Annotated in this window: 45 protein-coding genes and 1 rRNA gene; 14 read left to right on the top strand and 32 right to left on the bottom strand. The window is 72.5% G+C overall.

Annotated features, from left to right (window positions below):
* Both BG452_RS35730 and tyrS read right to left on the bottom strand, forming a co-directional pair.
* Positions 1 to 124 (bottom strand): 16S ribosomal RNA (locus BG452_RS35730); the annotation flags it as partial.
* A 596-nt stretch (positions 125 to 720) separates the two neighbouring features.
* Positions 721 to 2,016 (bottom strand): tyrosine--tRNA ligase, encoded by a 1,296-nt coding sequence (tyrS, locus tag BG452_RS35725; protein ID WP_188308497.1) that lies wholly within the window; start codon positions 2,014 to 2,016, stop codon positions 721 to 723.
* A gap of 389 nt (positions 2,017 to 2,405) precedes the next feature.
* Between tyrS and BG452_RS35720 the strand changes: the two genes are divergently transcribed.
* Positions 2,406 to 2,936, top strand: a complete 531-nt coding sequence (locus tag BG452_RS35720) for an HNH endonuclease (protein ID WP_188308490.1) — start codon at positions 2,406 to 2,408, stop codon at positions 2,934 to 2,936.
* 12 nt (positions 2,937 to 2,948) lie between these two features.
* Here the strand turns inward: BG452_RS35720 and BG452_RS35715 are convergent, their stop codons facing one another.
* The 7 genes from BG452_RS35715 to BG452_RS35685 form a co-directional block, all read right to left on the bottom strand.
* Positions 2,949 to 4,913 (bottom strand): PQQ-binding-like beta-propeller repeat protein, encoded by a 1,965-nt coding sequence (locus BG452_RS35715; RefSeq protein ID WP_188308489.1) that lies wholly within the window; start codon positions 4,911 to 4,913, stop codon positions 2,949 to 2,951.
* 104 nt (positions 4,914 to 5,017) lie between these two features.
* Positions 5,018 to 5,323, bottom strand: coding sequence for a 4a-hydroxytetrahydrobiopterin dehydratase (locus BG452_RS35710; protein WP_188308488.1), 306 nt, complete (start codon positions 5,321 to 5,323; stop codon positions 5,018 to 5,020).
* Between the two features lie 34 nt (positions 5,324 to 5,357).
* Complete coding sequence (locus tag BG452_RS35705; protein WP_188308487.1) at positions 5,358 to 5,537, bottom strand: DUF1272 domain-containing protein; 180 nt, start codon at positions 5,535 to 5,537, stop codon at positions 5,358 to 5,360.
* A 69-nt stretch (positions 5,538 to 5,606) separates the two neighbouring features.
* Positions 5,607 to 6,365 carry a sulfite exporter TauE/SafE family protein gene (locus tag BG452_RS35700; protein WP_188308486.1) on the bottom strand — a complete coding sequence of 253 codons (759 nt, stop codon included), beginning with the start codon at positions 6,363 to 6,365 and terminating at the stop codon, positions 5,607 to 5,609.
* Between the two features lie 285 nt (positions 6,366 to 6,650).
* Positions 6,651 to 7,703, bottom strand: a complete 1,053-nt coding sequence (locus BG452_RS35695) for an SPFH domain-containing protein (protein ID WP_188308485.1) — start codon at positions 7,701 to 7,703, stop codon at positions 6,651 to 6,653.
* Positions 7,704 to 7,713: 10 nt separating this feature from the next.
* The gene (locus tag BG452_RS35690) at positions 7,714 to 8,136 is read right to left on the bottom strand and encodes an NfeD family protein (protein ID WP_317621384.1); all 423 of its coding nucleotides are present in this window, start codon (positions 8,134 to 8,136) and stop codon (positions 7,714 to 7,716) included.
* A 119-nt stretch (positions 8,137 to 8,255) separates the two neighbouring features.
* Positions 8,256 to 9,047 (bottom strand): ABC transporter ATP-binding protein, encoded by a 792-nt coding sequence (locus BG452_RS35685; protein WP_188308484.1) that lies wholly within the window; start codon positions 9,045 to 9,047, stop codon positions 8,256 to 8,258.
* A 150-nt stretch (positions 9,048 to 9,197) separates the two neighbouring features.
* Here BG452_RS35685 and BG452_RS35680 point away from each other — a divergent pair, with 150 nt between their 5' ends.
* Complete coding sequence (locus BG452_RS35680) at positions 9,198 to 10,001, top strand: hypothetical protein (RefSeq protein WP_188308483.1); 804 nt, start codon at positions 9,198 to 9,200, stop codon at positions 9,999 to 10,001.
* A 22-nt stretch (positions 10,002 to 10,023) separates the two neighbouring features.
* Here the strand turns inward: BG452_RS35680 and BG452_RS35675 are convergent, their stop codons facing one another.
* The 3 genes from BG452_RS35675 to BG452_RS35665 all read right to left on the bottom strand — a co-directional run bounded on the left by BG452_RS35675 (position 10,024) and on the right by BG452_RS35665 (position 14,660).
* Entirely contained in the window at positions 10,024 to 10,680 is a 657-nt protein-coding gene (locus BG452_RS35675; protein ID WP_188308482.1) for a response regulator, read from the bottom strand.
* Positions 10,673 to 11,869 carry a GAF domain-containing sensor histidine kinase gene (locus BG452_RS35670; RefSeq protein ID WP_188308481.1) on the bottom strand — a complete coding sequence of 399 codons (1,197 nt, stop codon included), beginning with the start codon at positions 11,867 to 11,869 and terminating at the stop codon, positions 10,673 to 10,675. Before BG452_RS35670 ends, BG452_RS35675 begins: the two co-directional genes overlap by 8 nt.
* Positions 11,870 to 12,050: 181 nt before the next feature.
* Positions 12,051 to 14,660: an FHA domain-containing protein gene (locus BG452_RS35665; RefSeq protein ID WP_317621383.1), complete on the bottom strand. Its 2,610-nt coding sequence runs from the start codon at positions 14,658 to 14,660 to the stop codon at positions 12,051 to 12,053.
* Positions 14,661 to 14,899: 239 nt separating this feature from the next.
* Here BG452_RS35665 and serB point away from each other — a divergent pair, with 239 nt between their 5' ends.
* A complete protein-coding gene (gene serB / locus BG452_RS35660) occupies positions 14,900 to 16,147 on the top strand; it encodes a phosphoserine phosphatase SerB (RefSeq protein ID WP_188308479.1) in 1,248 nt (415 codons plus the stop codon).
* A gap of 77 nt (positions 16,148 to 16,224) precedes the next feature.
* Here serB and BG452_RS35655 read toward each other — a convergent pair whose 3' ends face one another.
* The 3 genes from BG452_RS35655 to BG452_RS35650 form a co-directional block, all read right to left on the bottom strand.
* Entirely contained in the window at positions 16,225 to 16,752 is a 528-nt protein-coding gene (locus tag BG452_RS35655) for a SixA phosphatase family protein (RefSeq protein ID WP_188308478.1), read from the bottom strand.
* Between the two features lie 168 nt (positions 16,753 to 16,920).
* Positions 16,921 to 17,043 carry an SGM_5486 family transporter-associated protein gene (locus tag BG452_RS47380; protein WP_094742991.1) on the bottom strand — a complete coding sequence of 41 codons (123 nt, stop codon included), beginning with the start codon at positions 17,041 to 17,043 and terminating at the stop codon, positions 16,921 to 16,923.
* Positions 17,044 to 17,118: 75 nt separating this feature from the next.
* Positions 17,119 to 18,402 (bottom strand): CynX/NimT family MFS transporter, encoded by a 1,284-nt coding sequence (locus tag BG452_RS35650; protein WP_223243209.1) that lies wholly within the window; start codon positions 18,400 to 18,402, stop codon positions 17,119 to 17,121.
* 121 nt (positions 18,403 to 18,523) lie between these two features.
* On the opposite strand from BG452_RS35650, the gene BG452_RS35645 reads away from it, so the two are divergent.
* The gene (locus tag BG452_RS35645) at positions 18,524 to 19,198 is read left to right on the top strand and encodes a FadR/GntR family transcriptional regulator (RefSeq protein ID WP_188308476.1); all 675 of its coding nucleotides are present in this window, start codon (positions 18,524 to 18,526) and stop codon (positions 19,196 to 19,198) included.
* A gap of 76 nt (positions 19,199 to 19,274) precedes the next feature.
* Here BG452_RS35645 and fabI read toward each other — a convergent pair whose 3' ends face one another.
* Positions 19,275 to 20,042: an enoyl-ACP reductase FabI gene (fabI, locus tag BG452_RS35640; RefSeq protein WP_188308475.1), complete on the bottom strand. Its 768-nt coding sequence runs from the start codon at positions 20,040 to 20,042 to the stop codon at positions 19,275 to 19,277.
* 2 nt (positions 20,043 to 20,044) lie between these two features.
* The gene (fabG, locus tag BG452_RS35635; protein ID WP_188308474.1) at positions 20,045 to 20,764 is read right to left on the bottom strand and encodes a 3-oxoacyl-[acyl-carrier-protein] reductase; all 720 of its coding nucleotides are present in this window, start codon (positions 20,762 to 20,764) and stop codon (positions 20,045 to 20,047) included.
* A 316-nt stretch (positions 20,765 to 21,080) separates the two neighbouring features.
* On the opposite strand from fabG, the gene BG452_RS35630 reads away from it, so the two are divergent.
* From BG452_RS35630 to BG452_RS35605, 6 genes are all read left to right on the top strand, one after another.
* Positions 21,081 to 22,226, top strand: coding sequence for an MBL fold metallo-hydrolase (locus tag BG452_RS35630; protein ID WP_188308473.1), 1,146 nt, complete (start codon positions 21,081 to 21,083; stop codon positions 22,224 to 22,226).
* A gap of 145 nt (positions 22,227 to 22,371) precedes the next feature.
* The gene (locus BG452_RS35625) at positions 22,372 to 23,934 is read left to right on the top strand and encodes a TldD/PmbA family protein (protein ID WP_223243208.1); all 1,563 of its coding nucleotides are present in this window, start codon (positions 22,372 to 22,374) and stop codon (positions 23,932 to 23,934) included.
* Positions 23,934 to 25,382, top strand: a complete 1,449-nt coding sequence (locus tag BG452_RS35620; RefSeq protein ID WP_188308472.1) for a metallopeptidase TldD-related protein — start codon at positions 23,934 to 23,936, stop codon at positions 25,380 to 25,382. Before BG452_RS35625 ends, BG452_RS35620 begins: the two co-directional genes overlap by 1 nt.
* 31 nt (positions 25,383 to 25,413) lie before the next feature.
* Positions 25,414 to 25,962 (top strand): RNA 2'-phosphotransferase, encoded by a 549-nt coding sequence (locus BG452_RS35615; protein ID WP_188308494.1) that lies wholly within the window; start codon positions 25,414 to 25,416, stop codon positions 25,960 to 25,962.
* Positions 25,963 to 26,107: 145 nt separating this feature from the next.
* A complete protein-coding gene (locus BG452_RS35610) occupies positions 26,108 to 26,491 on the top strand; it encodes a DUF3099 domain-containing protein (RefSeq protein WP_188308471.1) in 384 nt (127 codons plus the stop codon).
* A 266-nt stretch (positions 26,492 to 26,757) separates the two neighbouring features.
* Positions 26,758 to 26,976 (top strand): hypothetical protein, encoded by a 219-nt coding sequence (locus BG452_RS35605; RefSeq protein ID WP_188308470.1) that lies wholly within the window; start codon positions 26,758 to 26,760, stop codon positions 26,974 to 26,976.
* Between the two features lie 7 nt (positions 26,977 to 26,983).
* On the opposite strand, the gene moaA is transcribed toward BG452_RS35605, so the two are convergent.
* The 4 genes from moaA to BG452_RS35585 form a co-directional block, all read right to left on the bottom strand.
* The gene (gene moaA / locus BG452_RS35600) at positions 26,984 to 27,973 is read right to left on the bottom strand and encodes a GTP 3',8-cyclase MoaA (RefSeq protein ID WP_188308469.1); all 990 of its coding nucleotides are present in this window, start codon (positions 27,971 to 27,973) and stop codon (positions 26,984 to 26,986) included.
* A 77-nt stretch (positions 27,974 to 28,050) separates the two neighbouring features.
* On the bottom strand, positions 28,051 to 29,658 hold the full coding sequence (locus tag BG452_RS35595) for a cation acetate symporter (RefSeq protein WP_188308468.1): 1,608 nt from the start codon (positions 29,656 to 29,658) through the stop codon (positions 28,051 to 28,053).
* Positions 29,655 to 30,011, bottom strand: coding sequence for a DUF485 domain-containing protein (locus tag BG452_RS35590; RefSeq protein ID WP_188308467.1), 357 nt, complete (start codon positions 30,009 to 30,011; stop codon positions 29,655 to 29,657). Before BG452_RS35590 ends, BG452_RS35595 begins: the two co-directional genes overlap by 4 nt.
* Positions 30,012 to 30,270: 259 nt before the next feature.
* A complete protein-coding gene (locus tag BG452_RS35585) occupies positions 30,271 to 31,314 on the bottom strand; it encodes a zinc-dependent alcohol dehydrogenase family protein (protein ID WP_188308466.1) in 1,044 nt (347 codons plus the stop codon).
* Between the two features lie 145 nt (positions 31,315 to 31,459).
* On the opposite strand from BG452_RS35585, the gene BG452_RS35580 reads away from it, so the two are divergent.
* Both BG452_RS35580 and BG452_RS35575 read left to right on the top strand, forming a co-directional pair.
* Positions 31,460 to 32,455 carry a DEDDh family exonuclease gene (locus BG452_RS35580; protein WP_188308465.1) on the top strand — a complete coding sequence of 332 codons (996 nt, stop codon included), beginning with the start codon at positions 31,460 to 31,462 and terminating at the stop codon, positions 32,453 to 32,455.
* Between the two features lie 31 nt (positions 32,456 to 32,486).
* Positions 32,487 to 33,290 carry an SURF1 family protein gene (locus BG452_RS35575; RefSeq protein ID WP_188308464.1) on the top strand — a complete coding sequence of 268 codons (804 nt, stop codon included), beginning with the start codon at positions 32,487 to 32,489 and terminating at the stop codon, positions 33,288 to 33,290.
* A 3-nt stretch (positions 33,291 to 33,293) separates the two neighbouring features.
* On the opposite strand, the gene trxA is transcribed toward BG452_RS35575, so the two are convergent.
* Both trxA and BG452_RS35565 read right to left on the bottom strand, forming a co-directional pair.
* The gene (gene trxA / locus BG452_RS35570; RefSeq protein WP_223243207.1) at positions 33,294 to 33,626 is read right to left on the bottom strand and encodes a thioredoxin; all 333 of its coding nucleotides are present in this window, start codon (positions 33,624 to 33,626) and stop codon (positions 33,294 to 33,296) included.
* 3 nt (positions 33,627 to 33,629) lie between these two features.
* The gene (locus BG452_RS35565) at positions 33,630 to 34,037 is read right to left on the bottom strand and encodes a MerR family transcriptional regulator (protein WP_188308492.1); all 408 of its coding nucleotides are present in this window, start codon (positions 34,035 to 34,037) and stop codon (positions 33,630 to 33,632) included.
* Between the two features lie 430 nt (positions 34,038 to 34,467).
* On the opposite strand from BG452_RS35565, the gene BG452_RS35560 reads away from it, so the two are divergent.
* Positions 34,468 to 35,265, top strand: coding sequence for an SDR family oxidoreductase (locus tag BG452_RS35560; RefSeq protein ID WP_188308463.1), 798 nt, complete (start codon positions 34,468 to 34,470; stop codon positions 35,263 to 35,265).
* 65 nt (positions 35,266 to 35,330) lie between these two features.
* Here the strand turns inward: BG452_RS35560 and BG452_RS35555 are convergent, their stop codons facing one another.
* The 9 genes from BG452_RS35555 to BG452_RS35515 all read right to left on the bottom strand — a co-directional run bounded on the left by BG452_RS35555 (position 35,331) and on the right by BG452_RS35515 (position 42,312).
* On the bottom strand, positions 35,331 to 35,984 hold the full coding sequence (locus BG452_RS35555; RefSeq protein ID WP_188308462.1) for an alkaline shock response membrane anchor protein AmaP: 654 nt from the start codon (positions 35,982 to 35,984) through the stop codon (positions 35,331 to 35,333).
* Positions 35,981 to 36,613, bottom strand: a complete 633-nt coding sequence (locus BG452_RS47900; RefSeq protein WP_188308461.1) for a DUF6286 domain-containing protein — start codon at positions 36,611 to 36,613, stop codon at positions 35,981 to 35,983. The genes BG452_RS35555 and BG452_RS47900 overlap by 4 nt, the downstream gene beginning before the upstream one ends.
* On the bottom strand, positions 36,610 to 36,957 hold the full coding sequence (locus BG452_RS35545) for a hypothetical protein (protein WP_188308460.1): 348 nt from the start codon (positions 36,955 to 36,957) through the stop codon (positions 36,610 to 36,612). Before BG452_RS35545 ends, BG452_RS47900 begins: the two co-directional genes overlap by 4 nt.
* Positions 36,957 to 37,148, bottom strand: coding sequence for a hypothetical protein (locus BG452_RS35540; protein WP_188308459.1), 192 nt, complete (start codon positions 37,146 to 37,148; stop codon positions 36,957 to 36,959). The genes BG452_RS35545 and BG452_RS35540 overlap by 1 nt, the downstream gene beginning before the upstream one ends.
* A 44-nt stretch (positions 37,149 to 37,192) precedes the next feature.
* Positions 37,193 to 37,726 carry an Asp23/Gls24 family envelope stress response protein gene (locus tag BG452_RS35535; RefSeq protein ID WP_188308458.1) on the bottom strand — a complete coding sequence of 178 codons (534 nt, stop codon included), beginning with the start codon at positions 37,724 to 37,726 and terminating at the stop codon, positions 37,193 to 37,195.
* Positions 37,727 to 37,884: 158 nt separating this feature from the next.
* Positions 37,885 to 38,691 (bottom strand): enoyl-CoA hydratase/isomerase family protein, encoded by an 807-nt coding sequence (locus tag BG452_RS35530; RefSeq protein ID WP_188308457.1) that lies wholly within the window; start codon positions 38,689 to 38,691, stop codon positions 37,885 to 37,887.
* Between the two features lie 231 nt (positions 38,692 to 38,922).
* The gene (locus BG452_RS35525; RefSeq protein ID WP_030059940.1) at positions 38,923 to 39,156 is read right to left on the bottom strand and encodes a helix-turn-helix domain-containing protein; all 234 of its coding nucleotides are present in this window, start codon (positions 39,154 to 39,156) and stop codon (positions 38,923 to 38,925) included.
* A 327-nt stretch (positions 39,157 to 39,483) separates the two neighbouring features.
* Positions 39,484 to 41,082, bottom strand: a complete 1,599-nt coding sequence (gene abc-f / locus BG452_RS35520) for a ribosomal protection-like ABC-F family protein (protein ID WP_188308456.1) — start codon at positions 41,080 to 41,082, stop codon at positions 39,484 to 39,486.
* A 210-nt stretch (positions 41,083 to 41,292) separates the two neighbouring features.
* Positions 41,293 to 42,312 carry a hypothetical protein gene (locus tag BG452_RS35515; RefSeq protein WP_188308455.1) on the bottom strand — a complete coding sequence of 340 codons (1,020 nt, stop codon included), beginning with the start codon at positions 42,310 to 42,312 and terminating at the stop codon, positions 41,293 to 41,295.
* A gap of 369 nt (positions 42,313 to 42,681) precedes the next feature.
* Between BG452_RS35515 and BG452_RS35510 the strand changes: the two genes are divergently transcribed.
* Positions 42,682 to 43,896 (top strand): glycoside hydrolase family 26 protein, encoded by a 1,215-nt coding sequence (locus BG452_RS35510; RefSeq protein ID WP_223243206.1) that lies wholly within the window; start codon positions 42,682 to 42,684, stop codon positions 43,894 to 43,896.
* Positions 43,897 to 43,961: the final 65 nt, after the last annotated feature.

The following is a 43,961-nucleotide window of genomic DNA, read 5'->3' as shown; positions in this document are numbered from 1 at the left end:
AGATTGCCCACGTGTTACTCACCCGTTCGCCACTGATCCACCCCGAAGGGCTTCACCGTTCGACTTGCATGTGTTAAGCACGCCGCCAGCGTTCGTCCTGAGCCAGGATCAAACTCTCCGTGAATGTCTACTCGGCCCCACAATCAAGCAGGGCCGGTGCACACCCGCGTTGAGCGGCACGGCAACCACCGGAATAGGGCGGTCCCGCGCACTGCGTCCTCGCTAGTGTTATTTCAAAAGGAATCTCCAACCCCGATCAGACGATCAAGGCCGGGGATGTCAACATATCTGGCGTTGACTTTTGGCACGCTGTTGAGTTCTCAAGGAACGGACACTTCCTTCGGACCGCCTTCCAGCGGGCCCTCCGGGCGCTTCGTTCTTTCGTGTTTCCAGCTTATCAGATGTTTTCCGCTCCGTTTTCCGGAGTTTCATTCATCCGATTTCCCGAACTGGCGGGGCCGCTTTCTGCGACGACCACCACTTTAGCGTATTCCGAGAGTTACTCGAAATTCACGTTCACACCCTGTTGACGACAACGCCAACTAACCCAACTGAATGGGCTTCGAAGTGTGAGAGTGGGTCTTGCTAAGTGGGGTGGCCGCTCCAGCGACTCGTTCAACACTAGGCCACCTGGAGGACATCGTCAAACGTGGAGGGCGGGATCCGGCTGGATCCCGCCCTCGTTCGTCAAAGCCGCAGCTCAGCGGCGTCGGGTTTCGGTCACTCGGCGGTCGCGTCAGACGCCGCGGCCGACGCCGGCAGCAGCTCCGCCGCCGCCAGGTTGCGCTTGCCGCGACGCAGCACCAGCCAGCGCCCGTGCAGCAGATCGGCCTCGGTCGGCACAGCTTCCTCGTCCGCCACCTTGACGTTGTTGAGGTAGGCGCCGCCCTCCTTGACCGTCCGGCGGGCGGCCGAGCGGCTCGGTGCCAGGCCGACGGCGACCAGCAGGTCGACCACCGGCTGGAGTTCGGTGACCTCGGCCTTCGGGACCTCGGCCAGGGCCGCGGCCAGGGTCGGGGCCTCCAGATCGGCCAGGTCACCCTGCCCGAACAGCGCCTTGGACGCGGCGACCGCGCGCTCGTACTGCTCGGCGCCGTGCACCATCGTGGTGAGCTCTTCGGCCAGGGCGCGCTGGGCGAGGCGGGCGGCGGGGCGCTCGGTGGTCTCGCGCTCCAGCTCCTCGATCTCCTCCTTCGAGCGGAAGCTGAAGATCCGCAGGAAGTTGGAGACGTCCCGGTCGTCCGCGTTCAGCCAGAACTGGTAGAAGGCGTACGGGGTGGTCAGCTCGGGGTCGAGCCAGACCGTGCCGGACTCGGTCTTGCCGAACTTGGTGCCGTCGGCCTTGACGATCAGCGGCGTGGCCAGCGCGTGCCCGGACTTGCCGTCGGCCTTGCGGATCAGGTCCGTGCCGGCGGTGAGGTTGCCCCACTGGTCGCTGCCGCCGGTCTGCAGGGTGCAGCCGTAGCGGCGGTTCAGCTCCAGGTAGTCCATGCCCTGGAGGATCTGGTAGCTGAACTCGGTGTAGCTGATGCCCGCGTCGGAGTTGAGCCGTCGGGCGACGGCCTCCTTGGCGATCATGTTGTTGACGCGGAAGTACTTGCCGACGTCGCGCAGCAGGCTGATGGCCGACATCCCGGACGTCCAGTCCAGGTTGTTGACCATGCGCGCCGCGTACGGGCCCTCGAAGTCGAGGAAGCGCGAGATCTGCCCCCGCAGGCGCTCGACCCAGCCGGCCACCGTCTCGGGGTCGTTGAGCACGCGCTCGGCGGTGGGCTTCGGGTCGCCGATCAGGCCGGTGGCGCCGCCGACCAGGCCGATCGGGAGGTTCCCCGCCTGCTGGATGCGGCGCATGGTGAGGATCTGCACCAGGTTGCCCAGGTGCAGGCTCGGGGCCGTCGGGTCGAAGCCGCAATAGAACGTGACCGGGCCGTCCGCGAACGCCTTGCGCAGTGCGTCCTCGTCAGTGGACAGGGCGATCAGCCCACGCCACTGCAGCTCGTCGACGATGTCCGTCACGGTCACGCTTCTCCTTCGATCGGGCGTCCGGCCGGTGCTGGCCCGGTTCGGTCGGGCCCCGGGTCGGTACGACTCCAGCCTGCTAGAGCCTACGCGGTTCCGGCCAGCGGGTTTTCTCCGAGGCACCGGATCGGGTCGGCCCCCGGGTCGGTCCCGGTCGGCCTCGGGTGGGTCCCGGTCGGCCTCGGGTGGGTCCCGGTCGGCCTCGGGTGGGTCCCGGTCGGCCCTGATCGGCGGCGGATCTCCCCCGGGGTTCCTCCCCGATACCGGAAATTCCGTTGTTAGTCGGCTGTGGGCCCATTCAGAGTGGTTCCACCGCCGTGCGGCGGCAGTGACGTGTGTGGAGACGGTCGTGCCGCCGTGGCACGCCCGTGGGAAGGGTGTGCCGAGTGCGCAACACGCTGGTTCTGAACGCGAGCTACGAGCCCCTGACGACGGTGTCGCTCCAGCGCGCCGTCGTCCTGGTGCTCCAGGACAAGGCGGTGGTGGAGCAGGCGCACCCGCTGCGCTCGATCCGGGGGACGGGCGTGGCCGTTCCGGTGCCACGGGTGATCAGGCTGCAGAGGTACGTGAGGGTGCCGTTCCGACAACAGGCCCCGTGGTCCAGGCGGGGTGTCCTGGCCCGGGACCAGCACCTGTGCGCCTACTGCGGGCGCCGGGCCACCACGGTGGACCACCTGCAGCCCAAGTCGCGTGGTGGCGAGGACAGTTGGATGAACACCGTGGCCGCGTGCCCGGAGGACAACCAGTACAAGGCCGACCGGACGCCCGAGCAGGCCGGGATGAAACTGCTGCGGCGGCCGTTCGTGCCGACGCCGCAGGCCACCCTGATGCTGGCGCTCGGCCTGCGCGGCTCGGAGGCCCGGGAGCTGGCCGACTGGCTGCCGGCCGTACCGGGGCAGCCCGTCACCGCGGCCTAGCCTCGGGGGGGCTCAGCCCTTCGCCTGGTAGCCCGCGGCCGTGCCGTAGTTGGTCGCGTGCTCGGGCACCACGACCACCTGCCCGCCGCCGATCATCACCCGCCCGGAGAGCAGCAGCGAGCCGGTGCCGGGCGGGAAGTTGCCACCGACCGCCTCCTGGCCGCCCGCCAGCGGGAAGCGGCCGAGGCGGGCGGGCTGGTCGCGGCGTTCGTCGGCGGCCAGCACCAGCGAGCCGCCGTCGACGCCGACGGCCCGGACGGTGCCCTTGGCGGCGGTCGGCGCCTTCCAGCGCTGCTTGCCGGTGTCCAGGTCGTAGCCGACCGCGGACACCGGCCCGCCGGCGTTCGCCGGGGTCATCGCGGCGACCATGGTGCGGCCTTCGAAGAACACCTCGGGGGTGGCCGAAAACGTTCCGTGGCCGACGGCCAACCGGCCGGCGTCGGTGACCACCGGGATCTCGACGGCCGGGTCGCCGGCGGTGCCCCAGGCGAACACCCGGTCGTCCTCGGGCTTCCCTCCGGTGGTGAGCACCACGGCCGGCTCGGCGGAGAGCACCGTGACCGTCTTCGGCTGGTTGTTCAGGCCCCGCCACCAGCCGACCTTGCCGTCCGCCACGTTCAGCGAGACGGCCTGGTCGGCGGGCGTCGAGTCGGCGCAGGAGGAGGCGACCAACACGGTCTTGCCGGTGACGCCGCCGGACAGGGTGCAGAACTTGCCCTGCCCGGTGTACTGCCAGACGTCCTTGCCGTCGGCCGACGCCCAGGCCACCGCGCGGTCGTCGCCGACCGCGACCACCATGTCCTCGGTGACGCCGATCCGCGCCGAGTAGGCGCCCTTGGCGTCCGAGAGGGTCTTGGTCCAGGCGGTCTTGCCGGTCTTGGTGTCGACGGCGGCGACCAGCGTGCACGGGCTCTTCGGGTCCGCCTGCGGCCGGAACAGGGCCGCGCCCAGGCCGGCCTGGTTCACGCCGACGGACAGTCCGCACGGGACGGCCCCGGCCGCCGGGGGCTCGACCGTCCAGGTCGGCTTGCCCGCCGTCCGGTCGTACGCGTGCACCCCGGAGCCGTCGGCACGGACCACCGCGTCGGCCAGCAGCCAACTGCCGACCAGCGTGTCGTCCCCCGCCGGCTGCGTGGCGGCGGCGGCCTGCGCGGACCAGACCTTGGTGTGCGCCACCGAGAACCCGGGCTCGCCGCCGCTGGTCGCGGCCGCGCTGCCGCCGCCCTCGGCGCCCACCGTCAACGCGGCCGTTATCAGCACTCCGAGCGCGGCCACCCCGGCGCCGGCCCGCACCATCAGGGCCCGCCGGCTGGGCACGTGGTCCCCGGTCAGGACGGCCGACCGGACCTTGTCCACGAGCGAGGCCGAGGAGGCGGAAGAGGAGGAGGAACCGGAGCCACCGTCACCGCGCCGAGCTGCCCGCGAACGCGCGGCGGGCTCAGCGGGCTCAACGGCCTCGGCGCCGCTCTCCTCCCCGGTGGGCGCGGGCTCCGCCGGGGGCTCCTCCACCTGCACGTAACCGTCGGCCGAGTACTCCGCCCCCACCGGGACGTACAGCCCCTCCTCCGCCGGCTGGGCCTGCGGCGCGGCGCCGGCGTACGGCTGCTGCCCGTAGTCCGGGTACGGCTGCTGGTACGGCTGGTACTGCTCCTGGCCGCCGTACGACCCATGGCCGTTGCCCTGACCGTGACCGTGGCCCTGGTCATGACCGTGTCCCTGGCCGTGGACGTAGCCGCCCTCGACGTATCCGGTCTGCCCGTAGCCGCCCTGCTGGTCGTACGGCTGCGGGTGGTACGGCTGCTGGTGGTACGGCTGCTGGTCCCACTGCGGCGTCTGCTGCCACTGCCCGTGCGGCTGCGAGGGTGCCTGCGACGGCGGCTGCTGCGGGTCGTAGTACCCCTGCCAGTCCTGCTGCGGGCCCTGGGGGTACCAGGGCTGCTGCTGGGCGTGGGGGTCTCCGAAGGGCTCCTGCGCCATCGTTCCGTCCCTCCCAGCCCCGCCTGCCTGCCGATTGCGGCAGTCAGCATCTCACGCCCGCCCGGGCACGCCTCCCGGGCCCTCGACGCGGGAGCAGCGGGTCCTCAGGCGGCGGACTCGGCGCGCAGGGCCTCGTCGATGCGGGCGGCGAGGGTGAAGTCCAGGCCGGTGAGCCCGCCGGCGCTGTGGGTGGACAGCACGAACCGCAGGGTGCGCCAGCGGATGTCGATGTCGGGGTGGTGGTCGAGCGCCTCGGCCTGTTCGGCCACGGCGACGACCACCCGGATCGCGGCCGGGAAGTCGGGGGCGTCGGCGCTGCGGACGATGCTGTCGCCGTCACGGTGCCACTGCGGCACGGCCGTCAGGGCCGCCCCGATCTCGTCCTCGCTCAGTCGTGCCCTGCTGCTCATCGGTGCGCTCCGGGGGTCGTCGCTCGGGTGCCGGTCAGGCGACCTTCCGGCGCGGACGGACCACCAGTTCGCCGCCGCAGTTGGGGCAGTTGGAGGCCATGGCCTCGGTGCAGTCCGCACAGAAGGTGCACTCGTAGGAACATATCGAGGCGGGGCTGTCGGCGGTCAGCGACACCTCGCAGCGCTCGCAGGTCTCGCGCATCTCCAGGGCCATGGCGCACTTCTCCGATTCACGTACGGTCAGACGGTCGGACGTACGATCCCACGTTCGTCCGATGTCCGGTCAACTCACCAGCAGTTTGGTGACGGCCACGAGCCCGACCACCACGATGACCCCGCGCAGCGCGGCCGGCGGGAGCCGGCGACCGACCTTGGCGCCGAGCAGGCCGCCGGCCAGCGAGCCGACCGCGATCAGCCCGGCGGCCGTCCAGTTCACCGTCGACGTGAACAGGAAGAACAGCGCGGCGACCCCGTTGACGATCAGCGCCAGCGCGTTCTTCACCGCGTTGATCCGCTGCAGGTCCTCCTGGAGCAGCATGCCCATCAGCGCCAACAGCAGGACGCCCTGCGCGGCGCCGAAGTACCCGCCGTAGATGCCGGTGAGGAACACTCCGACCAGCAGCGCCGCGCCGCCGTCCGGATCGCCGTCGGCGCGGCGGCGGGCCGCGACGGCCTTGGCCACCCGGGGCTGGATCACCACCAGGACGAGGGCGAGCAGGATCAGCGCCGGAACGATCGCGTCGAAGGCGCCGCTCGGCAGCTTGATCAGCAGCAGCGCGCCGAGCAGCCCGCCGAGCAGCGAGGCGGTGCCCATGCGCCGCAGGCGGCGGCCCTGGTCGGCCAGTTCGCGGCGGTAGCCGATCACGCCGCTGAGCGAACCGGGCACCAGGCCGAAGGAGTTGGACACGTTGGCGGTCACCGGCGGGATGCCGACGGCGAGCAGGACCGGAAAGGTGATCAGGGTGCCGGAGCCGACGATCACGTTGATCATCCCCGCGCCGACACCGGCCACCAGGACGGCGATCGCCTCCCAGAGCGTCATGGGTCATCTCTCCTCTCGGTCCTGTCCGAGGGGATCATGCCGGACCGCGCACCGGCCCGACCAGGCCCGACCACCATTCGGGACGCACGCCACACCGCCGGGACGCCACACCGCCGGCACGCCGCACCACTGCTGCACCGCACCGGAGCCGGGAAAGCCCGAGGGCCCGCCACCACCAGGTAGCGGGCCCTCCGACGAACGGCGAACTCCGGACGACACCGTCGGATCACTCCGGGTCGATTGACCCCAGGCGATTCGCTCCGGGTCGATTCGCTCAGGGTCGATTCACTCCGGGTCGATCTTGCGGTACTCCCGCGCCGGGTCCACCCGCGGCCGGGCGGCGCCCTTCTCCACGTCCACCGGCCGCGGCCCGGCCGCCGGGTCGAGCGGCACCTGGGTGGCCGCCAGGGGCGTCTGCGGCACGCTCGGCGCCGCCACCGCGCCGCCGTTCATGCCGCCGCCGTTGCCGGTCAGGCCACCGAACGCGCCGCCGAGGCCCTTGAGCGCGTCGCCGACCTCGCTGGGGATGATCCAGAGCTTGTTGGAGTCGCCCTTGGCCAGCTCGGGCAGGGTCTGCAGGTACTGGTAGGCGAGCAGCTTCTGGTCGGCGTCGCCGTCGTGGATGGCCTCGAAGACCGTCCGGATCGCGGCCGCCTCACCGTCGGCGCGCAGCACCGCGGCCTGCGCCTCACCCTCGGCCCGGAGCACGTCGGCCTGCTTCTCACCCTCGGCCTTGAGGATCTGCGCCTGGCGCTGGCCCTCGGCGGTGAGGATCGCGGCGCGCTTGTCACGGTCGGCGCGCATCTGCTTCTCCATCGAGTCCTGGATGGAGGTCGGCGGCTCGATCGCCTTCAGCTCGACCCGGTTGACCCGGATGCCCCACTTGCCGGTGGCCTCGTCCAGCACGCCGCGCAGACCGGCGTTGATGACCTCGCGCGAGGTCAGGGTGGACTCGAGGTCCATCGAGCCGATGATGTTGCGCAGCGTGGTGACGGTCAGCTGCTCGATGGCCTGGATGTAGCTGGCGACCTCGTAGGTGGCCGCCCGGGGGTCGGTGACCTGGTAGTAGATGACGGTGTCGATGTTGACCACCAGGTTGTCCTGGGTGATCACCGGCTGGGGCGGGAACGGCACGACCTGCTCGCGCAGGTCGATCCGGTTGCGGACCCGGTCGATGAACGGGACGACGATGTTCAGCCCTGCGTTGAGCGTCCGGGTGTAGCGGCCGAAGCGCTCCACGATCGCGGCGCTGGCCTGCGGGATGACCTGGATCGTCTTGATCAGCGCGATGAAGGCCACCACGACCAGGACGACCAAAACGATAAGGACGGGTTCCACGGACTCTCCCCTAGACGACCAGGGCGGTCGCGCCCTGGATTTCGACGACGTCGACCTGCTGCCCAGGCTGGTAGACCTGGTCCGGGTGGAGCGCGCGGGCCGACCAGATCTCGCCGTTGAGCTTGATCCGTCCACCCTCCCCGTCGACGGTTTCCGCGACGACCGCGGTGGCGCCCTGGAGCGCCTCGATGCCCATCTTGATCTGCGGACCCTTCTGCAGCTGCCGGTAGGCGATGGGCCGGACGAAGGCCACCAGCGCGACCGAGACCACCAGGAAGGTCACGGCCTGGAGCACCACTCCGGCGCCCAGTCCGGCCACGCCGGCGGCCGCGAGCGCGCCGACCGCGAACATGGCGAACTCCGGCATCGCGGTGAGCACCAGCGGTATGCCGAGCGCTGCGGCGGCCAGGAGCCACCAGATCCAGCTGTCCACACGTCCATCCTAGGGAGCGAAGGGCCTTCCAGGCGGACAGTTCCCGCAGGTCGAGGGGCGGAAACCGGTCGCACGTGCGACCGGTTCCGACAGCCTCGGCGAAGTGGACGGACGGGGAGTCAGCCGAGCGGCAGGCCCTGGGCCGACCAGCGGTCGCCGTGGCGCTCCAGGGTGAGCGGCAGGCCGAAGCACTTGGAGAGGTTGCGGGCGGTCAGCTCGGTGTCGATCGGGCCGGCCGTGAGCACCTTGCCCTGGCGGATCATCAGGACGTGGGTGAAGCCGGGGGCGATCTCCTCGACGTGGTGGGTGACCATCGCCATGGCCGGCGCGAACTCGTCCTGGGCGAGCGCGCCGAGCCGGCGGACCAGGTCCTCCCGGCCGCCGAGGTCCAGGCCGGCCGCGGGCTCGTCGAGCAGCAGCAGCTCCGGGTCGGTCATCAGGGCGCGGGCGATCAGGGTGCGCTTGCGCTCGCCCTCGGAGAGGGTGCCGAACTTGCGGCCGGTGAGGCCGGCCATGCCCATCCGGTCGAGCAGGGCGAGGGCGCGGCCCTCGTCGGACTGCTCGTAGGTCTCCTGCCAGCTGACCGTCATGCCGTAGGCGGCGGTGAGCACCGTCTGCAGGACGGTCTGCTCGGCCGGCAGCTTGTCGAACATCGAGGCACCGGCCAGGCCGATCCGGGAACGCAGCTCGAAGACGTCGATCTCGCCCAGCTGCTCGCCCAGCACCGAGACCTTGCCCGAGGTCGGGAACAGGTACGAGGAGGCGATCTGCAGCAGGGTGGTCTTGCCCGCGCCGTTCGGGCCCAGGATGACCCAGCGCTCACCCTCGGAGATGGACCACGAGACCTGGTCGACCAGCGCGCGCCCCTCCCGGACCACGGATACGTCCACCAGCTCCAGCACGTCGCTCATGCCTACGCCTTCCCCAAATACACAAATGTCGGCCGTCGGTGCGGGGCGGCGCGCCTACTCCGGCAGCCGGTGGGCACGGGATGGGTGCGCCGCACGCGCATGGGCAAACCTACGCCACGCGGATGACCGCCGATTCCGTAGGCTGGCCGGATGCTCGCGACTCCATCCGACAATCCGTACGAAGAACCCCGTTCGGGGCGGCTGACCGCCTGGGGCAACGCCCTGCTGAGCGGCCTGGTGCCGCCCGACAACGCCGCCGCGGCCGTCCTGGGCGCCGACGAGGGCCACCGGGTGACCGGGCTGCCCGGGGACGCTCCGGGCGAGCAGCACGGGCTGACCTGGGCGCTGGGCCGGCTGCGGGTGCTGGGTGTGAAGGGCCTGCGGCTGGCGCTGCCCTCGGCCGGGCACCCGCTGGGACTGACCGGCCCGGCCGCCTTCAACGAGCGCGCCATGGCGGCCGGCGAGGCGGTGCTCGCGGTGGGCGTACCGCTCGGTCTGGTGCCGGAGACCACCGTCTTCGGGCCGGAGGGGGACCGCTCGGCCACCGTGCTGTGGCGCTGCGCCGAGGTCAACGACACCCCGCCGGCCGACGTGCCCTCGCTGTACGAGGCCGAGCGCGAGCTGGCGGACGGGCTGCGCGAGGCGACCGTCCTGCTCACCCGGCTCGACGTGGCCGGCGCCGGCCCGGAGGCGCTGCGTGCCCTGGAGGCGTACCGCCGGCGCGGCCACGCCGAGCTGCTCGCCCCCGGCTACCCGCCGCGCGCGGTACGGGTGCTGGAGTCGGCCCGTCAGGTGTCCGCCCTGCTGTCGATCGCCTCGGGCAACCACGGCGCGGCCGTGAGCGCCTCCGAGATGGCCGCCCGGCAGTCCGTGCTGGTCCCGCTGCGGCGCACCGCCCGGCGCGCCCAGGTGGCCGCCTACAACGCCCTGGTGGACGAGCGCGACGACCGTTAGGCGAGCAGCGCGACGACCGGCGCTAGGCGTCCCGGGCCTCGCCGTTGCGGACGGCCCACAGCGCGGCCTGGGTGCGGTCGGCGAGGTCCAGCTTCATCAGGATGTTGGACACGTGGGTCTTCACCGTCTTCTCCGACAGGTGCAGGCTGCGGGCGATCTCCCGGTTGGAACGGCCGTCGGCGATGTGGCCGAGCACCTCGCGCTCGCGCTCGGTGAGGGTGCCGCCGCGGCCCTGCGGGGCGCGCGGGCCGTCGTCGGCGAGCAGTGCCTCGGCCAGTTCGGGCTGGAGCAGCACATGGCCGGCGTGCACCGAGCGGATCGCCCCGGCCAGCGCCTCCGGGTCCACGTCCTTGTAGACGTACCCGGCGGCGCCGGCCCGCAGCGCGGGGACCATGGTGCGGTGCTCGGTGAAGCTGGTGACGATCAGGATCCGGGCCCGGCTGCCCCCGTCCTTGAGGGTGCGCAGCGCCTCGATGCCGTCGACGCCGGGCATCTTGAGGTCCATCAGGACGACGTCCGGGTCGAGTTCGCGGGCGCGGTCGACGCCCTCGGCCCCGTCGGCGGCCTCCCCGACCACCTCGATGTCGTCCTGGACCTCCAGGAAGGTGCGCAGCCCGCGGCGGACCACCTGGTGGTCGTCGACCAGCAGGACGCGGATCGACGGCGTGCTCTCAGGCACCGGGGACCTCCATCTCGACGAGCGTCCCCTTGCCGGGGGCGGACTCCAGGGTGAGCGTGCCGCCGACGGCGGCGGCCCGGTCGCGCATCGAGGCCAGGCCGAGGTGGCGGCCGGCCCGGCGGACGGACTCGGGGTCGAAGCCGCGCCCGTCGTCACGCACCCGCAGCACGGCGCCGCGGGCGGGGGTGCCGGCCAGGGTGACGGTGACCCGGCCGGCGCCGGAGTGGCGCAGCGCGTTGTGCAGTGCCTCCTGGGCGACCCGCAGCAGCGCGGCCTCCTGGGCGGGCGGCAGGGCCCGGACGCCGTCCGCGGCGAAGGCGAGGTCGGCGGTGTGGGCGCGGTCGAGCACCTGCACCTGGGAGGCGAGGGTGGCGCTCAGCCCGTCCTCCTCCAGGGCGGCGGGGCGCAGTTCGACCACCACGGCGCGCAGTTCGTCGGCGGCCTCGGCGGCGAGCCGGGCGACTTCGGCGAGTTCGGCGCGGGCCCGGGCCGGGTCGCGGTCGACGAGCTTCGCGGCGGCCTTGGCGGTCAGCCGCAGCGAGAACAGCTTCTGTGAGACGGCGTCGTGCAGGTCGTGGGCGATCCGGGCACGCTCGCCGGCCAGGGTGAGTTCGCGACTGCGCTCGTACAGGCGGGCGTTGGACAGGGCGAGGGCGGCGTGCGCGGCGAGGATCCGCAGCAGTTCCTCGTCGTGGTCGGTGAACAGGCCGCCGCCGCGCTTGTTGGCGAGGAAGATGACGCCCATCACCTGGGGCTCGTCCTCGGCGGCGTCGGTGTCCAGGATCGGCATGCCGAGGAAGGCGTCCATCTCGGGGTGGGCGGCCGGCCAGCCCTCGAAGGCCGGGGCCTCGCGGACGTCGGCGAGCCGGGTGGGCCCGGTCTCGTGCAGCATCTTGGCGAGCACGCCGTGCTGGCGGGGCAGTGGGCCGATCGCGCGCCACTGCTCGTCGGTGACGCCGTCGACCACGAACTGGGCGAAGCCGCCGTGGTCGTCGGGCACGCCGAGGGCCGCGTACTCGGCGGCGAGCAGCTCGCGGGCGGAGGCGGTGATGCGGCGCAGCACCTCGCGGACCTCCAGGTGCCGGCTCATCGCGAGCAGCGCCTGGCTGACGGCTTCGATGCCGGCCAGCGGGTCGCAGGCGTACGGCGGGCCGGCGGAGGTCCGGTGGTCACCGGTCGTGCTGGGCATACCGCCAAACTACCGCCGCCGCGGGGGCGTCCGCGTCCGTCCCCGGCCGGGCCGGGAGCAGGTCCGGGGACCTAGGCCGCCGGGCCCGGGAGGCCGGGTCGGGCGGGCGACGCCGAAGGGCGCTCCCCCGGGACCGGGGAGGACCGGAACCGGGGAGAGCGCCCTTCGGCGGCGACGGGTGTCAGCCCTTCTGCATGACCTCCGGCTCGTGCCGGCGCTGCAGCCGGGTCACGATCACGCCGATCACGACCGAGATGGCGATCAGCACGCCGGCGTCGATCGACCACTGGGCGACGCTGTGGGTCCACAGCGGGTCGTAGTTCGGGTTCTGGAAGTCCTTGTTCCAGGGGCCCATCAGGTGCGACAGGTCCAGCGTGGTGGACACCATGCCGGTGCCCCAGCGGGCCGGCATCAGCCAGGCGACCTGCTCCAGGCCGGGCTTGCCGAAGATCTGGAAGAGGCAGCCGGTGAAGACGACCTGGACGATGGCGAACATGACCAGCAGCGGCATGGTCTTCTCGGCGGTCTTCACCAGCGCGGAGATCATCAGGCCGAACATCATCGCGGCGAAGCTGAGCAGGATCATGCCGATGGTCATCTCGATCATCGGCATGTTCTCGACGATCAGACCGTGCTCGGGGAGCTTGCGCGGCAGGAAGCCGACGGCGGAGATGATCGCGCCCTGGATGATCGAGAAGACGCCCAGCACGATGATCTTGGACATCATGTACGCCGAGCGGGAGAGGCCGGTGGCCCGTTCCCGTTCGTAGATCGCCCGTTCCTTGATCAGCTCGCGGACCGAGTTGGCCGCCCCGGAGAAGCAGGCGCCGATCGCCAGGATCAGCAGGATCGTCGCGGCCCCGTTGTTGAGGTGGAGCTGGGTCTTCGGATTGGGCGCGAGCCCCGGTTCGTTGGGGATCAGCACGCTGACCGCGCCGATGACCGCGGGCAGCAGCACCGACAGCGCCAGGAAGCCGCGGTCCGAGGCGAGCACCGACATGTAGCGGCGCATCAGCGTCCACAGCTGCGAGCCCCAGCTCTGCGGCTTGGGCGGCTTGATGGCCTCCTGGGCGACCTGGACGTGCTGGACCTCGCCCGCCTCGACGGTCGGGGCGGAGTACTGCTGGTAGTGCACCGAACCGCGGTAGCGGCCGGCCCAGTCGTGCTCCGGGTAGTTCTCGAAGGCCTGGAAGACGTCCGCCCAGGTCTCGTACCCGAAGAAGTGCAGCGCCTCGTCCGGCGGGCCGAAGTAGGCCACCGAACCGCCCGGCGCCATCACCAACAGCCGGTCGCAGAGGGCGAGTTCGGCCACCGAGTGGGTGACGACCAGGATCGTGCGACCATCGTCGGCCAGGCCGCGCAGCATCTGCATGACCTCGCGGTCCATGCCCGGGTCGAGGCCCGAGGTGGGCTCGTCCAGGAAGATCAGCGAGGGCTTGGTGAGCAGCTCCAGGGCGACCGAGACGCGCTTCTGCTGGCCGCCGGAGAGCGCGGTGATCTTGTTGTCGGCGCGCTTGTCCAGGCGCAGCTCGTACAGCACCTCGTCGATCCGGGCGTTGCGCTCGCGGGCCTCGGTGTCGCCGGGGAAGCGCAGCTGGGCCGCGTACTTGAGGCCCTTCCGTACGGTGAGCTCGCGGTGCAGGATCTCCGACTGCGGCACCAGGCCGATGCGGGAGCGGAGTTCGGCGAACTGCTTGTAGAGGTTGCGGCCGTCGTACAGCACCTCGCCGCGGTCGGCCGGGCGGTAGCCGGTGAGGGCGCGCAGCAGGGTCGACTTGCCGGAGCCGGACGGGCCGATGACGGCCACCAGGGACTTCTCCGGGACGCCGAAGCTGACGTCGTTGAGCAGGATCTTCTTGGCGCCCTTGTGCTCGACCTCGACGGTCAGGTGGCGGGCGGAGAAGGAGACCGCGCCGGTGTCGACGAACTCCTGCAGTTGGTCGCCGACCAGCACGAAGCCGGAGTGGCCGACGGTCAGCCGGTCCTGCGGGCCCATCAGCTGGCGCTGCACCCGCTGGCCGTTGAGGAAGATGCCGTTGTGGCTGCCGAGGTCGACGATCTCGTAGCGGCCGTCCGGCAGCTGGCGCAGCTCGGCGTGGTGGCGGGAGACCTGGAGGTCGGACACCACGATGTCGTTGTCCAGCGCGCGGCCGATCCTGACGGTACGCATGCCCGCCGTCAGGTTGCGGATCATCGTCGGCTGCGGGCCGTCGCCGTGCGACGGCGGGGGCGTGAAGCCCTGCTGCTGCGGGAACCCGCCGTGCTGCGGCGGCTGCTGGTCCTGCGGCAGCGGCTGGTACGGCTGCTGCTGCGGCGGCGCGTACTGCTGCGGGGGCTGCTGCTGGCCCGCCCAGGCCTGCTGGGGCTGCGCCTGGTGCTGCTGGTACGGGTCCTGACCGGGCCAGCCCTGCTGCGGGCCGGGCGGCTGGGGCGTCGGGGCGGGGCTGCGGCTGGTGACGGCCTCGTGCACCGGGGTGGGCTGCGGGGCGACGGCGTGGGCGGGCGCGGAGAAGGCGAGTCGGGGGCCGTTCTCCGGGTTGCCCAGGTTCACCACGGCGCCGGCGAACAGCTGGGCCTGCATGGTGCGGGCGCCGGCCACGTAGGTGCCGTTGGTGCTGCCGTGGTCGTCCAGCTGCCAGGCACTGCCGTTGAAGCTGATGGTCCCGTGCTGCCAGGAGACCCTGGCGTCGTCGAACGTGAAGTCCGACTGCGGGTTGCGTCCGATGGTGTAGGACCGCGCGGGCTCAAGAGTCCGCTGCTGTCCGTTGATCTCAATGACGAGTTGCGGCACTGCTCGCCTGCCCCGCTCTCTCGGTTCCCCCGAATTGTGGCCCCCCGGCCGGGGGTGCTTGTTCCTCTGACTGACGGGGGGAATCATTCCAGCCCGTCGTCCGCCGGTGAAAGTCACCCCGGGTGACTGTGACCAGGCTGCTACTCGGGGCTGCCGCCGGGGCCGGGGGCGCGCAGGTGTCCCGCGACGTGGGACGGGTGCCCTCGGCGCGGCGACCGCCCGGTAGCGTGGGAGACACCATGAACGCATCGCCCTCGGCCGCTGAGCCCCTCCCCGCCGCCCAGCCCCGGACGGACGAGCGCACCCTGCTCGTCAAGGTGTTCGGCAAGGACCGCCCCGGCATCACCGCCGGCCTCTTCTCCACCCTGGCCGGCTTCGGCGTCGACGTCATCGACATCGAGCAGGTCGTCACCCGTGGCCGCATCACGCTGTGTGCCCTGGTCACCCCGCCCCACGAGCCCGGCGCCGAGGGCGGCCTGCGGGCCACCGTGCACCGCTGGGCGGACGAGCAGAAGCTGCAGGCCGAGATCCTCTCCGGCATCGGCGACAACCGGCCGCGCCGCGAGGGCCGTTCCCACGTGACGGTGCTCGGCCACCCGCTGACCGCCGCCGCCGTCTCCGCGCTGACCTCCCGGATCACCGTGGCGGGCGGCAACATCGACCGGGTCTTCCGCCTCGCCAAGTACCCGGTGACGGCGGTCGAACTGGCCGTCTCCGGCGTGGCCACCGATGAGCTGCGGGCCGAACTGGCCCAGGAGGCGGCCACCCAGCGGGTGGACGTCGCGGTGGTGGCCGCCGGGCTGGAGCGCCGGGCCAAGCGCCTGGTGGTGATGGACGTGGACTCCACGCTCATCCAGGACGAGGTGATCGAGCTGTTCGCCGCCCACGCGGGCTGCGAGCAGGAGGTCGCCGAGGTGACGGCGGCGGCGATGCGCGGCGAGCTGGACTTCGCCGAGTCGCTGCGGGCCCGGGTCGCCCTGCTGGCCGGGCTGGACGCCTCGGTGACGGAGAAGGTGCGCGCGGAGGTCCGCTTCACGCCGGGGGCGCGCACCCTGATCCGTACGCTCCAGCGGCTGGGCTTCCAGGTCGCGGTGGTGTCGGGCGGGTTCACCCAGGTCACCGACCACCTGGTGGAGCAGCTGGGGCTGGACTTCGCGGCGGCCAACACCCTGGAGGTGGTGGACGGGAAGTTCACCGGCCGGGTGGTCGGCGAGATCGTGGACCGCGCGGGCAAGGCCCGCTGGCTGGCCCGGTTCGCCGAGCAGGCGAAGGTGCCGCTGGAGCAGACGGTGGCGATCGGCGACGGCGCCAACGACCTGGACATGCTGAACGCGGCCGGGCTCGGGGTGGCGTTCAACGCCAAGCCGGTGGTGCGCGAGGCCGCCGACACCGCGGTGAACGTGCCCTTCCTGGACACCGTGCTGTACCTGCTGGGCATCACCCGCGAGGAGGTCGAGGCGGCCGACGGCGGGCTCTCGGTCGAGTAGTCCTGTGGAGGTACGTGAGGGGCGCGCGGATCCAATCCGCGCGCCCCTCACGCATGCGTCCCCGGAGTTCCCGGAGGTCAGTCCTGCGGCGTGTAGTACGAGACCAGCTCGGCCACGCCCGGCTCGACGAGCTTCCAGGACCCGTTGAAGCTGAGCACCGCGATCGCCGCCGTCGGGAAGCCGCCCAGACGCAGCCGGTCCAGGGCGTCCCGGTCGCCGGCGTCCCCGGCCAGCACCTGGGTCAGGCCCAGCACGCCGGGGTTGTGGCCGACCAGCACCACGTCCGAGTACTCCTCCGGGGTCTCCTGGAGGACGGCGATGATCTCGCCCGGGCTGGCCTCGTAGATCCGGTCCTCGTACACCGTCTTGCGAGCGCGCTTGGGCAGCTCGTGCGCCGCCAGCTTCCAGGTCTCGCGGGTGCGCAGGGCGGTGGAGCAGAGCACGAAGTCGGGGTTGATGCCGGAGTCGACCAGCCAGCGGCCGGCGTCCGGGGCCTGGTGGCGGCCCCGGTCGGCCAGCGGCCGCTCGTGGTCGTCCACGCCGTCCGGCCAGTCGGCCTTGGCATGACGGAGAACGATGATCCTGCGGGGCGTTTCGGCGCTCATACCCAGCAAGCTTGGCAGAAAAGCGGCCCGGGGGCGCGATGCCCCCGGTTGCCGCCACTCCCCCGGGTGCCGGGTGCCATCATGCCCCGTTCGCCGCGGTGTCACCGGGAGTACGGCGCCGGTACGCCCGGCGCTCCGGACGGGCGCCGGGCGCGCGGTGCGCAGGGGTCAGCCCATCGAGGCGGCGACGGTGGCGATGACCGCCACCAGCACCACGATGGCGCCGAAGGCGAGGGCGATGCGGCCGAGCTGCTTGCGGCCGTCGGTGGGGTTCGGGTCGAGAACGGGCATGTCGGGATTCTCCCACCCCGAACACGCCCGTCCCGTGCTGGCCCCACCGCCTTGGTCAGGCCTTGACCTTCCCGGTCAGGCCTTGACCCGCTCGGCCGGGAGGGCCGCCTCGTCCTCGATGTGCCGGGCCCGCGCGGCGCGCAGGCCGAACAGCATCTGCGGCACCAGCAGCAGCGCGAGGAAGCCCAGCGGCAGGTACCAGTGGCCGGTGGCCTGGTAGATCCGGCCGATCAGGATCGGGCCGGGGATGGAGATCAGGTAGCCGACGCCCTGGGCGAAGGCGGACAGCTGGGCCACCCCGCCGGCGGTCCGGGCGCGCAGTCCGATCATCGTCAGCACCAGCGGGAAGGCGCAGTTGGCCAGGCCCACCAGGACGGACCACACCCACGGCGCCGCGGCCGGGGCGAGCGCCAGACCGGAGTACCCGGCGATGCCGCAGGAGGCCAGCACCACCACGAACAGCCGCTGGTCGCCGCGCCGGGCGGCCAGGTTGGGCAGCACGAAGGAGACCGGCACGCCGATCACCATGGTGACCGCGAGCAGCACCCCGGAGGTGCCCTTGTCGATGCCGGAGTCCTGGAAGATCTTCGGCAGCCAGCCCATCACCACGTACGCGCCGGTGGCCTGGAGGCCGAAGAAGCAGGCCAGCGCCCAGGCGGTACGGCTGCGGGCGATCGGCAGCCTGCCGGGGGCGGCGGCGCCCCCGGCGCGCTCGCCGCGCTCGCGCTTGGCGACCAGCACCACCAGCCAGAGCACCAGGGCGAACGCGCCCAGCGCGGCCCAGACGCCGAGGCCGTAGCGCCAGTCGCCGCCGAGCGCGTTGGTCAGCGGCACGGTGACGGCGGCGGCCAGGGCGGTGCCGGCGGACAGCGCCATGGAGTACAGGCCGATCATCGGACCGACCTTCTCCGGGAAGTACCGCTTGATCACCACCGGCAGCAGCACGTTGGAGACCGCCACCCCGGCCAGGGCGAGCGCGGTGAGCAGCAGGAACACCGCCGTACCGCCGGCGAAGGAACGGGCCAGCACGCCGGCGGTGATCGCGCCCATGCCGGCCGTGATCACCGCGATCGGGCCGATCCGGCGGGCCGCGACGGGAGCCGCGAAGCCGAACAGTGCGAAGCACAGCGAAGGGACGGCGGTGAGCAGCCCGGCCAGGGTCGGGTTCATGCCCAGGTCGGCGCGGACCTGGTCGAGCAGCGGTCCCAGGCTGGTGACCACGGGGCGCAGGTTGAAGGCGGCGACGGCGATCGCGACGGCGAACAGCACACCGAGGTACGTGGCGGAGCCGGAGGGCCGCCCGGTCTGCGGCCGGGCCTCGGTTCGGGGAGAGGCGGTGGTGTCTACTGCGGGAGGCATGGGCGCCATCATAGAATGATGGGATGAATTGATGCACCTTGGAATTGGCATGATGTGCCGACCGTTCATCCATCGGCCGCCTCCCCAGGGCCCACCCACCCCGTAGTCGCAAGGAGTCCCCGTGGCGCTGTCCTCGCCGAGGCGCACCCCGCTGTCCGACCAGGTGATCGCACAGCTGCGCGCCCAGATCACCTCCGGGGAGTGGCCGGTCGGCTCGCGCATCCCCACCGAGGCCGCCCTGGTCGAACAGCTCGGGGTGGCCCGCAACACCGTCCGCGAGGCCGTCCGCGCCCTCGCCCACAACGGGCTGCTCGACATCCGCCAGGGTTCCGGCACCTACGTGCTCGCCACCAGCGAGCTGGCCGGGGTGATGCACCGCCGCTTCGCCGACGCCGACCAGGCGCAGGTCGCCGAGCTGCGGGCGGCCCTGGAGACCTCCGCGGCCGGGCTGGCCGCGCTGCGCCGCACCGAGCGGGACCTCGGCCTGCTGGACGCCGCGCTCGACCGGCGCGAGAGCGCCTGGCGCTCCGGCGACGCCGAGGACTTTGTCCAGGCCGACGCCGCCTTCCACCACGCCGTGGTGGCCGCCGCCCACAACGACGTGCTGCTGGCCGTCTACTCCGACCTCGGCGAGGTCACCCGCGAACACCTGCGCAACGACGTCGGCCCCGAGCTGATCGCCGAGCGCTACATCGGCCACGGCAGCATCCGGGACGCCATCCGGGACGGCGACGCCCAGCGCGCCTCGGTCGAGGCCGGCCGCGCCATCGGCGTCTGCGCCACCGCCGACGCGTGAGCCCCGCCCCCGCGCAAACGCACCGCTGCCCGGCACCCCCAGGGCGGGGGTACCGGGCAGCGGTGGAGTCAGCCGGTCAGGCGCCGATGGCGTGCAGCCCGCCGTCGACGTGGATGATCTCGCCGGTGGTCTTCGGGAACCAGTCCGACAGCAGCGCGACGACGCCGCGGCCGGCCGGCTCCGGGTCGCTCAGGTCCCACTTCAGCGGGGAGCGCTGGTTCCAGGTGTCGGCCAGGTCGCCGAAGCCCGGGATGGACTTGGCGGCCATCGAGCCGATCGGGCCCGCCGAGATCAGGTTGCAGCGGATGTCCCGCTCGCCCAGGTAGCGGGCCAGGTAGCGGTTGGTCGACTCCAGGGCGGCCTTGGCCGGGCCCATCCAGTCGTACTGCGGCCACGCGTACTGGGCGTCGAAGGTCAGGCCGACGACCGAGCCGCCGTCCTGCATCAGCGGCAGCAGCGCCATGGTGAGCGACTTCAGCGAGTACGCCGAGACGTGCATCGCGGTGGCCACGGACTCCCACGGGGTGTCCAGGAAGTTGCCGCCCAGGGCGTCCTGCGGGGCGAAGCCGATCGAGTGGACGATGCCGTCCAGGGTCGGCAGGGTCTCGCGGACCTGCTCGGCGATGCCGGCCAGGTCCTCCGGGCTGGAGACGTCCAGCGACAGCACCTTGACCGGCTTCGGCAGCTTCTTGGCGATGCGCTCGGTCAGGCTCGGGCGGGGGAAGGCGGTGAGGATGATCTCGGCGCCCTGCTCCTGGGCGAGCCGCGCGGTGTGGAAGGCGATGGAGGACTCCATCAGCACGCCCGTGATCAGGATCCGCTTGCCCTCGAGGATTCCACTCATGCTCAGTGACCCATGCCCAATCCGCCGTCGACGGGAATGACGGCTCCGGTGATGTACGCGGCCTCGTCCGAACCGAGGAACCGCACGGTGGACGCGACCTCGGCGGGCGCCGCGTAACGGCCCAGCGGCACGTCCGCGACGATCTCCGCGCGGCGCTCGTCGCTGAGCACGGCGGTCATGTCGGTGTCGACGAAGCCGGGAGCGACCACGTTGACGGTGATGTTGCGCGGGCCGAGCTCGCGCGCCAGGGAGCGGGCGAAGCCGACCAGGCCGGCCTTGGAGGCGGCGTAGTTGGCCTGGCCCGGCGAGCCGGAGAGGCCCACCACGGAGGAGATCAGCACGACGCGGCCCTTCCTGGCGCGCATCATCAGCTTCGACGCGCGCTTGACCACCCGGAAGGTGCCGGTCAGGTTGGTGTCCACCACGGAGGTGAAGTCGTCCTCGGACATCCGCAGCAGCAGGGTGTCCTTGGTGATCCCCGCGTTGGCGACCAGCACCTCGACCGCGCCGTGCTTCTGCTCGATCTCCGTGAAGGCGGCGTCGACCTGCGCGGCGTCCGTGATGTCGCAGCGCACCGCGAGGACGTCGTACTTGCCCAGGACCTCGGGCACCTCGCCCGAACGGCTGGTGATGGCCACCTTGTCGCCCGCTTCGGCGAAGGCCTTGGCGATCGCGAGGCCGATGCCCCGGTTTCCTCCGGTGACGAGAACCGAGCGGCTCAACGATCCACCTCTCTCCGTGTGTGAGCGCGTACGTCGGAATGCGTACGCAGTGTGACGCTATCGGGCGGTCGGCGGCGGCGACGAATCGGGCTCCCACAGCGCCGCACCGGCGGAACTGTCGCAATCCGACAATCCGCACCGGTGGCACCGGGCCGTTCCCGGTCGTCCCCCGCAGGCCGCGGAGCCGTCCGGGAAAGGGGGCACTGTACGGGAACAACACGGGCGGGCGTGCCCGTTGCCCCCGTGGTGCGGGCCGCCCCGGGGCCGGACGTACCCTTCCCCGAAGAGTCCCGGCGAGGAAACGAAGGCAGGGCGCATGACCAAGGCACGGCCCGGGAGCACCTCCCGACGCGGACGACTGCTCGCCCTCACCGCCCTGGCGGCGGGCCTGGGCGCGACCGCCTGGTCGCTGCGCGACCTGCCCGCGGCGTTCGGACGCCGCCCGGACGGCGAGCGCGAGGAGCGGGTGCGCGACTCCCCGCAGTACCGCGACGGCGTCTTCCACAACGCGCCCTCGACCCTCGCCCGGGCCGGCGGCACCCCCGACTTCGACCGCGACACCGTCCGCCGGATGCTGTTCCAGCGCGAGGGCCGCGTCCCGGCCCACCCGGTGCCCACCGTCCGCCCCGCCACCGCGGACGGCCCGGCCGCCGAGGGCGTGGAGATCACCTGGTACGGGCACGCCTCGGCGCTGGTGGAGATCGAGGGCTCGCGCGTCCTGCTCGACCCGATCTGGAGCGACCGCTGCTCCCCCGCCGCCCACGTCGGCCCCAAGCGGCTGCACCCGGTGCCGATCGAGCTGGAGGAGCTGCCGCCGGTAGACGCGGTGCTGATCTCCCACGACCACTACGACCACCTCGACATGGCGACGGTCAAGCGCCTGGTGCGCAGCCAGTCCGCGCCCTTCGCGGTGCCGCTCGGCATCGGCGGCCACCTGCGCCGCTGGGGCGTCCCGGAGCACCGGATCATCGAGCTGGACTGGGACGAGACCTGCACCCTGGGCGAGCTGGTGCTCACCCTCACCTCCGCCCACCACTTCTCCGGCCGCGGCCTGACCCGCAACACCACCCTGTGGGGCTCCTGGGTGATCGCCGGCCCGAGCCGCAAGGTCTTCTACACCGGTGACTCCGGCTACTTCGAGGGCTACGCCCGGATCGGCGAGCGGCACGGCCCCTTCGACGCCGCGCTGGTGCAGATCGGCGCCTACGACGCGGCCTGGGCGGACATCCACATGACGCCCGAGGACGCCGTCCTCGCCCACCGGGACCTCCGGGCCGGCCTGCTGGTGCCGGTCCACTGGTGCACCTTCAACCTGGGCCTGCACCCGTGGGCCGAACCGATCGAGCGGCTGCTCGCGGAGGCCAAGGCCCAGGCCGTCCCGCTGGCCGTCCCCCGCCCCGGCGAGCGGGTCGACGTGGACAACCCGCCGGAGCTGGACGGCTGGTGGGAGGCCGTCTCCTGACGGAGCCCCGCACGGCCGGAGCCCACTGGCCGAAACCGCGACGCACCAGGTGAAATGCGCTGGCCGGAAACCGGTGGACGGGCCATGATGCGGTGCGGGCGCCCCCGCGGCGCCGCACCGCCACCCCCGCGACCTGGGAGCCCGATTGCCTCCGATTCCTTCGGCCGACAGCGCCGGCGCCCCGCACGGGCGCGCCGTCGACCCCGTGTTCCTCGCCCTCCCGCTGCGCACCCTCGCCGACGCCGCCCTCGGCCGGGCCCGCGAACTCGGCGCGAGCCACGCCGACTTCCGCCTGGAACGGGTCCGCAGCGCCTCCCGGCGGCTGCGCGACGCCCGTCCGTCCGGCACCTCCGACAGCGTGCAACTGGGCTTCGCCGTCCGGGTGCTGCTGGACGGCGCCTGGGGCTTCGCCGCCGGGGTGGACCTCACCCCCGACGCCGCGGCGCGGGTCGCCGCCCAGGCCGTCTCGGTGGCCCGGCTCTCCGGCGGGATCAGCCGGGCGGCCGGCTCCACCGAGCCGGTCGAGCTGGCCGACGAACCCGTCCACCGGGACGTCACCTGGGTCTCCTCCTACGAGATCAACCCCTTCGACGTGCCGGACGCCGACAAGACCGCTCTGCTCGCCGACCGCAGCTCCCGGCTGCTGGCCGCCCAGGGCGTCTCGCACGTCGAGGCCGCCCTGCTGACGGTGCAGGAGAACAAGTTCTACGCGGACACCGCAGGCACCATGACGACCCAGCAGCGGATCCGCACCTACGCCGACCTGCGGGCCACCTCGGTCGACGAGCGCACCGGCGCCTTCGACTCGATGTGCACCCTGGCCCCGCCGGTCGGCCGCGGCTACGAGTACCTCACCGGCACCGGCTGGGACTGGGACGCCGAGCTCGCCGAACTGCCCGTCCTGCTGGCCGAGAAGATGAGGGCCCCGAGCGTCGAGGCGGGCCGCTACGACCTGGTCATCGACCCGTCCAACCTCTGGCTGACCATCCACGAGTCGATCGGCCACGCCACCGAGCTGGACCGCGCGCTCGGCTACGAGGCCGCCTACGCCGGCACCTCCTTCGCCACCTTCGACCAGCTCGGCAGCCTGAAGTACGGCTCCGAGCTGATGCACGTCACCGGCGACCGCACCGCCGAGCACGGCCTGTCCACCATCGGCTACGACGACGAGGGCGTCGCCACCCAGTCCTGGGACCTGATCCGGGACGGCGTCCTGGTCGGCTACCAACTCGACCGCGGCATGGCCAAGTTGAAGGGCTTCGAGCGCTCCAACGGCTGCGCCTTCGCGGACTCCCCCGGGCACGTCCCGGTGCAGCGGATGGCCAACGTCTCGCTCCGGCCCGCCGCCGACGGCCCGGACACCGAGGGCCTGTTCGCCGGAGTGGAGAAGGGCCTGTACATCGTGGGCGACCGCTCCTGGTCCATCGATCAGCAGCGCTACAACTTCCAGTTCACCGGGCAGCGCGCCTACGCCATCAAGAACGGCGAACTCGCCGGCCAGGTCAAGGACTTCGCCTACCAGGCCACCACCACCGACTTCTGGGGCTCGATGGCGGCGGTCGGCGGCCCGCAGACCTACGTCCTCGGCGGCGCCTTCAACTGCGGCAAGGCACAGCCCGGCCAGATCGCCGCGGTCAGCCACGGCTGCCCGTCGGCGCTGTTCCGCAACGTCAACGTGCTCAACACCCAGCAGGAGGCGGGTCACTGATGACCGCGATGCAGCCCCACGAACTCGTCGAGCTGGCACTCGGCCTCTCCCGCGCCGACGGCTGCGTGGTGATCGCCGACGAGGAGTCCACCGCCAACCTGCGCTGGGCCGGCAACGCCCTGACCACCAACGGCGTCACCCGCGGCCGCCGCCTCACCGTGATCGCCACCGTGGCCGGCGCCGAGGGCACCGCCTCCGGCGTGGTCTCCCGCGAGGCCGTCACCGCCGAGGACGTCGAGGGCCTGGTCCGAGCCGCCGAGGAAGCCGCCCGCGCGACCGGCCCGGCCGAGGACGCCCAGCCGCTGGTCGACGGCCGGCCGCCGTCCCCGCACTTCACCCAGCCGCCCGCGGAGACCTCCATCGAGGTGTTCGAGGCCTTCGGCCCGGCCCTCGGCGAGGCCTTCGCCCGCGCCGCCGCCCAGGGCGAGCTGCTCTACGGCTTCGCCCGGCACGAGGTCACCACCAGCTACCTGGGCAGCTCCACCGGCCTGCGGCTGCGCCACGACCAGCCGACCGGCATGGTCGAGATCAACGGCAAGACGGCCGACCTCACCGGCTCGGCCTGGGTCGGCGCCGCCACCCGGGACTTCACCGACATCGACGTCCCGGCCCTGCACACCGAGCTCACCAAGCGGCTCGGCTGGGGCGCCCGCAGGATCGACCTGCCGGCCGGGCGGTACGAGACGCTGCTGCCGCCCGAGGCCGTCGCCGACCTGATGCTCTGCCTCCACTGGGCCTCCGGCGGCCGGGACGCCGCCGAGGGCCGGACGGTCTTCTCCCGGCCCAGGGGCGAGGCCGCCCAGAACGCCCCGGACAACGGTGAGGGTGGACGACGGGCGGGAGGCACCCGGCTCGGCGACAAGCTCGCCGCCCTGCCGCTGACCCTGCGCGCCGACCCTCACGAGCCCGGCCTGGAGGCCGCCCCGTTCGTGCTGGCGCACAGCACCGGCGGCGACGTCTCGGTCTTCGACAACGGCGCGCCGATCACCGCCACCGAGTGGATCCGGGAGGGCGTGCTGACCGAGCTGATCACCAGCCGCCACGCGGCCGGCCTCACCGGCCTGCCGCTGCGCCCGGCGGTCGACAACCTGGTGCTGGAGACGACCGACCAGGAGTCGGCTCCGACCCTGGACGAGATGATCGCCCGCACCGAGCGCGGCCTGCTGCTCACCTGCCTCTGGTACATCCGCGAGGTGGACCCGGCGACGCTGCTGCTCACCGGCCTCACCCGGGACGGCGTCTACCTGGTGGAGAACGGCGAAGTGGTCGGCGCGGTCAACAACTTCCGGTTCAACGAGTCCCCGGTCGACCTGCTCGGCCGGATCACCGAGGCGGGCCGCACCGAACGCTGCCTGCCCCGCGAGTGGAGCGACTACTTCACCCGCACCGCGATGCCACCCGTGCGTGTCGCGGACTTCAACATGAGTTCGGTCAGCCAGGCCTCATAGCCGCTGACCAACGGGGGATGGAAAGAACATGATGGACGAGAAGCGGCTGGTCAGATCGAGCAAGATGCTGTCGCGCATCCTGCGGCACGAGCCGGAGCTGGTGGGGATCACCCTGGACGGCTCCGGCTGGGTCCGGGTCGACGTCCTGCTCGACGCCCTCACGGCGAAGGGCCGGCCGCTCACCAGGATCGAACTGGACCACGTCGTGGCCACGGACAACAAGCGCCGTTTCGGCTACTCCGCGAACGGCCTCTCGATCCGCGCCAACCAGGGCCACACGGTGACGGTCGACCTCGGTCTGACCGCCACCGTGCCGCCCCACGTGCTCTACCACGGCACCGCCGACCGCCACCTGGCCTCGATCTTCCGCGAGGGCCTGCGCCCGATGACCCGGCAGGACGTGCACCTGTCGGCGGAGACCGAGACGGCCACCCGGGTCGGCGCCCGGCACGGCCGCCCGGTCGTGCTCACCGTGAACGCGGCCGCGATGGCGGCGGCCGGCCACGAGTTCCGGCTCAGCGCGAACGGCGTCTGGCTCACCGACGCCGTCCCCCCGCAGTACCTCTCCCGCCGCTCCTGAACCCCGATAGCGCCGTACGGCTCCCCTATCACGCCCGACCGGGTGGGCCCCGCCCACCCGGTCTCGTCGTCCCCGGCCCCCCGGCGTACCGTGAGGAAGCCGCGCGGAACGGCGCGCGGGTGCGTGGACGAGGGCGGTAGGAGACATGGGCAAGAACGCCGACGGCGGACGGGTCTACCGGATCACCGGGGCCCGCAGCAGTCTCTCCGAGGACGTCCGGGGGCGCCAGCGCCGCTACGTCATCTCGATGCTGATCCGCACCCTCTGCGTCCTGCTCGCGGTGGTGCTGTGGAACGTCGAGCGCTGGCTCGCCTTCGCGGCCCTGGGCGGCGGCGTCCTGCTGCCGTACTTCGCGGTGCTGATCGCCAACGCCGGCCGGGAGCAGACGCCCGGGCTGCCGAGCACCTTCGACTTCCCGGCCGACACCCAGCTGATGCTCGGCCCGGGTGGTACGGGTGGGGCTGGTGCGCCTGCTGGTACAGGACAGGCAAAGCCCGCTGGCACCGAAACTTCACAGGGCACCGACTGACCGTCCCGTTTACGGGGGTTGAGCCAAAATCAGCTCGGCGAAAGCTCAAAAGAAGCTCAGATTAATCATGCAAGACCTCCCCAACCGAGCCCCCCGGCGTGACATACTGCGTACGCGCTCCGCATCCCCCGTCGGAGCGACGGACCGACGCCGGGCGGCTCCCCCCGTGGCTGCCCGGCGTCGCCATGCCCGGATCCGGGCGGGCCGGATCAGCGTGACAGACTGGCGGTGACGACGCACCCGCCGAACACCGAGGACGGCCCCCGATGGACACCCCGCAGACGCCGATCTGCTCCGCCAAGGGCTGCCGGGCGGACGCCCACTGGGTGCTGGTGTGGAACAACCCCAAGCTGCACACCCCGGACCGCCGCAAGACCTGGCTCGCCTGCGAGGAGCACCGCGAGCACCTGTCCCAGTTCCTGGGCGTGCGCGGCTTCCTCAAGGAGGTCGTCGCCTTCGCCGACTGGACCTCCGAAGACAACTAGCGGACGGCTAGCCGCCGATCGCCGACATCGGCCGCTCGGGCTGGTGGAACTCCGGGTCGTCGATCCCGGCCCCGGCCTTCTTGCCCCACATCGCCGCCCGCCACAGCGCGGCCAGCTCCGCGTCGTCCGCCCCCGAGCGCAGCGCGGTGCGCAGGTCGGTCTCCCCGGTGGCGAACAGGCAGTTGCGCACCTGACCGTCGGCGGTCAGCCGGGTCCGGTCGCAGGCCCGGCAGAACGGCCGGGTGACGGAGGCGATCACCCCGACCCGGCCCGCGCCGCCGTCCACCACCCAGCGCTCGGCGGGCGCCGCGCCCCGGCGGGCGGACGGCTCCGGGGTGAGCGCGAAGCGGGCCCGGAGCAGGTCCAGGATCTCCTCCGCGGTGATCATCGACGAGCGCTCCCAGCCGTGCTGGGCGTCCAGCGGCATCTGCTCGATGAAGCGCAGCTCGTAGCCCCGCTCCAGGCACCAGGCGAGCAGGTCGGCCGCCTCGTGGTCGTTGACCCCGCGCATCAGCACCGCGTTCAGCTTCACCGGCGCCAGCCCGGCCGTCTCGGCGGCGGCCAGCCCGTCCAGCACGTCCTGGTGGCGCCGGCGGCGGGTGAGCGTGAAGAACACCTCCGGGTCGAGGGTGTCCATCGAGACGTTGACCCGGTCCAGCCCGGCCTCGCGCAGTGCCGTCGCGGTCCGGGCCAGCCCGATGCCGTTGGTGGTCAGCGACAGCTCGGGGCGCGGCTCCAGATCGGCGCAGGCGGCCACGATCGCGACCAGTCCGGGGCGCAGCAGCGGTTCGCCGCCGGTGAAGCGGACCTCGCGCACCCCCAGGTCGCGCACGGCCAGGGTGACCAGCCGGACGATCTCCTCGTCGGTCAGCAGCTCGGGCTTGGCCAGCCACTGCAGTCCCTCTTCGGGCATGCAGTACGTGCAGCGGAGGTTGCACCGGTCGGTCAGGGAAACCCGCAGGTCGACGGCGCGTCGTCCGAAGGTGTCGAGCAGCACGTGCGTCCCTTCCCGAAAAGCAGCCGGCCCGGCCCCGTCGCGGCGGGGGCCGGGCCAGCATAGTCATGCCGCAACGATCAGTGGGCGCCCAGCCCGGTCAGCGAGCGGACCTCGAGTTCAGCGTACTTCGCCGGGTCGGACGGTTCCTTGGACAGCAGGGTGCCCAACCAGCCGGCCAGGAAGCCGATCGGGATGGAGACCAGGCCCGGGTTCTCCAGTGGGAACCAGTGGAAGTCGGAGGCCGGGAAGAGCGAGGTCTTGGCACCCGAGACCACCGGGGAGAAGACCACCAGCAGCACCGAGCTGACCAGGCCGGCGTAGACCGAGCTGACCGCGCCGGCGGTGGTGAAGCGCTTCCAGAACAGCGAGTAGAGCAGGGTGGGCAGATTCGCCGAGGCCGCCACCGCGAAGGCCAGCGCCACCAGGGCGGCGGTGTTGAGCTTGTCCGCGAAGAGGCTGAGCACGATCGAGACCGCGCCGATCCCGACGGCCGCCCACTTCGCCGACCGCACCTCCTCCCGTTCGCTCGCCTTCCCGCGCCGGATCACGTTGGCGTACAGGTCATGGGCGAAGGAGGCTGACGAGGCCAGGGTGAGCCCGGCGACCACGGCCAGGATGGTGGCGAAGGCGACCGCCGAGATCACCGCGAGCAGGATCGCCCCGCCGGTCGTGCCGCTGCCGCCGCCGAGCGCCTCGGCCAGCTGAGGGGCGGCCGTGTTGCCGGCCGCGTTGGCCGCCTTGATCTCCTTGGAGCCGACCAGGGCCGCGGCGCCGAAGCCGAGCGCCAGGGTCATCAGGTAGAAGACGCCGATGATGCCGATCGCCCAGAGCACCGACTTCCGGGCCGCCTTGGCGGTGGGCACGGTGTAGAAGCGGACCAGGATGTGCGGCAGGCCTGCGGTGCCGAGGACCAGCGCGATGCCGAGGCTGATGAAGTCGAGCTTCGCGGTGCCGGTGCCGTACTTCTGCCCGGGTTGCAGGAAGGCCTCGCCCTTGCCGCTGGCGCTCGCCGCCGCGCCGAGCAGCTCCGAGGGGTTGAAGTGGTACTTGGCCAGCACCAGGACGGTCATCAGCGCGGCACCGACGATCAGCAGCACGGCCTTGACGATCTGCACCCAGGTGGTGCCCTTCATACCCCCTATCACCACGTAGACGATCATCAGGGCGCCGACGCCGACGATGGTCCAGCGCTTGGCGGCGTTCCCCTCGGCCCCGAGCAGCAGGGCCACCAGCGTCCCGGCACCGACCATCTGGGCCAGCAGGTAGAAGATCGACACCACGATGGTGGACACGCCCGCCGCGGTGCGCACCGGGCGCTGGCGCATCCGGAAGGCGAGCACGTCCGCCATGGTGAACCGGCCCGAGTTGCGCAGCGGTTCGGCGATCAGCAGCAGCGCGACCAGCCAGGCGACCAGGAAGCCGATCGAGTACAGGAAGCCGTCGTAGCCGGCCAGTGCGATGGTGCCGGCGATGCCGAGGAAGGAGGCAGCGGACATGTAGTCGCCGGAGATGGCCAGGCCGTTCTGGAATCCGGTGAAGCCGCGGCCGCCGGCGTAGAAGTCGGCGGCGCTGCGGTTCTGCCGCCCGGCCCACACGGTGATGGCCAGGGTCGTCAGCACGAAGAGCCCGAACAGGGCCATCGTCAGGCCGCGGTGATCGGTGGCGGAACTGGCGAGCAGTGTCATTCGGCGGACTCCCGGGGAGCGTGGACGACGGCGCCGTGGGCCTCGCGGATCGCGGCGGCGGGCGGGTCGATCCGCCGGTCCGCGTAGCGGGCGTACCAGCCGGCGATGACGAAGGTGGTGACGAACTGCAGCAGCCCGAGCACCAGGGCCACGTTGATGTGCCCGACGACCTTGGTGCCCATCAGCCCGGGGGCGTAGCAGGAGAGCAGGACGTAGAGCAGGTACCAGAGCACGAAGCCGATGGTGACCGGGAAGGCGAAGCTCCGGAACGAGCGCCGCAGGGTACGGAACTCCTCGCTGTCGTCGATGAGTTGGACTTCCGTAGCGCTGGTGGTGATCGGCGGCGAATCCACTCTGTCTCCTCACTCCTTCGGCGTAGCGGTCACACGAGGGGACCAATCGAACGTGAGGGACGTCACATTCCTCGTGCGCGCCGCGCAATGCTAGGAGCGTCGTGCCCACCCCGGAAGGGGTTGACCGCGATCAGCCAGTCGTTCACCCCCTCGCACCATCCAATTGGCCGAAAACCACCACTCGCATCCCCTCCGAATCGGGCCGCGACAACCGAAAGGGGCGACACCGTCCAACGGTGCCGCCCCTGTTGACGAAGCGTCAGAAGGCGATGCGGACCTTCAGCGCGGACCGGTCGTCCATCGCCCGGTAGCCGTCCGGCACACCGTCCAGGTCCACCGTCCGGTCGAAGACCAGGCCCGGCTCGATCGCGCCCGAGAGCACGTCCGGCAGCAGTTCGGGGATGTACGCCCGGGCCGGCGCGACGCCACCGTTGAGCGAAACGTTTCGGCCGAACATCTGACCGATGTCGACGCCCGCGCTGCCACCGTGCGGCACACCCACGTAACCGACCGCGCCGCCGTCCCGGGCGATCGAGATCGCCGTCCGCATCGACTCCTCGGTGCCGACCGCCTCCAGCACCGCGTGCGCGCCCAGCCCGCCGGTCAGCTCCTTCACGGCCTCGACCGCGGCGTCACCGCGCTCGGCCACCACGTCCGTCGCCCCGAAGCGCCGGGCCAGCTCCGTCCGGGCCGGGTGCCGGCCCAGCGCGATGATCCGGCCCGCGCCCAGCCGGTGTGCCGCCAGCACGCCGCAAAGGCCCACCGCGCCGTCGCCGACCACCGCGACCGTCGCACCCGGGCGCACCCGGGCCGACACCGCCGCGTGGTGCCCGGTGGACATCACGTCAGACAGCGCCAGCATGCCCGTCAGCAGCTTCTCGTCGCCCGCCGCGTCCTTCGGCAGCTTCACCAGCGTCCCGTCCGCGAACGGCACCCGGACGGCTTCGCCCTGGCCGCCGTCCGAACCGACCTCGCCCCAGAACCCGCCGTGCGGGCAGGAGGTCTGCAGGCCCTCGCGACAGAACTCGCAGACGCCGTCCGACCAGACGAAGGGCGCGACCACCAGGTCACCCTTGGCGAAGCCCCGCACCTCGGCGCCGGCCTCCTCGACCACACCCAGGAACTCGTGCCCGATCCGCTGCCCGGCCACCCGCTGGGCCACCCCGCGGTAGGCCCACAGGTCGCTGCCGCAGATGCAGGCGTTCACCACCCGGACCACCACGTCCGTCGGGTGCTTGATCACCGGGTCCGGCACCTCTTCGATCCGGATGTCGTTCGGTCCGTGGATCACCGTGGCGCGCATGCGTTCTTCCTCACACAAATCCGGCCGACCGGCCGGAAACGAACTCGACCAGGTGTACGACACCCTCGATGCCCACTCTATTCCGGCCGTCCGGTCGGAACATTTCGACCGGACGCGACCAGTCCGCCCCTTATCCTGTTGGACCATGCAACCGATCCAGCCCGAGACGTACGGCGCGCCGCGGACCGCCCCGGTCCCCGCCCAGCGCTCCGCCGCACCCGCCAAGGGCTTCGCGGTCGTCGACGTCGAGACCACCGGTCTCGGCCGCTCCGACCGCGTCATCTCGGCGGGCGTCTACCAGCTGGACGGCGACGGTGAGGTGACCGACCACTGGTACACCCTGGTCAACCCCGAGCGGGATCCAGGCCCGGTCTGGATCCACGGCCTCACCGCCGAACTGCTCTCCGGCGCCCCGACCTTCCCCGAGATCGCCGACGAGTTCGCCACCCGCCTGGAGAACCGCGTCCTGGTCGCGCACAACGCCCTCTTCGACTGGAACATGATCTCCCGCGAGTTCTCCCGGGCTGGCCGCAGCGCCCCGGTCGAGCAGCGGCTGTGCACCATGGTCCTCTCCCGCGACCTGCGCCTCCCGCTGCCCAACGGCAAGCTCGCCTCGCTCGCCGCCCACTTCGGCGTCCAGCAGCGCAACGCCCACAACGCCCTGGACGACGCCCGGGTGCTCGCCGAGGCCTTCCGCCCCAGCCTGCACCTGGCCCGGCTGGCCGGCCTCCCGCTCCCGCTGCAGAACTGCGTCGCGGTCACCGACCTCGGTGAGGACGAGCCCGCCGCCCCCGGCCGCGGCAACTGGACCGGCGCCCAGTACCGCCAGGCCAAGAAGCGCCCGCCCTGCCCGTACCCCAACCCGGGGCGCTGGGAGGACGGCAAGCCGCTGGTCCAGGGCATGCGGGTGGCCTTCACCGGCGACACCGCCACCGATCGCGAGGTGCTGGAGGACCGCACCGTCGAGGCCGGCCTGCACATCGCCACCTCGGTCAGCCGGCTCACCAGCCTGCTGGTCACCAACGAGCCGACCAGCTGGAGCGGCAAGGCCCGCAAGGCCCGCGACGTCGGCACCCCGGTGGTCACCGAGGACGCCTTCCTCCAACTGCTGCGCGAGGTCGCCCCGCACCCCGGTGCGTGAGCCGGTTGTGAGGTCGGCGTACCGTTCCCATGTGTACCGTTTTCTGCTGACCCGACAGTGGCTGATCACCATGCTGATCGCGCTGCTGCTGATCCCCGCGACGATCAAGCTGGGCTTCTGGCAGCTGCACCGCCACGAGGCACGGGTGGCCCGGAACGAGCTGATCGGCAAGGCCCTCACGGCCTCGCCGGAGCCCTTCGACAGCCTGTCCGCGACCCCCGGCGCCGCCGTGCCGTCCGCCCTCACCTGGCACGCCGTGACGGCCACCGGACAGTACGACCCGGCACACGAGTTCGTGGTCCGCAAACGGACCGACTCCAACGGGACCCTCGGCTACTTCGTCGTCACCCCGCTGAAGCTCTCCGACGGCAAGGGCACTGTCCTGATCAACCGCGGCTGGGTCCCCTCCGCCGACGGCGCCACCCAGTACCCGCCCGTCCCGGCCGCCCCCACCGGCGAGGTCACCCTCACCGGCCGGCTGCGCGCCGACGAGACCACCGGCAGCAGCGGTGGGTGGGTCAAGGACCGGGCCGGCCTCCCCGACCGCCAGTTCAACCTGATCAACACCGAACAGCAGTCCAAGGAGACCGGCACCACCCTCCTCGGCGGCTACCTGGAACTCACCGCCACCACCCCGGCCCCGGCCGACCAGCCCCAGCTGATCCCCGCGCCCGACCACTCGGACATCGGCCCGCACATGGCCTACGCCATCCAGTGGTGGCTGTTCACCGCGATGATCCCCGTCGGCGTCTGGGTGCTCATCCGCCGCGAGGCCAAGGACCGCGCCAAGCAGGCCGCCGAACCCGACGTCGCCCTCGACGCCCTGCCGGCCTAGCGCCTACAGCACGTCCTCCAACTCCCGCAGAAGCCGCGCCTTCGCCCGCGCCCCCACCACCGACCGCACCGGCAGCCCGTCCCTGAACAGCATCAGCGTCGGCATCGACAACACCCCGTACGCCGCCTGGGTACGGGGATTGCGGTCCACGTCGACGCTCACCACCCGCATCCGGTGCGCCTCCTCCCGCGCGACGTCCGCCAGCACCGGCGCCATCATCCGGCACGGCGGGCACCAGTCCGCCGTGAAGTCGACCAGCACCGGCCCCTCGGCCGCCAGCACCTCCGCCGCGAACGTCTCGTCCGTCACCGCCGGCACACCCACGATCTCCACCATCGTCTACTCCTCCGCGAGTTCACACTGGGGCGGCTGCTCGGCGGCCGCGAGTTCGTCCCGCGCCCGGACGGCCCGCTCGAACTGCCCGGCCACCTGCACCCGGACGTCCCGCAAGCGCGCGATGCACTCGTCCAACTCGGCCAACTTCCGCCGGTACACGTCCAACGAGGCCGGACAGGAATCCCCCTCCGGGTGCCCCGCCCGCAGACACTCCACGAACGGCCGGGTCTCCTCCAACCCGAACCCGAAGTCCTGCAACATCCGGATCTCCCGCAACAGCCGCAGGTCCTCCTCCCCGTACGCCCGGTATCCGTTGCCCGCCCGCCGGGCCGGCAACAACCCCAACTGCTCGTAGTACCGCAACGCCCGCGTAGTCGTCCCCGCCCGCTCCGCCAACTCCCCGATCCGCACGCCGACCCACTCCTCCCGAACAACCGCCACCGACGCTAAACCTTCCCCCCGACGTCAACGCCAGCCCACACCAACCCCCATCCACGCGGGCGCGCAGGACAAAGCCCACGCGCCCGCAACACCCCCCACCCCCCAAGCCGCACCCACCCGCCCCCGCACCCCTCCCCCCACCTCCCCCACCCACCCACCCCCTCCTCACCAGGCGAGAGGGACGCGCTGCGGAAGGGGGCGGCGCAGGGGGTGGCTGCGGAGAGGGGCGTGACGGGTGATTTTCAGACTGCCAACGGTCCCAACACCCCACCCACAGAGTCGGCAGTCCGAAAATCACCCAGCCCCCGGAGCGGCCACCCCCGGAGCCGCCCCCGGCACCCACCCTCCCGAGAGCCCCCCCGACCACCCCAGAACCCCCCACCCCGGCAAGATGTCCCCCATGGATCTCGGACTCACCAACAAGGCCTACATCGTCACCGGCGCCACCCGAGGCCTGGGCCTCGCCGCCGCCCGCGAACTCGTCGCCGACGGCGCCCACGTGCTCATCAGCGGCCGCACCCGACAGGCCGTCGACACCGCCGTCAGCGCACTCAACGCCCACGGCGCCGCCCAAGGCTCCGGCACCGCCCAAACCCCCGGCACCGCCCACGGCCTGGTCGCCGACAACGCCGCCCCCGACACCGCCGAGCGCCTGATCGCCGAAGCCACCACCCGCTTCGGCCGCTTCGACGGCATCCTGATCAGCGTCGGCGGCCCCCAGGCCGGCCCCGTCGAGACCACCCCCGAGACCGCCTGGCGCGACGCCTTCGAGTCCGTCTTCCTGGGCGCCCTGCGCCTGGCCCGCGCCGCGGCCGCCGCCCTCCCCTCCGGCGGCGTGATCGGCTTCGTACTCTCCAGTTCGGTCCGCCAGCCGATCCCCGGCCTCGGTATCTCCAACGGCCTGCGCCCCGGCCTCGCGATGGCCGCCAAGGCCCTCGCCGACGAGCTCGGCCCCCGCGGCATCCGGGTGCTCGGCCTGCTCCCCGCCCGGATCGACACCGACCGGGTCCGGGAGCTGGACGCCCTGGCCGCCGACCCCGAGGCCGCCCGCGCCCTGCACAGCGCCGACATCCCGCTCGGCCGCTACGGCACTCCCGAGGAGTTCGGCAGGGTCGCCGCCTTCCTGCTCTCCCCCGCCGCCTCCTACCTGACCGGCCTGATGGTCCCCGTCGACGGCGGCGCCCTCCGCTCGCTCTGAGCCCCGCCACTCGCTCTGAGCCCCCGCTCCCGCTGAGCCCCTCCGCTCCTTCTGAGCCCCGCCCGCTACTCCAGCTGACGATGCCCCCGCTGACCACGGCGCCGCCCGGACCGGCGCCGTCGCCCGGCGGGGGCCTCCTGCAGCACCCGGATCCGCAGGTCGGCCGGCAGCTCCGCCAGCCCCAGGCTCCGTACGGCGTCCGCCCGCGGCCCGTCCTCGAAGTGCTCCACCAGCCCGACCGGATCCCCGCCGGGCGTCAGCCGTACGGCGCCCCGCAGCCGCGGATGCCCAGGGGCGCGCACCAGGCGCACCCCGGCCCGCTCCACCTCCGGCAGCGCCGCCGTGCCGTGCTCCAGCGCCTCCTCCAGCGCCCGCGAGTTCACCCGCATCCGCAGCCCGCCCACTCCCGGCGTCGGCACCGCGATGTGAGCCAGCCCGGTCCGCCGCAGCTGCGCCACCAGCCACCAGGCCATCCCCAGGACCAGCACCGACAGCCCCCCGATCACCGTCGGCCACCACCACGAGGAGCCGACCCACCGCCCCCGGGAGCGCGCACTGACCACCGGCTGGTGCGGTGAGGTCAGCGGCCACCAGGCCGGCGGGTCGACCCCGAGCCGCCGGTACAGGTCCAGCCCGCCCGCGAGCACCAGCACCCCGACGCCCAGCACCACCGCGCCCACCAGCCCGAGCAGCACCCGGTTGACGATCGTCCGCCTCATCCCGCCGTCTCCCCAGTCCGATCCGGCGCGCCGTCCGCCACCACACCCTCCGCCACCACCCCGGCCGACCCGCGCCAGCTCCGCACGTCCAGCCGCAACGGCCGCGCCAGCCCGACCCGCGCCAGCTCCTCCCGCAGCTGCCGCTGCACCCCGGCCGGATCCACCGGCCCGCTCACCGACACCCGCACCCGCCGCCGCCCGACCCGGATCCGCAGCTGGTCGACGCCCTCCAGCCCGGCGGCCCGGTCCGCCAGCAGGTGCCCGATCCCGGCCCGCTCGATCGCCGCTCCCGTCCCCCCGTACGGCCGCAGCACCAGCCACCGTCGCAGCCCGGGCGCAAACGCCAGCCACAGCAGCCACATCCCGGCCAGGGCCGACGCCCCGGCCCCCACCAGCACCCACAGGTCGTCCAGGTGCCGCGTGGCCAGCTCGTCGGCGATCTGTGCCCGCCACCGCCGGGCCGGCTGCCCGGCCCGCACCGCGACCGCGTCGTACAGCAGCGCCCCGGCCACCACCAGCACCACGGTGGCGACCAGCGCTGCCGCGGCCCCCCGCCCCGCCCACAGCCGCGGCACCTTCGGCGGCCGGTCCGACGCCACCGGTTCGGAGGCCTGCGGTTCCGTGCTCACCACGCTCCCCCGGCGACCAACTTCTCGACCACCACGACCACTTCGGACACCCTCGTCCCGGTCAGCCCGACCACCTGCGCCGCCACCCGGTCCCGCACGCCCCGGGCGAGGCCCGCGAGGTCGCCGGGGAAGGGCAGTTCGACGGCCACCCGCACGGTCACCGTGCTGCCCGGCCGGGCCACCGACACCCGGGGCGGCGCCCCCTTCACGGACCGTCCGGCCCAGGCCTGGGCGAGCACCTCCCGGGCGGCCTGCCCGGCGATCCGCTCGTACACCCGGTCGGCGACCCGAAGCCGCCCCCGGCGCGCCGCACCGGGGGCGGGGGCCGGGACGGAGGCCCCCATCAGCGCCGCCGGTCGCGGCCGCGGAACAGGTCCCCGAGGTCGCCGAGGTCGATGTCGCCCTCCAGCAGACGCCCTGCCACAAAGCCGACCAGTCCGAGCGCCGCCACCAGCAGGAACGCCGCGAACCCGCCGAAGTACCCGGCGAAGCCGAGGGCCATGCCCACCACCAGGCCGACGATGGCCAGGTTCATCCGCTACTCCCTCGTCCTCCGCCGAACCGAACCCACCCCGGGTGCTACTTGAGCTTGGGCCGCTGCCCCGCCGGTGTCACCGGCTCCTCTTCCTCCTCGAACTCCGGTTCGTCCGGGAGGTGGACATCGTTGACCGCGATGTTGACCTCGACGACCTCCAGGCCGGTCATCCGCTCGACCGCGTCGATGATGTTCTCCCGCACCTGGTGGGCGAGTTCGGGGATCACCACGCCGTACTCGACCACCAGGGCGATGTCGATCGCGGTCTGCTTCTCGCCGACCTCGGCCTTGATCCCGCGCCCGATGCTGGACTTGCCGCCGGGCACCCGGTCCCGCATCGCGCCGAAGGTACGGGCCAGTCCGGATCCCAGCGCGTGGATGCCGGTGACCTCGCGGGCGGCCATCCCGGCGATCTTCTCCACCACGCCGACCGCCAGCGCCGTGCGGCCGCGCTCGCCGACCGGCCGGCCGCCGTCCCCGCCCGTGCCGGACGCTGGCTTGGCGCCGGCGGGCGGGCCGGGCGTCGGCGCACCGCCGGGGTTCTTGTGCAGGGTCCCGGGCGTCGGAGTGTCAGGCATGGGGCGCATCTCCCTCGTAGCGGCTCCAGCTATATCGCAAACCTCCCCAACTCTGGCATCTCGCCACGGGCCCCGCCTGCCGAGCGAACTCCGGAAACACCGGAGGCCCGGCCCCGGGGCTTTCCCCTGGGCCGGGCCTCCCGGCGGAAACGCCGAGGTCAGTCGCCGATACCGGCGAGTTCCCGCAGTCGTCGGGCCTGGGCCACCCGTTCGGCCGAACGCTGCTCGTCGTACGACCGTCCGGAGGCACCCTGCAGCAGCGCCTTGGTCTCGATCACGGCCCCGCGCGGCGCGGCCAGCAGGGCGGCGGCGAGGTCCCGGGCGGCGGCGTCCAGCTCGGCGCCGGGTACGGCCAGGTTGGCCAGCCCGGTCGCGGCGGCCTCCTCGGCACCCACCCAGCGGCCGGTCGCGCAGATCTCCAGCGCCCGGGCGTAGCCGACGAGTTCGACCAGCGGCTTGGTGCCGGCCAGGTCGGGGACGAGCCCGAGCGAGGTCTCCTTCATCGCGAACTGCACGTCGTCGGCGACCACCCGCAGGTCGCAGCCGAGGGCGAGCTGGAAGCCCGCGCCGACGGCGTGCCCCTGGACGACGGCGATGGTGACCAGGTCGGCGCGGCGCCACCAGGTGAAGGCCTCCTGGTAGGCGGCGATGGCGTCGTCCAGCTCCTGGTCGGCGGAGCCGGCCAGCTGCAGGAAGGTGGGCTCGCCGGGGATGCCCTCGGGGGTGAACATGGCCCGGTCCAGTCCGGCCGAGAAGGAGACGCCCTCGGCGCGCAGCAGCACCACCCGCACGCTGCCGGGCAGCTCGCGTCCGGCCTGGGCGAGGGCGCGCCAGAGCGCGGGCGACTGGGCGTTGCGCCGCTTGGGCTGACAGAGGGTGACGACGGCGAGCTCGCCGTCGATCTCCAGACGGACGCCGTCCCGCTCCCAGCTCGGGGCCTGCGGGTCGGTGGCGGGGGCGGTCATGCGGGAACCTCCGGTGGCGGGGGACTTGGCTACCGGAGAGTAACAAACCTGGACGGGGACGGGCAGGGCCCCGGCTCGGAAAGATCGGAGCGGGCGCCGGGGCCGGGATCCGGACATGACGATCGGCGGCCGGTCCACTCGGCCCGAGGGCGGACGCCCGGCTGCGGTCAGCCGTCGTCTCCTCGGCCGGCGTCCTGCCGCCGCGCCATCCAGCTCAGGGCCGACGGACCGTCAGGAACCGGCCCCGGCAGTTGCCTTGTTCTTGCCCCGCGTGGCACCGCCGCGGCCCCGGAGGATCACTCCGGACTCGCTCAGCATCCGGTGCACGAAGCCGTACGAACGACCGGTCTCCTCCGCGAGAGCGCGAATGCTCGCCCCGGAGTCGTACTTCTTCTTGAGATCGGCCGCGAGCTTCTCACGCGCGGCACCGGTCACCCGGCTGCCCTTTTTCAGAGTCTCGGCCACCCGTGCCTCCTCGTAGCGTTGCTCGGTCAGATTCCCATGATCACCCATCCACCGCGTCCTGGCCACCCATTCGACAAGGTCGATGTCGCAAATGCGTGGTCCTGCGGTGGTGATCCGAGCGCACCAGGGCGCTCACGCAGAGTGCACGCCCCCGGGCGGATGCCGCCGTCCACCGAGAAAGAGCTGATCAGCAGCGTCGGCCCGACCACGTTCGAGTGGCGGGCCGACGGGAAGTGCTTAAACGGAATCCGGGTCTTCTTCATTCCCGGACACGCCGAAAGGACTAGATTTTCTGGTCCGAAAAGCGGAGGCGACGTCTACTTCCGGTCAGGCCAACGAGACCAGATCGGCGTACGACGGGTTCCACAGGTCCTCGACCCCGTCGGGCAGCAGGATGATCCGCTCCGGGTCGAGCGCCTCGACCGCGCCCTCGTCGTGGGTGACCAGCACGACCGCGCCGGAGAACTCGCGCAGCGCGCCCAGGATCTCCTCGCGGCTGGCCGGGTCGAGGTTGTTGGTGGGCTCGTCCAGCAGCAGCACGTTGGCCGAGGAGACCACCAGGGTGGCCAGGGCCAGTCGGGTCTTCTCACCGCCGGAGAGCACCCCGGCCGGCTTGTCCACGTCGTCGCCGGAGAACAGGAAGGACCCGAGGATCTTGCGGATCTGCACCAGGTCGGTGTCCGGCGCGGCCGAGCGCATGTTCTCCAGGACGCTGCGGTCCGGGTCGAGCGTCTCGTGCTCCTGGGCGTAGTAGCCGACCTTCAGGCCGTGGCCCGGGATCACCTCGCCGGTGTCCGGCGCCTCCACCCCGGCCAGCATCCGCAGCAGGGTGGTCTTGCCGGCGCCGTTGAAGCCCAGCACGACGACCCGGGAACCCCGGTCGATCGCCAGGTCGACGTCGGTGAAGATCTCCAGCGAACCGTAGGACTTGGACAGGCCGCTGGCGGTCAGCGGGGTCTTGCCGCAGGGCGCCGGGTCCGGGAAGCGCAGCTTGGCGACCTTGTCGTTCACCCGGGCCTGCTCCAGGCCGGAAAGCAGCTTGTCGGCGCGGCGGGCCATGTTCTGCGCGGCCACCGTCTTGGTCGCCTTGGCGCGCATCTTGTCGGCCTGCGCGTTCAGGGTCGCGGCCTTCTTCTCGGCGTTGGCCCGCTCGCGCTTGCGGCGCTTCTCGTCGTCCTCGCGCTGCTGCTGGTACTGCTTCCAGCCCATGTTGTAGACGTCGATGCTGGAGCGGTTGGCGTCCAGGTAGAAGACCTTGTTGACGACCGTCTCGACCAGGTCGACGTCGTGCGAGATGACGATGAAGCCGCCCTTGTACGTCTTCAGGAAGTCCCGCAGCCAGACGATCGAGTCCGCGTCCAGGTGGTTGGTGGGCTCGTCGAGCAGCAGCACGTCGGAGTCCGAGAAGAGGATCCGGGCGAGCTCGACCCGGCGGCGCTGACCGCCGGAGAGGGTGTGCAGCGGCTGGCCGAGGATGCGGTCCGGCAGGCCCAGCGCGGCGGCGATGGTGGCGGCCTCGGCCTCGGCGGCGTACCCGCCCTTGGTGAGGAACTCGGTCTCCAGGCGCGCGTACTTCTTCATCGCGTTCTCCTGGGTGGCGCCCTTGCCGTTGGCCATCCGGTCCTCGTTCTCGCGCATCTTCTTCAGCACGGTGTCGAGGCCGCGGGCGGAGAGGATGCGGTCCTTGGCGAGGACGTCCAGGTCACCGGTGCGCGGGTCCTGCGGGAGGTAGCCGACCTCGCCCGAACGGGTGACCGTACCGGCGGCGGGCAGGCCCTCGCCGGCCAGCACCTTGGTGAGCGTGGTCTTGCCGGCGCCGTTGCGCCCGACCAGACCGATCCGGTCACCTGCGGCGACCTTGAAGCTCGCGGACTCGATCAGGATCCGGGCACCGGCACGCAGCTCGAGGGCGTTGGCGGAAATCATGGCTGGGAACTACTCCTGGGACGTGGGCGGGCGGCCGGGCAGCGGCCCGGGCGGCGGGAAGCGGGAAGGGGGCTTCATCGGCGGTCGGCGCGGTGGAACTGGGCGCCGCCGCCCGCTATTGCCCGGAGAAGATAGCCATGACGGCCAGTCTACCGGGCCGCGCGAAACGCCCCGGGGGCGTACCGCCCTGGGGTACCGGCCGACCCTCGGCTACTGCTGGGCCGCGGTCGCCTGGTCGCTCGCGGAAACCGCCGGGGCCGTCGTCGGAGCTGGCTGGTCCGCCGGGGCGGCCGGGGTCGTCGTCGGGCTCGCCGCCGGGTCGGCGCAGCCGTCCTTCGGCCGGACCGCCGCGAACGGCGCGTCCGGGTTGGCGCAGGCCGTCTCGGGGGCGGCCGCCTTGGTGTCGAAGACCTTGGGCGGCACGATCGGGCCGTCGGTGATCTCGACCCGGCTGTTGTCCAGCACCTTCACCGTCGCCGCCGGGCCGGTGATCATCGACCAGCCGTTGCTGTCCAGCCGGTAGCCGGTGATGCCGCCGGAGACGGGCACCCCGCTGCTGTTGGTGCAGGTGCGCGGGATGAGTACGGCGTAGCCGGTGTGCACGGTGCGCAGCGGGTCGAAGAGGCAGCCGTTGGAGGGCCGGTCGTTGTACCGCAGGTCGCCGTCGACGTCGCGCAGGCCCATGGTCAGGTTGGGCGTCACCACGGCCAGCCAGGGCGAACCGTCCCGCTGGACGGTGTGCAGCGCGGCCGCGGCCCGCTGGACGGCGGTCTCCTTGCGCTGGGCGTCGGTGCGCTTGTCCGCGCCCGGCTCGCCGTCGGCGCGCAGGTAGTCCGCGAGGCCCGGCACGGCGCGGTGCCAGCGCACCTCGTGGTCGCCCGGGCGCACCGAGGTGACCAGGCCGTCGTCCCAGACCACGATCGCGTTGTCCCCGGCCATCGCCAGGTAGAGCGCCTCGGCGCCCTCGCGGCGGTACGACCAGGCCCGCTCGCCGGTCTGCTTGTGGTAGGCCTCCAGGCCGGGGCCGACCACCTTGAGGTCCAGGTCGGCCGAGCTGACCGACTGCGAGTTCACCGGCGTCGCCTCCGCGTCGCCCGGCCCCGCCACCCGGTCGCCGAACGGCACCGGCTTGTTCGCGTGCGCCGCAGCACCGGCCGCAAGGACCAGCATCACCGCCAGGGCAGGCAGGATCGACCGGGGGGTGAGTACGCGCGGCGGCTTCCAGGACACGGCCGGAGCGTACCTTTCGCCGGGCGGGCGAGTCAGCCCGGAATCGCCGCCCGGGCGTCCGGTCGACCGCACGCCGGACGGTGCGCGCCCGTCCGGTACGCCCGCCCGCCCACCTGCGCCGTCGGCTCCCCGGCCGGTCGGCGGAGCCCTCCGGGGCGGGCGCCGTAAGCCGCGCCGGACCGTTACAGAGCTGATACACGGGGCCGGGCCGAACGGGTGTTGCGGCAGACGGCGTTCGAATATCGCCCACTTTAGGGTGACATTCGGCTTCTCCCTCCCCCACCGGGCCTACTGTCGGCGAGCGTGGCGCGACCGTCCGTCGACGTCGCCACCGCCCGCCCCGCTCCCGCGACATCCGGAGGAGAGACCATGCGCATCGGCCGCCTGACGCTGGCCGCCGCCGCTCTGCTGCTGCTGGCCACGGCCAGTGTCCCGGCCGGGACGCCGCTCAGCCAGACCGACCGGCACGGCCTCTCCTCGGACGCCTTCGAGCCGCGCGGCGCGGCATCCCGCCCGCCGGTCCAACGGCCCAAGCACGAGCCCCCGTTCGGCGCCTTCGTCGGCTCCTGGGACGACTACATCCCGCAGATCGGCAAGTACGCCCAGTGGCTGGGCGGCGCCAACATGCAGGTCGGCCACACCTACCTGGCGGGCAACGGCTGGGCGGACATCGAGGGCGAGCCGGTGGTGCTCGGCCTGTGGTCGCAGTGGCGGCTGGCCGACCCGTCCCGGCTGCTCGTGCTCGGCGTGCCGATGCTGGTGCCCAACGAGGCGAACCTGCCGGACGGCCAGGTCGCCAAGCTGCTCGGCCAGGGCGCGCGCGGGGACTTCGACAGCCACTTCCTCCGGCTCGCCCGCCGGCTGGTGGCGCTCGGCGGCGCGGACACCGTGATCACCCTCGGCTGGGAGATGAACGGCGTCACCTACACCCACCGCTGCAAGCCCGACCCGACCGCGTGGAAGGCGTACTGGCGCCGGATCGTCGGGGTGATGCGCTCGGTGCCCGGGCAGCGGTTCCGCTTCGACTTCGCCCCCACCCGGGGCCTGGACGCCATCCCGTGGACCAAGTGCTACCCCGGCGACGACGTGGTCGACATCATCGGCATGGACAGCTACGACCAGCCGGCCGGGAGCACCTTCGACGACTACGTGCGCGAGCCGTACGGCCTGCAGGACCAGGTGGAGTTCGCGGCCAAGCGCGGCAAGCCGGTCTCGTACCCGGAGTGGGGGCTGTTCCGCAACGGCGACAACCCCGAGTTCGTCCGGCGGATGGTCGAGTGGATGCGCACCCATGACACCGCCTACCAGACCGTCACCGACTACTGCCCGCACGGCTTCTTCCAGTGCCGGAGCAATCCGCGGTCGACGTCGGCGTTCAAGCAGCTGATGGCCGGTTCGCCGGGGGCGCCGACGGCGGTGCCGACGGTGCCCCCGGCCCCGATCGTGCCGGTGGTGCCGAGCGTCCCCGCCGTACCGAACCCGTCCGCCACGCCCGGGACCCCGGCCCTGCCGGGCGCGACGGCGAGCCCCTCGGCCGGCGCGTCGCCCAGCCCGTCCGCGGCCGGCACGCCGTCGCGTCGTTAGCGCGCCGAGGGCCGCGGTCAGGCCCGGCGGCGGGCCAGCAGGGCCTCCTTGAGCCGGGGGAAGCG

It is taken from the genome of Streptomyces sp. CBMA123, from assembly GCF_014596465.1.
GTDB lineage: Bacteria > Actinomycetota > Actinomycetes > Streptomycetales > Streptomycetaceae > Kitasatospora.
This window is presented reverse-complemented; position numbering and strand designations above follow the sequence as displayed.

Bases quoted from the DNA above. Each gene is read 5' to 3' on its own strand.
- BG452_RS35715 (WP_188308489.1), bottom strand. From the start codon at position 4,913: ATGGCGCAGGAGCCCTTCGGAGACCCCCACGCCCAGCAGCAGCCCTGG.
- BG452_RS35710 (WP_188308488.1), bottom strand. From the start codon at position 5,323: ATGAGCAGCAGGGCACGACTGAGCGAGGACGAGATCGGGGCGGCCCTG.
- BG452_RS35705 (WP_188308487.1), bottom strand. From the start codon at position 5,537: ATGGCCCTGGAGATGCGCGAGACCTGCGAGCGCTGCGAGGTGTCGCTG.
- BG452_RS35700 (WP_188308486.1), bottom strand. From the start codon at position 6,365: ATGACGCTCTGGGAGGCGATCGCCGTCCTGGTGGCCGGTGTCGGCGCG.
- BG452_RS35685 (WP_188308484.1), bottom strand. From the start codon at position 9,047: ATGAGCGACGTGCTGGAGCTGGTGGACGTATCCGTGGTCCGGGAGGGG.
- BG452_RS35680 (WP_188308483.1), top strand. From the start codon at position 9,198: ATGCTCGCGACTCCATCCGACAATCCGTACGAAGAACCCCGTTCGGGG.
- BG452_RS35670 (WP_188308481.1), bottom strand. From the start codon at position 11,869: ATGCCCAGCACGACCGGTGACCACCGGACCTCCGCCGGCCCGCCGTAC.
- serB (WP_188308479.1), top strand. From the start codon at position 14,900: ATGAACGCATCGCCCTCGGCCGCTGAGCCCCTCCCCGCCGCCCAGCCC.
- BG452_RS35655 (WP_188308478.1), bottom strand. From the start codon at position 16,752: ATGAGCGCCGAAACGCCCCGCAGGATCATCGTTCTCCGTCATGCCAAG.
- BG452_RS47380 (WP_094742991.1), bottom strand. From the start codon at position 17,043: ATGCCCGTTCTCGACCCGAACCCCACCGACGGCCGCAAGCAGCTCGGC.
- BG452_RS35650 (WP_223243209.1), bottom strand. From the start codon at position 18,402: ATGCCTCCCGCAGTAGACACCACCGCCTCTCCCCGAACCGAGGCCCGG.
- fabI (WP_188308475.1), bottom strand. From the start codon at position 20,042: ATGAGTGGAATCCTCGAGGGCAAGCGGATCCTGATCACGGGCGTGCTG.
- BG452_RS35630 (WP_188308473.1), top strand. From the start codon at position 21,081: ATGACCAAGGCACGGCCCGGGAGCACCTCCCGACGCGGACGACTGCTC.
- BG452_RS35620 (WP_188308472.1), top strand. From the start codon at position 23,934: ATGACCGCGATGCAGCCCCACGAACTCGTCGAGCTGGCACTCGGCCTC.
- BG452_RS35615 (WP_188308494.1), top strand. From the start codon at position 25,414: ATGGACGAGAAGCGGCTGGTCAGATCGAGCAAGATGCTGTCGCGCATC.
- BG452_RS35610 (WP_188308471.1), top strand. From the start codon at position 26,108: ATGGGCAAGAACGCCGACGGCGGACGGGTCTACCGGATCACCGGGGCC.
- BG452_RS35605 (WP_188308470.1), top strand. From the start codon at position 26,758: ATGGACACCCCGCAGACGCCGATCTGCTCCGCCAAGGGCTGCCGGGCG.
- BG452_RS35595 (WP_188308468.1), bottom strand. From the start codon at position 29,658: ATGACACTGCTCGCCAGTTCCGCCACCGATCACCGCGGCCTGACGATG.
- BG452_RS35585 (WP_188308466.1), bottom strand. From the start codon at position 31,314: ATGCGCGCCACGGTGATCCACGGACCGAACGACATCCGGATCGAAGAG.
- BG452_RS35580 (WP_188308465.1), top strand. From the start codon at position 31,460: ATGCAACCGATCCAGCCCGAGACGTACGGCGCGCCGCGGACCGCCCCG.
- trxA (WP_223243207.1), bottom strand. From the start codon at position 33,626: ATGGTGGAGATCGTGGGTGTGCCGGCGGTGACGGACGAGACGTTCGCG.
- BG452_RS35560 (WP_188308463.1), top strand. From the start codon at position 34,468: ATGGATCTCGGACTCACCAACAAGGCCTACATCGTCACCGGCGCCACC.
- BG452_RS35555 (WP_188308462.1), bottom strand. From the start codon at position 35,984: ATGAGGCGGACGATCGTCAACCGGGTGCTGCTCGGGCTGGTGGGCGCG.
- BG452_RS35545 (WP_188308460.1), bottom strand. From the start codon at position 36,957: ATGGGGGCCTCCGTCCCGGCCCCCGCCCCCGGTGCGGCGCGCCGGGGG.
- BG452_RS35540 (WP_188308459.1), bottom strand. From the start codon at position 37,148: ATGAACCTGGCCATCGTCGGCCTGGTGGTGGGCATGGCCCTCGGCTTC.
- BG452_RS35535 (WP_188308458.1), bottom strand. From the start codon at position 37,726: ATGCCTGACACTCCGACGCCCGGGACCCTGCACAAGAACCCCGGCGGT.
- BG452_RS35530 (WP_188308457.1), bottom strand. From the start codon at position 38,691: ATGACCGCCCCCGCCACCGACCCGCAGGCCCCGAGCTGGGAGCGGGAC.
- abc-f (WP_188308456.1), bottom strand. From the start codon at position 41,082: ATGATTTCCGCCAACGCCCTCGAGCTGCGTGCCGGTGCCCGGATCCTG.
- BG452_RS35510 (WP_223243206.1), top strand. From the start codon at position 42,682: ATGCGCATCGGCCGCCTGACGCTGGCCGCCGCCGCTCTGCTGCTGCTG.